44 protein-coding genes and 1 tRNA gene (1 of these 45 running past the window's edge) are annotated in these 57,671 nt (G+C 61.9%); 27 read left to right on the forward strand and 18 right to left on the reverse strand.

Annotation, left to right across the window (positions count from 1 at the left end; translation table 11 throughout):
• Together ACVIGA_RS15980 and ACVIGA_RS15985 are read right to left on the reverse strand one after the other, a co-directional pair.
• On the reverse strand, window positions 1-895 hold the 5' portion of the coding sequence (locus ACVIGA_RS15980; protein ID WP_456667102.1) for an HlyD family type I secretion periplasmic adaptor subunit. Its footprint begins 518 nt before the window's first position; 895 of the gene's 1,413 nt are visible here — the first part of the coding sequence; its start codon is at window positions 893-895; its stop codon lies off the left edge, out of view.
• Window positions 879-3,020 (reverse strand): type I secretion system permease/ATPase, encoded by a 2,142-nt coding sequence (locus ACVIGA_RS15985; protein ID WP_456667103.1) that lies wholly within the window; start codon window positions 3,018-3,020, stop codon window positions 879-881. Before ACVIGA_RS15985 ends, ACVIGA_RS15980 begins: the two co-directional genes overlap by 17 nt.
• 600 nt (window positions 3,021-3,620) lie before the next feature.
• Between ACVIGA_RS15985 and ACVIGA_RS15990 the strand changes: the two genes are divergently transcribed.
• Both ACVIGA_RS15990 and ACVIGA_RS15995 read left to right on the forward strand, forming a co-directional pair.
• On the forward strand, window positions 3,621-6,611 hold the full coding sequence (locus tag ACVIGA_RS15990) for a hypothetical protein (protein ID WP_456667104.1): 2,991 nt from the start codon (window positions 3,621-3,623) through the stop codon (window positions 6,609-6,611).
• 128 nt (window positions 6,612-6,739) lie between these two features.
• Window positions 6,740-7,867 (forward strand): hypothetical protein, encoded by a 1,128-nt coding sequence (locus ACVIGA_RS15995; RefSeq protein ID WP_456667105.1) that lies wholly within the window; start codon window positions 6,740-6,742, stop codon window positions 7,865-7,867.
• A gap of 120 nt (window positions 7,868-7,987) precedes the next feature.
• Here the strand turns inward: ACVIGA_RS15995 and ACVIGA_RS16000 are convergent, their stop codons facing one another.
• Together ACVIGA_RS16000 and ACVIGA_RS16005 are read right to left on the reverse strand one after the other, a co-directional pair.
• Window positions 7,988-8,725, reverse strand: coding sequence for a metallophosphoesterase family protein (locus ACVIGA_RS16000; RefSeq protein WP_456667106.1), 738 nt, complete (start codon window positions 8,723-8,725; stop codon window positions 7,988-7,990).
• An 81-nt stretch (window positions 8,726-8,806) separates the two neighbouring features.
• Window positions 8,807-9,052: a hypothetical protein gene (locus tag ACVIGA_RS16005; protein ID WP_456667107.1), complete on the reverse strand. Its 246-nt coding sequence runs from the start codon at window positions 9,050-9,052 to the stop codon at window positions 8,807-8,809.
• 365 nt (window positions 9,053-9,417) lie between these two features.
• Here ACVIGA_RS16005 and ACVIGA_RS16010 point away from each other — a divergent pair, with 365 nt between their 5' ends.
• The gene (locus ACVIGA_RS16010; protein ID WP_456667108.1) at window positions 9,418-10,824 is read left to right on the forward strand and encodes an exopolysaccharide biosynthesis polyprenyl glycosylphosphotransferase; all 1,407 of its coding nucleotides are present in this window, start codon (window positions 9,418-9,420) and stop codon (window positions 10,822-10,824) included.
• Between the two features lie 84 nt (window positions 10,825-10,908).
• Here the strand turns inward: ACVIGA_RS16010 and ACVIGA_RS16015 are convergent, their stop codons facing one another.
• Window positions 10,909-11,175 carry a hypothetical protein gene (locus ACVIGA_RS16015; protein ID WP_456667109.1) on the reverse strand — a complete coding sequence of 89 codons (267 nt, stop codon included), beginning with the start codon at window positions 11,173-11,175 and terminating at the stop codon, window positions 10,909-10,911.
• Window positions 11,176-11,726: 551 nt separating this feature from the next.
• Here ACVIGA_RS16015 and ACVIGA_RS16020 point away from each other — a divergent pair.
• From ACVIGA_RS16020 to ACVIGA_RS16045, 6 genes are all read left to right on the forward strand, one after another.
• Window positions 11,727-13,811: a right-handed parallel beta-helix repeat-containing protein gene (locus tag ACVIGA_RS16020; protein ID WP_456667110.1), complete on the forward strand. Its 2,085-nt coding sequence runs from the start codon at window positions 11,727-11,729 to the stop codon at window positions 13,809-13,811.
• Entirely contained in the window at window positions 13,808-14,944 is a 1,137-nt protein-coding gene (locus ACVIGA_RS16025; protein WP_456667111.1) for a glycosyltransferase family 4 protein, read from the forward strand. The genes ACVIGA_RS16020 and ACVIGA_RS16025 overlap by 4 nt, the downstream gene beginning before the upstream one ends.
• Before the next feature lie 39 nt (window positions 14,945-14,983).
• A complete protein-coding gene (locus ACVIGA_RS16030; RefSeq protein ID WP_456667112.1) occupies window positions 14,984-17,059 on the forward strand; it encodes an FkbM family methyltransferase in 2,076 nt (691 codons plus the stop codon).
• A gap of 33 nt (window positions 17,060-17,092) precedes the next feature.
• Window positions 17,093-17,845, forward strand: coding sequence for a methyltransferase domain-containing protein (locus ACVIGA_RS16035; protein WP_456667113.1), 753 nt, complete (start codon window positions 17,093-17,095; stop codon window positions 17,843-17,845).
• A 72-nt stretch (window positions 17,846-17,917) separates the two neighbouring features.
• A complete protein-coding gene (locus ACVIGA_RS16040) occupies window positions 17,918-18,589 on the forward strand; it encodes an acyltransferase (protein ID WP_456667114.1) in 672 nt (223 codons plus the stop codon).
• 36 nt (window positions 18,590-18,625) lie between these two features.
• Window positions 18,626-19,918: a lipopolysaccharide biosynthesis protein gene (locus tag ACVIGA_RS16045; protein ID WP_456667115.1), complete on the forward strand. Its 1,293-nt coding sequence runs from the start codon at window positions 18,626-18,628 to the stop codon at window positions 19,916-19,918.
• A 114-nt stretch (window positions 19,919-20,032) separates the two neighbouring features.
• Here the strand turns inward: ACVIGA_RS16045 and ACVIGA_RS16050 are convergent, their stop codons facing one another.
• From ACVIGA_RS16050 to ACVIGA_RS16080, 7 genes are all read right to left on the reverse strand, one after another.
• Window positions 20,033-20,791 carry a hypothetical protein gene (locus ACVIGA_RS16050; RefSeq protein ID WP_456667116.1) on the reverse strand — a complete coding sequence of 253 codons (759 nt, stop codon included), beginning with the start codon at window positions 20,789-20,791 and terminating at the stop codon, window positions 20,033-20,035.
• A 4-nt stretch (window positions 20,792-20,795) separates the two neighbouring features.
• Window positions 20,796-23,033 (reverse strand): polysaccharide biosynthesis tyrosine autokinase, encoded by a 2,238-nt coding sequence (locus ACVIGA_RS16055; protein ID WP_456667117.1) that lies wholly within the window; start codon window positions 23,031-23,033, stop codon window positions 20,796-20,798.
• A gap of 112 nt (window positions 23,034-23,145) precedes the next feature.
• Window positions 23,146-23,775, reverse strand: coding sequence for a hypothetical protein (locus ACVIGA_RS16060; RefSeq protein ID WP_223974080.1), 630 nt, complete (start codon window positions 23,773-23,775; stop codon window positions 23,146-23,148).
• Between the two features lie 60 nt (window positions 23,776-23,835).
• Window positions 23,836-25,278: an O-antigen ligase family protein gene (locus ACVIGA_RS16065; protein WP_456667118.1), complete on the reverse strand. Its 1,443-nt coding sequence runs from the start codon at window positions 25,276-25,278 to the stop codon at window positions 23,836-23,838.
• A 35-nt stretch (window positions 25,279-25,313) separates the two neighbouring features.
• Window positions 25,314-26,510: a polysaccharide biosynthesis/export family protein gene (locus ACVIGA_RS16070; RefSeq protein ID WP_456667119.1), complete on the reverse strand. Its 1,197-nt coding sequence runs from the start codon at window positions 26,508-26,510 to the stop codon at window positions 25,314-25,316.
• 538 nt (window positions 26,511-27,048) lie between these two features.
• A complete protein-coding gene (locus tag ACVIGA_RS16075; protein ID WP_456667120.1) occupies window positions 27,049-28,806 on the reverse strand; it encodes a hypothetical protein in 1,758 nt (585 codons plus the stop codon).
• A 184-nt stretch (window positions 28,807-28,990) separates the two neighbouring features.
• Window positions 28,991-31,930, reverse strand: a complete 2,940-nt coding sequence (locus tag ACVIGA_RS16080) for an Ig-like domain-containing protein (RefSeq protein ID WP_456667121.1) — start codon at window positions 31,928-31,930, stop codon at window positions 28,991-28,993.
• Between the two features lie 981 nt (window positions 31,931-32,911).
• Between ACVIGA_RS16080 and ACVIGA_RS16085 the strand changes: the two genes are divergently transcribed.
• Window positions 32,912-33,886 carry a GDP-L-fucose synthase family protein gene (locus tag ACVIGA_RS16085; RefSeq protein WP_456667122.1) on the forward strand — a complete coding sequence of 325 codons (975 nt, stop codon included), beginning with the start codon at window positions 32,912-32,914 and terminating at the stop codon, window positions 33,884-33,886.
• 66 nt (window positions 33,887-33,952) lie between these two features.
• Entirely contained in the window at window positions 33,953-35,263 is a 1,311-nt protein-coding gene (locus tag ACVIGA_RS16090; protein WP_456667123.1) for a WcaI family glycosyltransferase, read from the forward strand.
• A gap of 89 nt (window positions 35,264-35,352) precedes the next feature.
• On the opposite strand, the gene gmd is transcribed toward ACVIGA_RS16090, so the two are convergent.
• Window positions 35,353-36,441 carry a GDP-mannose 4,6-dehydratase gene (gmd, locus tag ACVIGA_RS16095; protein WP_456667124.1) on the reverse strand — a complete coding sequence of 363 codons (1,089 nt, stop codon included), beginning with the start codon at window positions 36,439-36,441 and terminating at the stop codon, window positions 35,353-35,355.
• A gap of 293 nt (window positions 36,442-36,734) precedes the next feature.
• Between gmd and ACVIGA_RS16100 the strand changes: the two genes are divergently transcribed.
• A complete protein-coding gene (locus tag ACVIGA_RS16100) occupies window positions 36,735-37,001 on the forward strand; it encodes a hypothetical protein (RefSeq protein WP_456667125.1) in 267 nt (88 codons plus the stop codon).
• Between the two features lie 380 nt (window positions 37,002-37,381).
• On the opposite strand, the gene ACVIGA_RS16105 is transcribed toward ACVIGA_RS16100, so the two are convergent.
• Window positions 37,382-37,458 (reverse strand) — tRNA-Met (locus tag ACVIGA_RS16105).
• A 317-nt stretch (window positions 37,459-37,775) separates the two neighbouring features.
• On the opposite strand from ACVIGA_RS16105, the gene ACVIGA_RS16110 reads away from it, so the two are divergent.
• The gene (locus tag ACVIGA_RS16110; RefSeq protein ID WP_456667126.1) at window positions 37,776-39,209 is read left to right on the forward strand and encodes a coniferyl aldehyde dehydrogenase; all 1,434 of its coding nucleotides are present in this window, start codon (window positions 37,776-37,778) and stop codon (window positions 39,207-39,209) included.
• Window positions 39,210-39,322: 113 nt separating this feature from the next.
• Complete coding sequence (locus ACVIGA_RS16115; protein WP_456667127.1) at window positions 39,323-40,930, forward strand: GMC family oxidoreductase; 1,608 nt, start codon at window positions 39,323-39,325, stop codon at window positions 40,928-40,930.
• A gap of 353 nt (window positions 40,931-41,283) precedes the next feature.
• On the opposite strand, the gene ACVIGA_RS16120 is transcribed toward ACVIGA_RS16115, so the two are convergent.
• Entirely contained in the window at window positions 41,284-42,045 is a 762-nt protein-coding gene (locus tag ACVIGA_RS16120) for an SDR family NAD(P)-dependent oxidoreductase (RefSeq protein ID WP_223974098.1), read from the reverse strand.
• 109 nt (window positions 42,046-42,154) lie between these two features.
• Here ACVIGA_RS16120 and ACVIGA_RS16125 point away from each other — a divergent pair, with 109 nt between their 5' ends.
• The 7 genes from ACVIGA_RS16125 to ACVIGA_RS16155 all read left to right on the forward strand — a co-directional run bounded on the left by ACVIGA_RS16125 (window position 42,155) and on the right by ACVIGA_RS16155 (window position 48,439).
• Window positions 42,155-42,670, forward strand: a complete 516-nt coding sequence (locus ACVIGA_RS16125; RefSeq protein ID WP_456667128.1) for a CvpA family protein — start codon at window positions 42,155-42,157, stop codon at window positions 42,668-42,670.
• A 136-nt stretch (window positions 42,671-42,806) separates the two neighbouring features.
• Window positions 42,807-43,589 (forward strand): SDR family oxidoreductase, encoded by a 783-nt coding sequence (locus ACVIGA_RS16130; protein ID WP_223974102.1) that lies wholly within the window; start codon window positions 42,807-42,809, stop codon window positions 43,587-43,589.
• Entirely contained in the window at window positions 43,586-44,575 is a 990-nt protein-coding gene (locus ACVIGA_RS16135; RefSeq protein ID WP_456667129.1) for an NADPH:quinone reductase, read from the forward strand. Before ACVIGA_RS16130 ends, ACVIGA_RS16135 begins: the two co-directional genes overlap by 4 nt.
• A 134-nt stretch (window positions 44,576-44,709) precedes the next feature.
• Window positions 44,710-45,558 carry an MBL fold metallo-hydrolase gene (locus ACVIGA_RS16140; protein ID WP_456667130.1) on the forward strand — a complete coding sequence of 283 codons (849 nt, stop codon included), beginning with the start codon at window positions 44,710-44,712 and terminating at the stop codon, window positions 45,556-45,558.
• A gap of 140 nt (window positions 45,559-45,698) precedes the next feature.
• The gene (locus ACVIGA_RS16145) at window positions 45,699-46,541 is read left to right on the forward strand and encodes a fumarylacetoacetate hydrolase family protein (RefSeq protein ID WP_456667131.1); all 843 of its coding nucleotides are present in this window, start codon (window positions 45,699-45,701) and stop codon (window positions 46,539-46,541) included.
• Between the two features lie 146 nt (window positions 46,542-46,687).
• Window positions 46,688-47,302, forward strand: coding sequence for a glutathione S-transferase family protein (locus ACVIGA_RS16150; RefSeq protein WP_456667132.1), 615 nt, complete (start codon window positions 46,688-46,690; stop codon window positions 47,300-47,302).
• 264 nt (window positions 47,303-47,566) lie between these two features.
• Complete coding sequence (locus ACVIGA_RS16155) at window positions 47,567-48,439, forward strand: MBL fold metallo-hydrolase (protein WP_456670820.1); 873 nt, start codon at window positions 47,567-47,569, stop codon at window positions 48,437-48,439.
• 206 nt (window positions 48,440-48,645) lie between these two features.
• Here the strand turns inward: ACVIGA_RS16155 and ACVIGA_RS16160 are convergent, their stop codons facing one another.
• Window positions 48,646-49,188, reverse strand: coding sequence for a methylated-DNA--[protein]-cysteine S-methyltransferase (locus tag ACVIGA_RS16160; RefSeq protein WP_456667133.1), 543 nt, complete (start codon window positions 49,186-49,188; stop codon window positions 48,646-48,648).
• A gap of 145 nt (window positions 49,189-49,333) precedes the next feature.
• Between ACVIGA_RS16160 and ACVIGA_RS16165 the strand changes: the two genes are divergently transcribed.
• Window positions 49,334-50,143 carry an alpha/beta fold hydrolase gene (locus ACVIGA_RS16165; RefSeq protein ID WP_456667134.1) on the forward strand — a complete coding sequence of 270 codons (810 nt, stop codon included), beginning with the start codon at window positions 49,334-49,336 and terminating at the stop codon, window positions 50,141-50,143.
• A gap of 170 nt (window positions 50,144-50,313) precedes the next feature.
• On the opposite strand, the gene ACVIGA_RS16170 is transcribed toward ACVIGA_RS16165, so the two are convergent.
• Window positions 50,314-50,769, reverse strand: coding sequence for a carboxymuconolactone decarboxylase family protein (locus ACVIGA_RS16170; protein ID WP_456670821.1), 456 nt, complete (start codon window positions 50,767-50,769; stop codon window positions 50,314-50,316).
• A 110-nt stretch (window positions 50,770-50,879) separates the two neighbouring features.
• On the opposite strand from ACVIGA_RS16170, the gene ACVIGA_RS16175 reads away from it, so the two are divergent.
• The 5 genes from ACVIGA_RS16175 (at window position 50,880) to ACVIGA_RS16195 (ending at window position 56,348) form a co-directional block, all read left to right on the forward strand.
• Complete coding sequence (locus ACVIGA_RS16175) at window positions 50,880-51,746, forward strand: sigma-70 family RNA polymerase sigma factor (RefSeq protein ID WP_456667135.1); 867 nt, start codon at window positions 50,880-50,882, stop codon at window positions 51,744-51,746.
• Between the two features lie 64 nt (window positions 51,747-51,810).
• Window positions 51,811-52,965: a glutamate carboxypeptidase gene (locus ACVIGA_RS16180; protein WP_456667136.1), complete on the forward strand. Its 1,155-nt coding sequence runs from the start codon at window positions 51,811-51,813 to the stop codon at window positions 52,963-52,965.
• Window positions 52,966-53,276: 311 nt separating this feature from the next.
• Window positions 53,277-53,951 (forward strand): GntR family transcriptional regulator, encoded by a 675-nt coding sequence (locus ACVIGA_RS16185; protein ID WP_456667137.1) that lies wholly within the window; start codon window positions 53,277-53,279, stop codon window positions 53,949-53,951.
• A 123-nt stretch (window positions 53,952-54,074) separates the two neighbouring features.
• Window positions 54,075-54,875 carry a phytanoyl-CoA dioxygenase family protein gene (locus tag ACVIGA_RS16190; RefSeq protein ID WP_456667138.1) on the forward strand — a complete coding sequence of 267 codons (801 nt, stop codon included), beginning with the start codon at window positions 54,075-54,077 and terminating at the stop codon, window positions 54,873-54,875.
• 165 nt (window positions 54,876-55,040) lie between these two features.
• The gene (locus ACVIGA_RS16195; RefSeq protein WP_456667139.1) at window positions 55,041-56,348 is read left to right on the forward strand and encodes an NAD(P)H-dependent oxidoreductase; all 1,308 of its coding nucleotides are present in this window, start codon (window positions 55,041-55,043) and stop codon (window positions 56,346-56,348) included.
• A gap of 185 nt (window positions 56,349-56,533) precedes the next feature.
• Here ACVIGA_RS16195 and ACVIGA_RS16200 read toward each other — a convergent pair whose 3' ends face one another.
• A complete protein-coding gene (locus ACVIGA_RS16200) occupies window positions 56,534-57,619 on the reverse strand; it encodes an NAD-dependent epimerase/dehydratase family protein (protein ID WP_456667140.1) in 1,086 nt (361 codons plus the stop codon).
• Between the last annotated feature and the right edge of the window lie 52 nt (window positions 57,620-57,671).

A 57,671-nucleotide genomic window follows, 5' to 3' on the forward strand; every position in this document is an offset into this window, starting at 1 on the left:
GAAGGCTGGTCCGGTGCTCGGCTTTGGACACTTCGTCCTTGAGGCTGCCAGCCTTCTGCGTCGCCTTGGCGAGATCATCGTACAGGCGGTGCCGGTATTCCGAGACAAGCTTGGCGCGCGTCTCTGCGAGCGCGGCGACGGCCGCGTTGGCCTCCTCGAGCTTGCTCCGTTGCACCAGGACGTCCTGCTGCATCCCGACGAGTTCCTGGAGCTCCTGCAAATATTGCAGCTTTGAACCGTACTCCCTGTCCGCCAGGTACTTGCGAACGCCGACCCGCTCCTGCAGCACCGGCAGTAGAGCTTCAATCTTGGCGATGCTGGCGTCGATCGTTTTGGTCTCCGCGACCTTCTGCACCCGCTGCCGATCCAGTTCCGACAATTTGGCGCGCTGCTCGGAATCCTGACTGCGCAGGTACTCCAGATGCATTTGAATCAAGGCGGGTGGGGTGTCGGCCGGTGCGCCGTCAAGCGCGTCGGTGTTTCCGTCGAGCGCCGAACGGGCGCGTGAAATATCCAGCTGTGACGCGAGAAGATCGTTCTTCAGGTGCTGAAACTCCGCCTGATTGCTGGTCGGATCCAGCTCGATCAGAATCTCGCCTGCCTTGACCCTTTGACCGTCGCGGACGTGAATGGCCCGCACCACTCCGATCTCCAGCGGCTGAACCAGCTTGACACGGTCGCCCGGTACGATCTTTCCAGGTGCTGAGGCAACGATGTCGATCTTGCCGAGAGCCGCCCACGCCACGGCACAGCAGAACAGGGCAGCAAGCAGGACGGCGGTCAGCCTGGCGGTGGGAGATGGCGGCGTCTCGACAATTTCGAGGGCGGCCGGCAGGAAGGCCAGCTCGTCCCGGGTTTTGCCCCCGACCGCAACCACTTCACGAGCCGACTTCATGGATCCCCGCCTGTATCCGGTACAGCGACGCGTATCTTCCGCCTGTGCTCAACAACTCCTCATGGGATCCCTGTTCGACGAGCCGGCCGCGATCAATGGTGATGATCCGATCGGTGCGCCTGACAGCGGACAGACGATGTGCAATGACAAAAACCGTTCGTCCCTTCACGATCCGGTTCATATTGTCCTGAATGACCCTTTCGCTTTCGTAGTCCAGCGAACTGGTCGCTTCGTCGAAGATCAGGATGCGGGGATCGGTGATAAGGGCCCGCGCGATCGCGATGCGTTGCCGCTGCCCGCCCGACAGACTGGAGCCGCGCTCACCGACGACGGTGTCGTAGCCTTCCGGCAGTTCCAGAATGAATTCGTGAGCTCCCGCAAGCTGAGCCGCGGCGACCACTTTCTCCATCGGTGCGGCAGGATCGGCGAGCGCGATGTTTTCCCGTACGCTGCGATTGAACAACACGTTTTCCTGCAGGACGACGCCGACCTGGCGACGCAGCCAGGCCGGATCGACCATCGCAAGGTCAATCCCGTCGACAAGGACCCTGCCCTTCTCCGGAACGTAAAGGCGCTGAACGAGCTTCGTGAAAGTGCTCTTGCCCGAACCGGACGGGCCGACGATGCCGACGACCTGGCCGGCCGGAATGCTGATGTTGATGTCATGCAGCACTTCGGGTCCATCGACCCGATAGCGGAACGACACGTGTTCGAGGGTGACCTGCCCCTTGATGGGCGGCGGCACGGCGCGACCGGGGCTGAACGTCTGCTCGGCCGGCGTATTCAGGATGTCACCGAGCCGCGCGATCGAGAGCCTGGCCTGATGAAAGTCCTGCCAGAGCTGCGCCAGCCGCAGAACCGGCGCGCTCACGCGTGACGAGAACATGTTGAAGGCGATCAGTTCGCCCACAGTGAGACTTCCGTCGATCACCAGCTTGGCGCCGGCGTAAAGGATTACCGCGGTGACGAGCTTGCTGACGAACTGGACCGATTGGCTCGCAACATTTGCGAGGCTGAGCACGCGGAAGCTGGCCGCCACATATCCGGCAAGCTGCTCCTCCCAGCGGCGCTGCATCTGTGGTTCGAGCGCCATGGCCTTGATCGTCTCGACCCCGGTCACGCTCTCGACCAGAAAGGACTGGTTTTCGGCCCCGCGCTCGAATTTGGTATCCAGCCGCTGACGGAACATCGGCGTCGCGCCGGCCGAGATGCCGACATAAAGCGGGAATGACCCAAGCACGATCCAGGTCAGGATCGGCGAGTAGACAAACATCACCGCGATGAACACGATGGTGAAGAACAGATCGATCACGACCGTCAGCGCGGAGCCGGTCAGGAAGTTGCGAATGTTCTCCAACTCGCGGACCCTCGCAACCGAGTCGCCGACCCGGCGCGCCTGGAAGTAGGCAATGGGCAGCCCGATGAGATGCCTAAACAAGCGGGCTCCCAGCTCGACATCGATCCGGTTGGTCACGTGCGAGAACAGGTAGGTCCTCAATATCGCGAGGGCCGTTTCGAAAGCCGCGATGCCGATCAACCCCACGACGAGCACATCGAGTGTGCTGAGCGTGTGATTAACCAGGACCTTGTCGATCACCACCTGAAAGAACAGCGGCGACACCAGTGCGAACAGCTGCAAGAAGAACGAGGCGATCAACACCTCGACGAAATGATACCGATATTTGTGGATTGCCCCCAGAAACCACGACAGGTCAAAGCGGCGCGCAAGATTGACCAGTCCCGCCCGCCGGCTCACCAGGATCAGCTTGCCGGTCCACACCGCTTCCAGGTCGGCCCTCGTGATCAACTCCGGGCGCTCTGCCAGAGGCGATTGAACGAGGATCTTGTCGGCGCCCACCTTGGCGAGGATCAGATGGCCACCGTCGCGCAACGGCGCGATGGCAGGAAGCGGGACCTTCTCGAGCCTCAGCCAGTTGGTGGTCAGCTCGCGCGCCTTGACGCCGGTCGAGCGCGCGTACCGCAGCATCTCCGGCGTTCCGAACGGGCCATTGCCGACTTGATGACGAATCTGGTCGACATCGGCCGGGAGGCCGTGAAAACGCAGCAGCATCGCGAGCGCAACTATCCCGCTGTCTGCTGTCGTACCGCTCCGCGTTTCAATCATCTCGCGATTTAATCTGCTCAGTAGCTGAAAATAACTGCAGTCGAAGGTGGCCCGAGATTGCCCTGAGCCCGCCCCGCCCCTGCTCTTCGGCCTCGCCGTCAGCGCACACTGACTATTCGTAACGAAACGACAGAGCAGCAAGTGAATATGACGGGTAGAGTACTATGGCTCTTCGGCGAGATGCAATTGGCGTTATCACCGGCCATACCGAATTCGCGAGCAACATCATGCCGATCCTGGAGTCCATTACGGAACCGCTCGGAAAGCCGAACCAGGCTCCGTAGTCTTACGGATCGCGGCACCCGGCATGGCCGTCACCGGGGTCACGGGGATGATCGCGTCGGCCTTATCGCTTATAAGAGGGTCATGCCCTTCCGATCTTGCCGCATGCAAAGAATGGCCGGACTCTGTGTGATGCCCCAAGGTGACGCCCCAAGGTGATGCCCCAACCCAATCGCGCCAGAGGCCCTGTACATGAACAGCCTCACGCACCGCCTTGTCCGGGGCCGGCCATTTGGCGTCTATTAACTACCCAGTGACCGGTCCGCATGAATATTGTCAATTATTGCTACGCTACCATAGATTGAAAGCTCGACCAAGATGACTTGGAATTATTCCGTAACATTAAACGATTCATCGAACGTAGGCGGATCTGCCGACACGTCTCTTGTTTACGATCTCGAGCAGGCCCTCAACATCTGGCAGCGATATATCCTGGGCGTTGGCACCATGGTGGTGTCACTCAACATCCTGCCCACCTCCGTTGGCCGTGCCGACGGCGGGCCCACCTCCAGCTACTTGGTGGGCACGAATGGCGGGCTCGCGGTGTATGAGCCGTCAAGCCAGTACGAGCTGACCGCGGGACAGCACGTCCCTGGAACGACAAGCGACATCACCATCAACATCGATCCCGGCTACTTCCAGTACATCGACCTCGACTATGGCCTGAGCTGGTCCAGTCAGGTGCCTGGGAACGTGATCAATCCGATCAACGTTTTTCTGCACGAGCTCATGCACGGCTTCGGCATGACGGGCTGGTACAGCCAGAGCGGACAGTTGGCCGGCGCCTACGAATCCACGTTCGACAACCTGATTCAAAAGACCGCAACCGGCGCCTACTTTGTCGGCGCCAATGCCGAGGCCGCCTACGGCGGCCCGGTGCCCCTGACCACAGACAGCACGACCCAGAACTATTACCATTTCGGCAACCAGCAATCCGACCTCTACGCCACCCCGTCGACCGTCAAGGACCCGCTCACGCTGGACCTGATGAACGGGATCGTTTTCTACCCCAATTACCAGTACGCGATCTCCAACCTCGACATCGGAGTTCTGAAGGACCTCGGATACAGCATCCGGACGACACCGGTCGTGACCGCCAGCGATCAGTCCGCCGCCCGAAATCAGGTCTATGCGGCCTCATCGTTGTTCTCGGTGAACATGGCCGCGGGCGATTCCATCACCGAATATTCCTTCTGGGACACCAATGGCAACGGTCACTGGACCGTGGGAGGAATAGCCCAGGGCACGAACACCGAGATCGACATCAGCGCGTCGCAACTGGCCCAAGCGAGTTACCAGGCTGGACCTGGTTCGGACACGCTGTGGGTGAGAGCCTTCGACGGCTATTTTTGGAGCGACTGGAAATCCTTCGTGATTTCGCCGGTCGATCATGCGCCCGTGGTCACGGCAACCAACGTGACCGGTTCGCGCGGGCAGCTCTCGGTGGCTGAATCCTCGCTGTTCTCGGCCAGTGACGCGGATGGCGACACCATCACCCAATATGCATTCTGGGACACCGAGGGCCACGGGCACTGGGCGATCAACGGTGCCGCACAAGCCACCAACGCCGAGATCGACGTCTCGGCCGCCAACCTTCCGCAAGTGAGCTATGTATTCGGTGCGGCGCCGGACACGCTCTGGGTGCGGGCCTATGATGGATATCTCTGGGGAGCATGGGTCCCGTTCACGGCCACGCCAGGTCCGGATCACGCTCCGGTTGCTTTTGCTTCCAGCTTCACGGCAGCCCACGGGCAAATCTCGGTCGCGGCTTCGAGCCTGTTCACGGTCAGCGATGCCGACAACGATACGATCACCCAATACGCACTCTGGGACAGCAACGGCGCATGGGTGGTGAATGGTGCCGTTCAGGCCACCAATGCGGAAATCGACCTCACTCCTGCGCAGCTTGCCCACACGAGCTACCAATTTGGCTCGGCTCCGGACCAGCTCTGGGTCAGGGCTTACGATGGCACGCTGTGGGGAGCATGGGTACCGTTCACGGCCACCCCGGGTCCGGATCATGCGCCGGTGGTCAGCGCGACCGACGTGTCGGCAACCCACGGCCAGGATATCGCCGCATCCAGCCTCTTCAGCGTGAGCGACGCCGATGGCGACACAATCACCGCCTACCAGGTTTGGGATTCAACGAGCGATCCAGCCAGCGGTCACTGGGTGGTCGGCGGAGTGGCGCAGGCCACTAACGTCGCCATCGATGTTACGCCTGCTCAATTGGCGAGCACCTCGTTTCAGTCGGGCTCCGGCTCGGATGATCTGTGGGTGCGAGCCAATGACGGCACGACATGGGGGGCCTGGAAGGAATTCCACGTCAACGCGCCGATCGATCACGCGCCCGTGTTGAGCGCGTCGGACGTAACCGCAACGCACGGCCAGGACATCGCCGCCTCGAGCCTGTTCACGGTCAGCGATGCCGACAACGATACGATCGCCCACTATCAGTTCTGGGACTCGACCGCCGATCCTGCCAGCGGGCATTTCGTCGTGGCCGGCGTGACACAGCCCGCGGGCCAGAGCATCGATGTGAGCGCGGCCCAATTGGCCAGCACATCGTTCCAGAGCGGTTCAGGCTCCGACGATCTCTGGGTGCGCGCCTTCGATGGCTTGATGTGGAGCAGCTGGAAGGAATTTCACGTCAACGCGCCGGCCGACAATCTTCCGATCGTGTCGGCCGCCGACTTTTCAGCGAGCCACGGCCAGGATATCGCGGCCTCTGCGCTGTTCTCGACCGCCGACGCGGATGGAGACACCATCACGAAGTATCAGCTGTGGGATTCGACGTCGGATCCCAGCAGCGGGCACTGGGTGGTCGCCGGAGTAGCTCAGGGCAGCAATGTCGCAATCGATGTGACGGCAGCCCAGCTCCCGAACACGAGCTTTCAGAGCGGCTCCGGTTCAGACGATCTCTGGGCGAGGGCCTACGACGGCTTCGCCTGGGGGCCGTGGAAGGAATTTCACGTCAACGCACCGATCGACCATGCTCCGGTCGTCTCGGCGTCCGACTTCCACGCGACCGCCAACCAGAGCGTGGCCGCATCGAGCCTGTTCTCGGTCACGGATGCCGACGGGGACAGCATCCCCCAATATCAAGTCTGGGATTCGACGCCGTCGGCAAGCAGCGGCCACTGGAGCATCGGCGGGACGGCGCAGCCGGTCAACACCGCAATCAACGTCAGTGCGGCGCAACTCGCCAGCACGACTTTCGATGGCGGCACCGTATCTGACGACCTCTGGGTTCGCGCCAACGACGGTATGATCTGGAGCGCCTGGCAGGAATTTCATTTCATCGTCTAGGAAGCGGCCCGGGTTGCAGGAAGGCCACGATCCGCCCCTAGATGTCTGGTCCCGGAGTGTGGGATATGGCGGGAAGATCCACGATCCCGCCAAGGGGCAACACGTCCGGGCAGATAGAAACGGCTTGCATGAATAAGCGCGATCTCGAGCAGGTACCTGGGCAGGCCGGTGACGCTCCTATGCCTGAAGTTGAGTTTGCGCTTGTCCTGTCTCGGATCATCACATCGGTCAGTACCGATCAGGATAGTTTGCGCCAGACGGTTTACGACCTGGCGCGGTACAAGCTGAGCGAACAGCTGCTTTCTACAGGGATGCCTGCCGACGAGGAGGCGAAGGCCAGGAAGGCGCTGGAAGCGGCCATCCATGGCGTCGAGAGCTTTTCAAGGAATAATGACAAGCAGCTGCCGGTTCCTCTGGGCGCGGCGCCTTTGCCCTTGGCGATTTCGGACTCCGCGATGGAGTACGCGAAGGACGCCACCCAGACGATATGGTCCGACCCCGAGCCTCGCGCACTTGACCGTTCTGCTTCCAGGCGCAAAGCGCGAACCGGGTCCCTTGCAGTGATCGGTGTGGTACTGGCCGTCCTCGTGCCCATGATCGGCGGCTTGCTTGCGGTCGTCTACCGCGACGATATCGCGCACATCGGAAGGTCACAGCTCAACAAGACTGCCGCTGTGGCTCCCCCCAAGCCTCCCGACGCTGTCGCCGTGGCCGAGCCAGCGAAGCCCTCGCGGCTGTTGCCCTCGGATTTTGGCGTCTATGCATTGAGCGAGAACAAACTCTTCGAATTGAATCCATTGCCGAACAAGGCCCAGGACGCGCGGGTCGCGATTTCGCCGACAATGGGAATCACCAAGCAGCCCGTTCTTCGCGACGGTAATCTCAAGTTCATCGTCTATCGGCGTGAGGCGGCCTTGAATATTCCGGAGCGCGCCGAAATCCGGATCATTGCGAAGGTCGCCCACTCCATCTCCTACGACGCTGCCGGCAAGCCGATCACGACAGCCGACGAAGGGTGGTACATTCGGAACATTTCATTTCCCTATCGCGTCTCGCCGATCAAAGAGAATGCCGAGATGTACGAGATTCAGCCGGAAAGTGGCGGGGCCGCTCTGTCTCCAGGCCGTTATGGCCTGGTCGTCAAGGGACAGCTTTATGATTTTATCGTTGGCGGCGACGTCAAGGATCCGCGCCATTGCCTGGAACGGCTAACGGCGGCGAACGGAACCTTCGTTTCCGAATGCCGTCAGCACTGACTAGCGCTTTCACCGCGGTTCACGAAACTCATTGTCCGCATTCAGGCTCCGAAGAACCCGAGCTACTGGGCATCGCTCCGTGATCGCAGCATGTTGTCTGCGCGGAATGAGACTCTCTGCTCAGAGAAAGCCCATCCGGCCGCCTTCGATCCACATACAGGTCAGCTGCCCCGTGGCGTAGGCGCCGGTATCGATGTTGATACGGTTCGGTCGAATTTCGGGGGTGCGGACCGGGGTGTGTCCATGGATGACGAGCCGCTCGAACAACCCGTCATGCAGCAGAAAATCGTCGCGTATCCAGCACAGATCCGTCAGCGATTGCTTGCTCAGCGGTACGCCGGGTCGAACCCCTGCATGCACAAAGAACACGTCATCGAAGGCGAAGCAGGGTCTCAAGTTTCGAATGAAATTCAGGTGTGAGACGGGCAGCGCTTCGGCGAACTCTGCCGCCAGCCGCGACTGGTCGGCCGGGCTCGGGTTGCGCGGTGGGCGGATGCCATAGGATATCAGGGTCTCCAGGCCGCCGACGGAAAGCCATGTCGGCAGGACCGTCGGATCCTGGATGAAATCCGTCAGGAACGTTTCGTGGTTGCCCAAGATGAAGACGGTATCGCAGGTCCCCTCGAGTGCCATCAGGTAGTCCAACACCTCCCGCGAATGCGGACCGCGATCGACATAGTCGCCCAGGAACACCCGGACAGAGCGCCAACAGGGCCTTCTCTTCAAGTCGGTCTCGATCCTGGCGTTAACCTTCTCAAGCAGATCCAGCCGTCCGTGGATGTCTCCGACCGCGTAGAAGCGCAGCTGTGGGGAAGTGAGGAAGCCAGACGGCAGCGATTGACCGGGCTGAGCCTGCATAGTCGCGATGCACCAATGTGACCAGCGGTTGTGGAGGTACCGACAGGCGTATTCGAGAGGGCTGCCAGCCCGCCACCAATATCAGAAATTCGGGCGGGGCGAGCCGAGGGTGATCGCTTTGACGCGAAGGGCATTGTGCCAGGCGAGCCCTTCCGGAACGGAAGCGAAATAGCCTGGCCGCAAACTTATTATGGTTAACGCGACCATCTGGAGCGCCGTCCAGACCCCAAGGTCCACCAGAATCGCAAGCGCGGTGTCCGTGACCAGGATTGCGGCGTGCGCGGGCAGCAAGGCTAGCTGGTGGCAGCGGGCGTTGCCGATCAGCAAAGGCCGATCACACCAGCGAGCAACGTGACGATGGTCATCTTAACATCCGTCCAGTCTTGGTACACCTTCGTCAGGCAAGCCTTGGTTCATCTTCGAAAAAAAGCCTGAGGCAGCCCTCCCTCGGGCACCGAATGCCGAGCGCGGCGTATGTCCGACGTACGAAAAGTTCAACGCCGCGGCGAAAAAATTGATCAGCGGCTGCCCTCGAAATCGGCTTTTCGAGCAAGTACAGATACGGTAAGGTTACCAAATTCTTACTACCATTACGTATTTTGTGGTTGTTTTCAGTGACGAATATTGTCGAGAGGGGCGCCCTCCTCCCCCATAGCTGCCCAGAGCCCAAGCAGAACGCCCTCTGGCGTTCCATGACAGCCTCGCTGCCGGCGCGCGCGGGTCTCGCTTTTGTTTTGATAAGCATTGTCGAGTTCACCTGCGTTGCGATGACCGCTTTCGCATCGGCTTGGGTGTACCACGTACTCGCATCGACACCCGGCTTACGCGTGAAGGTCTATCTGCTGGCATCCTGCTTCATCGGGGCGGCGGAGGTCTGCATTGCCGCAATGGCTGGTCAATTCCTGCATCTGGAGAAGCAGCGGGAGATCCGGTTCGCTTCCGCAGGAATCGGAGCCGCGGCCACCACGTTCGTTCTCCTGACCTCACTTCTGTTCATTTTCAAGCTCTCGGACGTTTACTCCCGCGGCACCTTGATCTTGCAGTTCGTGAGCTGCTTGACGGCGGTCGGGTTGGTCCGGCTGGCGGCCTATCGCACATTCCAGAATGCCGCTGAGGAGGGACTGCTTCAGAGGCAGCGCGTGGTGCTCGTCGGGCGCAACGACGATTGCGATGCTTGTGCAAGCCAGTTGCGGAAGTCGGGCGGAGGTCTGGAAGTTCTTGCCTGCCCGCTCGGCTGGGACGCCGCGTCCGGGGAGGCAGCCCATTTCGATCGCGCGACCGGCGCAAGTCTGGTCGAACGGTGTCGGGTTCTGCAACCCGATAGCATCATCCTGCTCGTCGATCGAAAGCAGGAGGACGGAAGCGTCGGGATGCTGCTGTCGCTCCTGAGGCAGATCCCCGCCGACGTTTACGCGGTGCCGACGCATAGGGACATCTTCTGGGCGAACGCGCAGACGGCCGACATCGGCGGCCTCGCCACCTTCACCATGTCGCGCCGACCGCTGTCCGTCTTCGACCTCGTCGTCAAGCGGGCATTTGATATCGTGGCGGCGGCCGCGGGGCTGATTGTGTTGTCTCCCCTGCTGCTGCTCTCGGCGCTGGCCGTGAAGCTCGATTCGAGGGGACCGGTTCTCTTCGTCCAGATCCGCCACGGCTATAACAACGAAGCAATCCGCGTTCTCAAATTCAGAACGATGTACGTGTCCGACAGTGCCGAATTTCGACAGGCATCGAAGGGCGATTCGCGCGTAACCAGGATCGGCCGCATCTTCCGCAAGACCGGGATCGATGAACTGCCGCAACTCTGGAACATTCTTCGGGGTGACATGTCCGTCGTTGGGCCGCGGCCGCACGCGATCACGCACAACGAGCTCTTCACTCCGCGCATCGACAGCTTCGATCGGCGGCATACGGTCAAGCCGGGACTGACAGGATGGGCTCAGGTCAACGGATTGAGGGGCGAGACCAATACGCTCGAGAAGATGCAGAACCGGATCGAGCACGATCTCTACTACATCGACAATTGGTCGCTGCTGCTTGATCTCAAGATCATCTTGCTGACCCTGTTCTCGGGCAAGACCTACCGCAACGCGTGGTGAGGTGTCTTCGCTCCGGCAGGCCGACGGCGATTGTGCAAAGCCGGGAGGGGAGCCGGGCTCCCATCCCAGACAAGGCCGAACAGATCAGTATTCGGTATAGACGCTGAGGAAAGCCGTGCCGCCATAGGGCCGGTATGCGTCGTAGAGCCCGTAGCAGGCATAACGATCCGGACAGCGGCAGAGATTGACGACCCGGCAGCCGCGGGGGCCGCAGCGCTCAACGTGGCATACATCGACCGCCGCGCGGCGCGGAGCTACGCGCTGCGGCTGCGGTATAATGGAGTAATCGGCTGCAATGGCCGCGCCCGCAGACATCGTCAGCAGGGCCGCGGCGACGATCGACTTCAGCATCTGAAATTCCCCCTCAATTTTCCTGTCCAGAGTCGTCATCTGGAAGCGTTCCGAAATCTAGAAGCGTTCCGAATACTCATACCGAAAATCCTTGGTCGCTGGTAGGGTCCCAAGGATGGCTTCTTTCCGCTCGTGGCCTCCAATATCCATGTCGATGCAGTTTCGCGTGCCATAGTAACATACCTGGACCCTAACACGATCGCCGCAGATGTTCTCGGCATAGATCCAATGATTGAACAGACGGTCGTTGTTGGGAAAGGAGCGAGATGCCGCGCTGAGCCTCAGGCAGACGGCTCCGGTCGGGCTGCGGTGCCGACGGGATGAGATATCGTCCGCTGGCGGTGGGGCTACGCCAAGGGTGGCCCCGACACCTGATCGCTGCATCTGCGCCTGTGCATTCGCAATGGCGAGAAGCTGCGCAACCACGCAAAGTGCAAGGCAGATTCGGCCCGGCTTCCGGTGGGACAATTGACCTCCTCCAACGATGAAACTACTGGATGCCGGCTCTGGTAGGCTCGGCAAGTCTTACACCTTCGATTCGAGTGTCAGAAATGAATTCTGCCGTAATGCCGTCGGGCCGGTCCCCTCTCGTTGCTGGGCTCGCGAAGCCTTGCCTCGCGTTGCTGCTGGCAGTCCTGACGAGCGCATGCAGAGCGGACGACGTTTCCATCAACGTTGAGGGCACTCCCACGAGCGTTCCCGGCCAGGAACGCACGGTCAAGGCCGCCTCGCTCGCTGAGGCAATCGAATTCGTGCGGAAGGATGGAAAAGAGCGCACCGCGCCGGTGACGTACAGGATCAACCTGCCCGCCGAAGCCCAGATCTTGAGTCAGCCTCTTGCCATTTCCGGTCCCGAGCCGCCCGCGGGCTCCAGCATCATCATCCGCGGCGCGCCCGGCGGCACCAGGATATCAGGAGCGACCTTCGTACAGAACCATCTCAAGCTGTCGCGCTCCAGAGACGGACGATACGAGTACACATTGCCGTTTTCCGATTTACCCGGAGAAACGGCGCAGAAGCTGCTGAGGAAACTCTCGACGATATCGCCGAGGCAGCTGATGATTCGAGCCAACGGCAAGACGCTGCTGCGATCCACAAGGTGGCCCACCAGCGGCTTCCTGCCGGTGATCGAGATCGCCGGCGATCCGCGGAGCAACACGGCGACCATGGCGTTCGCCGATCTGCCGGACGGGGTGCGCCGCTCCTCCGATCTCTGGATCGGCGGATACCTCACTGATTCCTATCTCTTCGTGAACGCACGGGCCCTTGCCGTCAATTCAAGTGGCGTGCTGACGGATCGAAGCCGGTTGAGAGCAGACGGCAAACCTCCCGAGAGGGTGTCCTTCTACAATCTGGCAGCCTTTGCCCAATGTAACTCGTTTTTCTATGACGCGTCGGCGAGAACGCTGAACTTCTGCTCCGAGGAGCCGATCGAGACCCTCGAGGTGCCGGTGCTCGACACCCTGCTGGCGATTTCCGGCTTTCATAATTTGACCGTCCGAGACGTCGTCTTCGAACTTGCGATCGAGACCGCCGTGACCGTGCGCGACAGCGTGGCGATCAATTTTTCGAACGTTATCGTCCAGCTGGCGGGCGCCGATGGAATTGCCTACACGAACTGCAGCGACTCCCGGATCGATCATGCGAGCATTCGCGCCGTCGGCAGGCGCGGGGCGTGGCTGTCCGGAGGTGACCGCGCCAGCCTGACACCGGGGCGTATTTCGATCGAGGACAGCAGTATCCAGGACTTCTCCCAGATTTACCGTACCTTTGCTCCAGCGGTGCAACTGGATGGCGTCGGGATGAGCGTACGTCGAAGCGTCATCTTCAACGGACCGCAGTCCGGAATCATCTATTCCGGGAACGATCATGTCATCGAAGACAACCTCCTGGCTCAGCTTGTTGCCGAAGCGGGCGATTCAGGATTCATCTACAGCGCACGCGACTTCACCAGCCAGGGCACCCTTATTCGCCGAAACGTCCTGCTCGGAACGGGCGGACAGTACTTTAACGATGCTCGGGGAATTTATCTCGACGAGTTTTCCAGCGGGAATCTCGTCACCGACAACGTCATCGTGGGCGTCCCGTACGGGATACTGATGAACGGCGGTAAGGATAACAATTTACTGTCAAATCTCTTCATCCTAAGTTCGCCGTCGATTTGGGCGGCCGCATTGGGATATGCATCGTGGTGGCAGGTATGGCGCAACGATCATATGCACGTTCCGGGCGGGCTCAGCGTGAGGAATTTGTATAGCTTGCCCGTCGATAGTAAGCGCTGGACGAGCCGCTATCCCGAAATCGCCGGCTACAAGCATTCGGACCTTCTCCGACCCGAACGAAATCTGATCGAGGGAAACAAGTTCATGGGTGCCGGGTCCATCACGGCCTTTGACGGCGATATTCCCACTGCCGAGGTCCGGAACAACAGTGCGGTCGTGTACCAAGGCAGCCTTCAGCTTCTCGAACGTTTGCGCAACTGGATTGCGCCGTCACAACTCGACGAGACCCTCGCGCTCATCTCGTCCGAGCTCGATCGCCATGGCTTGACGGAGCACATTCCATTGCGTGTCCCGGATCGAGCTGGAGCACAGCTGCCGGGGGATCGCTTTGCAACGCTGTCCGAGTCCAAATGAATAAGAAGCGTGTTCTGATCGTCTATCGGTCCTTTTTTCCGTCGTTGTCACATCTCGGACCCGCCACCGCGATCCGTAACCTGATGCACAACATGTCGGACGATTATGAGTTTCACCTTTTGACCCTCAACCACGATTTCACCAGTGGCGCCGCCATGTTCAAAACGCCCGTTCATCGCGAGCGGATGGGGGCTGCCACGGTCGAGTATATTCCGAGGGGCCCTGCCGGCTTGCGCATTCTCTTCGACCGCGTCAGGGAGGACTTCGACGTCGTCGACATTCAGTGCGCCTTCGATCCGCTGGTCGCGATTCCAACGCTCATCCTGAAGCGCCTGGGATTTCTGAGAGGCAAGCGCGTCTTCCACACGCCGCACGGTATCTTCATGGATGTGATCATGTCCGCGTCCGCCCTGAAGAAGCGGCTGTTTTGCCGCCTGGCCGATTTGACCGGCCTCTATCGCGGGGTCGTTCACCTCGCGGGGTCTCCCGCGGAAGAGCACGATATCCGCCGCAACCACCTCCGCCGCCAGGAGGTGCTGATGGTTTCGCAATTCGTCGAGAGCGGAGCGCCTCGACCGACCAAGAAAGAAAAGCCGCCGGGACAGCTCAGGATGGCGATGGTCGGCCGGGTGACGGTGCAGAAGAACGTCACCTTTGCGCTCGACGTCGTGCGCCGCCTCACCGTCGCGTCCTCGCTCGATATCTTCGGCGAGGTTGATGACAGTTCTTATGCGCAACAATGCGTCGAGATGGCCCGAGCCGGGACCGGACAGTGCGATGTGACGTTCAAGGGAAACCTGCCCAAGGACGAACTGTTCGCGCAGCTGGCGGATTATGACGTCCTGCTGCATCCGACGCTGGGGGAGAATTTCGGTCATTCGATCGTGGAGGCATTGACGCTCGGGCTGCCGGTGCTGATCAGCGACAAAAGCCCCTGGACAGACGTCGCGGCGAGCAACGCGGGCTGGGCGCTGCCGCTTTCAGAACCGGAATCCTTCGTCGAGAAGCTCGAAGCGCTTCACGCAATGGGGCCGGAGGAGTGGTCCGCGATGAGTGAGGGAGCCCTTCGCTACAGCCGGGCAACCTTCGACGGCCGGGCAACGTCCGAGCGATATCGACAGGCGTACGGTTGAGTTCCGGGTCGTGTGCCTGAGGAAGAGGAATTTCGCAAAATGCAATTGATCACCATCCAGAAAGGCGTGTTTTGCGCGCTTCGCCCGTCGCTATGGCGGCTATTGAGCATGCGGATCGCTCCCGCCATTGAGCACAGGGAGGCTCTGTCGCGCCTTTCCTTTCAGACGGTCGTGGATGTCGGCGCGAACAGGGGGCAGTTCGCGGTGATGGCGCGGCGGCTGTTTCCGCAGGCGCAGATCTATTCCTTCGAGCCCCTATCGGAGCCGGCCGCCCGCTTCACCGAGGCTCTCGGCAGGGATGACAGGGTTCGGCTGTTTCCCTGCGCCATCGGCCCGGCGTCCGGGCCGGCCAAGATCTACGTCACGAGCAAGGACGATTCCTCGTCGCTCCTGAAACCGGGATCCGCCCAACGCGAAATATTCGGGGAACAGACCGCGCGAATGGATGAGATTGCCGTTCGCCGGCTGTCGGACTGTCTGGAAGCAGGCACCATCCGGGGGCCGGCGCTTCTAAAGGTCGACGTTCAGGGCGGTGAATTGGACGTCCTGGAGGGATCTGCCGATCTCATTAACCAATTCGAGGCGCTGTATATCGAGTGCTCGTTTATCCATCTCTATGAAGGCCAACCGCTGTTCGGCGATATCTCGCGCTGGACGGAGGCACATGGATTTCGGCTGGCAGGTGTATATAATCAGTATGTTGATCCGCAGCATGGCCCGGTGCAGGCGGACTTTCTTTTCCTCAAGACGACCCCCGCTGGGGCCGGGCCCGCGATGAGACTACCGGTCTTCGTCACAGAGAATCTCGCGATTCTGCGCAACCTCGCAAAGGGGGGCGCATTCAACGCCGCTGGGCTCGGCTTCACCTTTTATGTGGTCGCGATCTGCTATCCCGGCATTAAAGCCACTTCGGCCCAGCTGATGGATTTGCGGAATGGCCTTACCACTCAGGCTGATGTTGGAGGGTTCAGCCTGTTCGTCGCGGTACCCGCGCTCTTGCTGGGCTTGTTGGTATTCGCCCGTCACGGCGCGTATGCGGCGATCCGCCGAACGCAGCCGATTCTGATCTTCCTCCTGGTCTACTCTGGCCTGATCGTTCTCGCGTCGGTGGCCGCAGCCGAATACATCGAGTCGTCAGGGCAAATTGTCCAGTACGTCATCACACTGGGAGCTTTCCTGCTTTGTCTCTGCTTTTGGCAGGCGCCTGCGCAGAGCGTGGACGACGCGCTCGCGATGGGATTCCTGGCGCTGGCCGCATCCCTCAGTGCCGCCGCGGTTGTTCAGGGATTTCACGAGTATCGATGGGTCGGTTTGATCCACCCTAATCACTATGCCCGATATGCCTATATCGCATTGGTGCTCCACTCGTTGGTGGTCAAGCGTGTGAGCTTGCCTGTTTTTCTGATTTGCTTCGGCGCAACTTACGTCGTCAGTGCGCGAACCATCATGATAGGCACGCTGTTATTCTACCTTGGGTATCTCGCCTTTGCGAACTACCGGGCGCTCTTCAGTCGCGCGCAGCAGATCATCAACGTTCGCATGTTCGCAACCTTCATGATGACGCTCCCAGTGGCGCTTCTGATCCTGCCCTTCTTTACCGACACCGACCGGCTGATTGACAAGGTCACAAACGATCTGGCGCTGTTCGACCCGAATCGAGGAGTTCTTTCGGGATTCACCGGTCGCACCGAATCGTGGAACGTGTTCTTCGACACGATCGACGAGTATGTGTTCTTCGGATACGGCTTCCGTTCCAGCCGATATAATCTGCACGCGGTCCATAGCGGCATCTTGTCTTACTTCATGGACTTCGGCCTGCTGCTCGGTGGCCTCTTGCTGCTCGTTGTAGCCGGCCGCGGACTCTATCTGATCTGGATTGGCACGAAGCGCGGTGATCGCAGGACGTTGCTCTGCGGGCTGGCGGTCGCGTCCACGCTGCTGATCCAGTGGTTTGAGCCGGACAATTTCAATATCGGTTTTATAGGTTCTTTCTTCTTCATGCTCTTTCTGGCGTACACGCCTTCGGCAAAACGACAGTACGCGTCAACTCCACTGCGTCATGCGAGGTTGCCGCAAGGGCAGCCATCACTACATCCTGCAGCCGATGCCTCCTGATCATCAGCGCAGTTCAACGTCGGATCCCCCCATATGCCGCTAGATCATTTGCAGTCCTGCAAGGAAATTGTTCGCCACGTATTGTTTCGCCTTGGTGCGAACGAAATCATCAATGTTGCGAGGCGCGTGCGTGGTCGTGATACGAGCCACATGCACAAGGCTCAGCTGAATGAGGTATTTTCAGATATCTACGCAAACGGAACTTGGATCGAAAATGCGGAGCAGGTCAGCCTCTCAGGCTTGGGTTCTTCGCCCATCGCTACCGACTCATTGACCCGTCAGCTCTCACAGTTCTTGCGAGATGTCGGATGTACCAGGCTCGTCGATATAGGCTGCGGCGATTTTAACTGGATGTCTCGAGTTGCCGGCGATTTCGACTACCTCGGTATCGACATTGTCCCGTCGTTGATCGCTTCTCACAACGAGGTCCACGAAAATTCCAGGAGGCGCTTTGCCTGTCTGGATGCAACGAAGCAACCCCTCGAACGCTGGGGCGACGTGGCGATATGCCGTGAAGTCCTTTTCCACCTCTCGTTCAAAAATGCTCTAGCGCTCCTCAACAACATAAAGTCCGCCGGCTTCAACTACGTCTTGCTGACCAGCGACAGTTCCGTGTGGTTCAATTCCGATATTCGGGATGGAGACTTCCGGAGAATCAACCTGATGAGGTCTCCATTCGGACTTCCTGCTCCGAAGTTCCAGCTGAAGGACGATGGAGTCTCGGGCGGGCGGGTACTCGCCGTATGGGATGCCGACGCCCTGAATTCGATTTCCGGTACTGAGTGATGTCCTTTCGTCAGAAATTAATATCGCCGTTACCGGCCGTAGCGGCTTCCATCGTTTTAGGAGCGCATTGAAATGTTGAAGGCGGGCACTCAGATTTTGTTGTTCTTCGTACCTTGGTCACTTCGGCGCTGGGCCTTGAAAAATCTCTTCGGCTTTTCGATTGATGCGAACTCTCGCATCGGCCTTTCGATTGTCCTTGCTGATGAGGCTTGTTTGGCGAAGGGAGCCTCCGTCGGTCATTTCAACTACATCGGACGTCTCGATAGCCTCGAAATGCACGAAGGAGCGATGATTGGAAATTTCAATTGGATCACCGGACTTTCCCGAAAGCTGAACTCTCCATTCTTCAAGAAGAACCCAGGGCGGCGATCGGAGTTGCTGATGAAGCGTGCGAGTCTGATTGCGCACCAGCATTATATCGACTGCTCCGATCGAATCGAATTCGGCATGTACAGCGGACTTGCCGGAGTTCGCTCGCAATTGGTAACGCACGGCATCGAACCGCTGTCGTGTAGGCAGACCTGTTCGCCAATTATCATCGGCGACTATACGATGGTTGGATCCGGCTGTCTTATTACCAAGGGCGTCAAAGTTCCCAACTGTTGCTTGGTCAGCGCCGGCTCGGTTGTGGGTCATCTAAAGCCGGAGTCTTACTCGCTGATTGCGGGAAATCCCGCGGTTCATGTTCGCAAGGTACCAGAGACAGCAAAGTTTTTCTCGCGCACCGACGCAATCATCTATTGATTGCGAACTTGGGCCGCAACGCATGCGCTGGTCGACATGAAGCCGATACTGTTATCGACTCTTGCGGGGTGGCTCGCGCGGCTGCTCGCAATTCTTTTGAATCTGGTGGGCACTCCGATGGTTCTCGGCAAGCTGGGACCATCGCGGTTCGGTCTGCTCCTTGTTATTCTAAGTATCAGTTCGTGGATCGGGTTTGCCAATGTCGGCATGGGACGCGTGATCGCAAATGCCGTCGCTCGAACTCGCCGGAGTGCGAGCGCCTTCAAGACTGAAACCGTGTCGCTTGCTGTGGTGCTCGCAGCAGGTCTCAATCTCATGTTGTTTGGAGCTGCAGCGGTTGCCTTGATGATTTTCATGTGGCTGGCGCCGCTGAACGAGGCGATTCTCGCAAACTACACCGAGTTTATTGCAACGATTCTGGTCCTGTTCTTCGGCTTGGCCCTTTGGTTCTTCCTCTCGATCTTTGAGGGAATAGATGCAGGGCACCATCAGTTGCATCGGCTCTATCTGTTCCAGCTGGCGAGTTATGTATTATCGTTCGTGTTGCTGCTCTTTGTATTTCCGACCCATCCGTCGATCGTCTTCGCCGCTGTCCTTCTCAGTCTCGGTTTTTTACCAGGTTCAGTCTTCCATGCGCTGGACGTCGTCCGCCGGAACCGGAATCTGTTTTCAAGAGACTGGAGGTGGAAGCCCCGGATCGCCCGGCGCCTGCTGCTGAGCTCGCTCGACTTCACCATCATCAGCCTCGGGATAGGGATTTTATATCAACTCGCTACCGGCCTTTTCGGCTTCTTGGCGGGGCCAGAGGCTGTCACCGAACTCGGAATATTCATGCGGTTGATGCAGTCCTATGGAGGGCTCATCATCGCCTTTACGTATCCCCTCTCAAATATCGTCGCGACAAAGCTCAAGATGCGGGACGATTTGTCGGCCACGCGGATCGTGCGCCTCAGTGGGGCCATGCTGCTGGCAGGATCTTGCTTGGCAGGAGCGGGCTTCTGGCTGTTCGGTAATTTTGCGCTGTCGATCTGGCTGCATACAACGATCGAACTTGATCATCTGTTTCTGACGGGGGCATCGTTGCTCATCGTCCTGAGCGCCTTGCAGTTCTTCTTCTCCGCCTTGCTTATCGGCACCTCCAATATCAGGGAAGCGGCGAGGCTGCAGGTATGGCAGTCGTTGATCTATATTCCGATTGCTTGCGTTTTCTTCAAGATCTGGGGCCAGGAGGGCGTTGTGCTCGCCATGGACGCTGTGATGTGTGTGGGTGTTGCCATCATGATCAGATTTGTTCGGGGCCACTCCGTGCTCAGGGCAGCGCTCGCGTGATCACAACTGGCGGGACAGCAGGCTTTCACTGCGATCTTGATGATCGCTCTCCTGCAAGCAGCTCTCCCGGAGATGCGCTGATCGGACGGGGTGAATGTCACGTCGCGTAGCGTTTCAGCGAACGACCACAGACGTCCCCGGAATGTGAGGGTCGACACCCTTGCGTGCGAGCTGAACCGCAAATAGCTGCCGGTTCTTGACCGGTACCGTGTCCATTCGGCTGACCAGTTGGCTCTGGTAAGGCTGGGCCGCGCCAAGGAATATCTCGATGGCCTCCGCATAGAGCTCGGTCCGCAGCAGCAGGCAGAATTCGTCGAGCACCCTGGATTGGAGTGCTTCGGGAAGAGCCGGAAAGATGGCGAAGGCGGCGCGGTTTCTGGGAATGGCGAGCCAGCCCTCGTTGGGACCGACCTGGTAAGACATGTCCAGGTAGCCGATGTATTCCTGCCTGAGACCTGCCCGGAGGCTTTCGACCTGGAAGAGCGAAAACCAGAGATACGAATCCGAAGGCAAGCATGACAACGCGTTCAGAAGAGAGCGCCGGCTGCGTTCGAGGTCGGCGTCGATTGCCGACGATGCGTCCAACCTGCCTCTGACGATGGCCAGATCGACGACCGAGGTGTCGTGGGCGGCCGTGGCGCCGCAGGGAAGCAGATGGCCGGTCTCGAGATAAAGCCGAAGCTTCTCTTCCAGCTGATCCAGCGGGAAGGTCTCTCCGCGAACAATGCGGTTCGCGAATTGCTCCAACGGCAATTGTCGCCAGAAGGTCGGCAACGTGATGGCTGACCAAGCCACCCCGCCAAGTCCCAGGACGGCCGCAAGCAGACAAGTCATGCCAGTCGCGGCTGCACCGGTGAAATCGGCGCTCCTCAACGATCTAGCTCGGCTGCGAGTACTTGGGATCGTAGTAGTAGCTCGTCCCGTATCCTTCGTACCGCTTCAGAAGATTCGTGTCGGCCTTGTTCATCACCACGCCAAGCAGATTTTCACGAACCGACCGGGCGTTCGCCAATGCGCGCTCGAGAACATCGATATTGGTCTTGCCCCATTCGAGCACCAGGAGATAGGTGGGAATGAAATGTCCGGTGGCGCGGACATCGATCACCGGCGCCAGCGGAGAGAGGTCGACGATGACGTAGTCATACATGCTGCTGAAGCGCTCGATGAGCGCTCGCATGCCTTCGGACGCGAGGATCTCGCTGGTGTGTGCGATCGGGGTATGGATCACCGCGGGCAGGAAATCCACGCCGGTTGTATTCTCCCGAAGAACGACGTCTTCGAACTTGCGCTCCCCCAGGACAACCTCGACGAGGCCGGCGGCGGCGTTTGGCGCCATCAACTTCGTGAGCGACGGATTCCGAAGATCCGCGTCGATCAGGATGACCTTGTGTCCGGACTGAGCGCTGAGCAACGCAAGGCCCGCGGCAGTGGTCGATTTCCCCTCGCCGGGTAGCGCCGAGGAGAAGCCCACGACGCGGCCGCTGCGTAGTCGACTATTGAGGTCGATCGCGGACTTTATCGATCGGATGCCTTCGGCGTATCTGGAGAACGGCGAGCTGACCACGGCCCAGAAAGCTCCAGCCTCGGCTTGCATCTCATGCGATGACGGAGGGGTGTCGCTGGGCTGGAGAGCGGGCGCCGGAAGAACCGGAAGGGTTGCGAGGCAGTCAGCTCTCAGCAACCGCTCGACCTGATCGCTGGTGCGCACCACGCGATCGGACAGGTCCCTCATGAGGCCGATGCCAAAGCCCAGCATCAGCCCGCCGGCGCACGCCATGGAGAGGACGAGAACGGTCTTGGGACTGCTGCGCTTGGACGGCCGGCCCGCGCTCGATATGATGCGGGCTTCCGTGATCGGGAACGATTGCTGCTGAATGGATTCGGTATAGCGCTGCAGGAAGGTCTCGTACATCGATCGGTAGGTCTGGGAGTTGCTCTCAAGCTCCTTCAGCTGGACCTGGGCCTGGCCACCGATTTGAGAGCGGGCGACCGCGGCCTCCAGCGCGCGTTGCGCCTCATCCTCGCGCTGCTTGGCGATCTCGTAGTCGCTCTTGTAGGTTTCCGCGAGGCGGCCGAGTTCGGCGGTAATCGACTTAGCGATTTCACGCATCTGGTTGCGCAAATTGACCGCAGCCAGATGGTTCACCCCATAGCGAGCTGACAGGTCGGCTTCCCGGTTGGCGATATCCAGGTATTGCGTCCTCAGTTTGCTCACGACGTCGCTTCGCAGGGTGTCCGTTACCGTTGCGTCGCGAACGTCCGATTTCATGACCTGCTCGATGCGATCGAGGCGTGCACGCGCGTCCGCGGTGACCGTCCGTGCTGCGAGCAGCTGGCTGTTGAGCTCTGCGACCTGCTGTTCGGAGATCGACCGTCCGCCGGCATCGACGATGTTGTTCTTGCTCTTGAAGTCGACGATCGAGCGATCTGCGGAGATCGCCTGCTGCTTCAGCTCCTGGATGCGGCTGGAAAGCCAGTCGCCCGCACGGCGGGCCGACTGATACTTGGCGTCGAGCTGATCGTTGATGTAGGCCTCGGCGACGGCATTGGCCACCTGGGCAGCCCGCCCCGGCAGGGCAGAGCGATACGCTATCTCGATCACGTAGGTAACGCCTACGCGCTTCGCCGAGAGATTGTTCGAGAATTCGCGCAAGGCGCGGCGCTCGATCTCGTCCTGGGACTCATCGCCGGGTTCGAAGAGCTGGTAGAAATAGTAGAGGAGATTGCCGACGAAGCCTCCGCCATAACGGGAGAATTCGGGCTCTTGCGCCAGATGCAGGTCGCGGATCACCGATCGCGCAATGTTGTCGGACTTGATCAGCTCGAGCTGACTGTCCACGGCAGGCGAGTCGACGGGGACTTCCGTAAAGAGGGAATTCTGGGACGAGTAGGGCTGAAGCTTTCGCGTGTCGATGATGATCGTCGCCTGCGCGGTATAGGTCGATCGGGTTATCACGAGATAAGCGGCACCCAAGGCGAGGGTGATCAGCATCGTGACCAGAAAGATCGGATACTGGCGGCGAACGAAACCGAGGGTGGCCGCAAACATCTGATCGGGCGATACGTAGTCCGCGCGTTCGATCTCGCGTTCCTCGGGCTTCAGGAGCTGGAGCATTTTGGGATCATTGTGATGCGGCAAGCCAATACGGCCGCCTGTTTCGCAAGCAGTCGCTCACTCCGGCCTGGGCCGGTAATGTAGCCAATGCCGGATTGCCCCGGCATTGCTCTCACGGGCTTACTGAACTCGAAACGGTGCCGGAATTCGTGAACGTATTGCCCAAGCCGGTCACGTTCGACGTGTAGCTGAACATCGGCGTGTTGGTGCCGTTTCCGCCGATCTGCTGCGGAGCACCGCCCCCGCCTCCGCCGAACTGAAGCGGATTGGTCTGACCGCCGCCAGCACCGCCACCACCGCCGCCGCCGCCTCCGGCGCCGATCGGTCGGTCGCCGGCGCCTGCGGCGAAGGCCAGAACGACGTCCTGATCCTTGGTGTTGAGAATCGCCTGCTGGATTTCCGTGGCAAGACCGGGGTTGCTTCGGACGATGACCTTGGCAGCCTGCGCCAGGCCGGCGCCGATTGCCGCCTTCTGGTCCTTGTTGGCATTCGCGATCAAATTGATGATCGGCTGAAGTGTGGCAGGGTCACCCGAGACGAGTTCGCGAACGGCGCTGACGAGCTCGGCGCCACCGGTGGGATTCTTGGCAAGAAGCTCTGCCGGGTTGCTCAGGAATTGAGCAGTGGCTTGCGGCGAACGCTGGGCCGACGCTGGTGTCGGGACCTGAGTGGCTACGCACATTGCGAGAATTGCCAACGCTGCAACGCCAGTGATTTGTTGCTTAAAAGCGATTCGGAACATACCATGAACCCTTCCAAAAATATAACGATATCTTAACCGCATAGCGCCGCAACATCAACGTCAGTCGAGGCTTTCCGGACTTTGGTTCACTTCAAAGTTAACCGCCTCAGCCTCAACCTCGGCCACTGGCCTCTGCGTTTGCGCGAGCGCGGCACCGAGCAGGACAATTACAGTGCCGGCGTAAGCCGGGATCTGTAGGGAAAAATCAATCAGGGAGTGCAACACCGCGACCGTTGAGACGGCCAGGGCGGCGCGCGGCAGAGTACGGGAGCGTTGAGGATCGAGGCAGGCGCGTAACAGCATCGCCATTGCGCCAATCCAAGCCAGGACGACGATGGCCGCCAGGACCAGGCCACCTTCTGCGGCAATCTCAAGGGCGACGTTATGTGCCCGATCCCACACGCCCCAGCCTGAAATCTGGCTGCTCCGATAGGCGGCGAAGCTCCAGCGGAACGAGCCCAAACCGCTCCCGAGCCACGGAAAATCCGAAATCATGCGCACAACCGAGGCCACGACGCTGGCACGTCCACCGCCGGCTGCGCCTTCCGTTTCCAGCCGTTCGCCCAACCCGCTGTCGAAGATTTGGTAGATCGCCAGGATGACGACGACGGCGGCACCAAAGGCCAGCCAATTGCGAAGCCTGGGCGACATCTCTGATCTGAAATTCAGCCCAAAGGCCACAAGCAGGCCGGCAAAGCTGCACGCCACCCCGGCACGGGAGCCGGTCAGGACCAGTGCCAGCAAGCAAATGCAAAAAAAGCTGCCCGGCAGCGCAAGGACACGCCAATTCACGCCGGTGGTCGATGGGCGGCGGCGTTTGCCGGGACGGCGCTTCTTGCGCAGACTGAGGCGCCGGAACGTGAGCAGCAACCATACAATCGCGATCGACCCGAAATAGACCGCCGCCGCATTGCGGTTCGTGAACGTTCCGGTGAGATTGCCGACATAGGCGATCTTCTCGCGCCACAGCACCAGGTTGGGTTCGAGCGCGTAGGAGCAAATCGCGTAAACGGCATAGAGGCCGCCCGACCAGGCAATCGTGCGCAACAGGCGGCGCGAGAGTGTCTCGTCGGCGCCGCACATATAGCCGCCCGTGAACAGCAGCAGGTTCAGAAGCGGCGTGCCGATCGCGAGATAAGGCTGCCCCCTGGCGATCGACGCGCTGGCCTCCAGGGGTAATCCCAGAATCTCGCTGGCCACGGCCCAGATCGGATGGACCAGGGGATCGGACGGCGTTCGAGCCACGACCTGAAGGTAGAGGATGGTCGCATAGCTCGCGACGCCGACGGCAATGATGGCTGCAAGAAGAAGCGGTGAAGCAATCGCCGGCGGTCGCAGGGCAAGCCCGACCACCGCTATGCCCACCAAGCCGCACCAAAGCGAAATGGCGACGGAGGACACTGATGCAAACGGGAAAGGCAAAATGGCCACGGTCGCGAACAGCAGCGCAGCGAACGCATCCGAAGTCTGCCGCGGTTTGAGGGCGACCACCGCCGTCTGCAAGACGACGATATATCGCCGGTCGCTCCGCATGCGGATCAGGGTGTCGTTACGACCAGATTCCGAAGCGCCGCACCATTGTAGGCTGCAACTATCGGATCGTTGACCGTTGCGGTGACCAGCCTGATGTACGTCATCAGCTTCGCCGATTCCACCGCTGGAGCGTTCGACGTGTACAGAACGTCCTTGTTCCGGATCAGAACTTTCGTCGCCAGGAAGTACGTCGACGGGTCGCGCATGTTGAAATTATACACGATCGGGATGATCGGCGTCGTGAAACGGCTCACGTCGACGCCCATCATCGCGGCGATTTCGCGCCGCTCACCGCGATAGAGGAAGATCGCTCCGGGATCAGCCAGCGTATCGTTCAGGCCGCCTGCCTTGCCCACGGCCTCGGCCACCGAAATTCGCCAAGCGTCGAAATTGAACTGCCCCTGCTGGCCGGTTGCGCCAAAGGCCACAAACGTCTGCGGCTCACGATAGACGTAAACCGTATCGTTCGGATGGACCCAGATATTGTTCGACGGCTCGTACACCAGCGACCCAAACGGCACGGTCGCCTGCTTGCCGTTGCGCTCGAGCATGACCCAGGTGTCGAAGCCTTGTCCCTTGGGGCCGCCGGCACGAGTGATCGCATCAAGCAGGCGCTCGCCTGCAGCGTTTGCGGGATAGCGAACCGGATTGTTCACTTCGCCGAGAACACTGATGAGCGACGTCCGCTGATCAATGAGGGCGACGACAGCCTGCGGCTCGATCGCGCGATTCTTCAGCGCATCCGCAATCGCCTGCTGGACTTCGGAAGGCGTCCGGCCTTGCGCGCGGATAGCGCCGGCATAAGGAACCGAGACATTGCCGTTGTGGTCGACCGTCTGATTAGGCAGGGCGATGAAATTGCCGGGCCGAACGCCCGCTTCAACCGGGATAAACAGGCCGCCTGCGGCGGCCTCGAAGATGGTGACGCTGACGACGTCGCCGATGCCAAATCTGATTTCGCGGGGGGGCTGACGATCGGGATAGGTAACCGTCAGCTTGCCGGTATTGCGCGCCAGCACGGACACGATGTCTGAATTGACGCGGACCAGCGCATACGGAAGGCTGTTTTCATCGACCGGCGTCTCGCTTTTTACAGCTTGGCTGGACGGCCCCGACGTCGGCAAATAGCTGCAACCGGCCAGAGCAATCGTGGCGCTAAGCGCGATTCCGGCAAAAAATCTGATTTTAAAATAAGTCCCCATGCTTTCGGAACTATCATGGGCTCGGCGCAATCTCTAAGTGAATCTGCGTTGGGGCCGATTTTTGGGTTACCGTAGTTGCTGATCTGCAACGATCTTGCGGGGGCTTAACCAGCACCTAACCAAGCTTGGCACAGCAGCGCGATTTTGTGCGCTGGCTGCGAAGGTATCTCTACGCACGGAGGGCGACAGACGGCGGATTTGACGAATCTCACCTTGGTGATCAAAGAATCACCGGCTCGAGCCGGTACCGGCGTAGCCGCCCTTCGATTGGGTGCTATTGGAATTCCCGAACGGGCTTGTGAACGGGCTGCTAAATCCGGTGCTGACGCCCTGGTTGGTTCTCACCGCCGAATTCGGCCCACCCGAGACCGCCGATCCGCTCTGGCGTTGCTGCGTCACGGTCTGAGTCGGGCTTTGCGCTACGCCCTGTGCCATTGCTCCCTCTCCGGATAGCAACAACAGGGTCAGCACGGCTGTTCCGTATCTCATGAGACGCTCCTTCTAATTTTCCGGATCATCGCAATGACCGGCAACTGTCTCACGCCGCCGCGACGGCGAGAAATTCCGGGCGGCATTGCGTGAGCTGCCAAAAGTGCTCGAAAATCGCAAACGGACCGGCTCTTTCAGTATAGGTGTGATGGACGTGACGCGCCAGATCCCCCTGGGGACCGACGTAGACAACCGCCTTTTCCGTGAAATTGGTCAGGCAGGCGACTCCGTATGGCGTTCTTCCGTCGCGCTCCATCGGAACTGGATAAACGAACTCGGCCAGAGCCGTCTCGACCTTCGTCGCGATCATGGTCTGGAAGATTTCCTTTTGATCCGTGACGACGGCATGGAGCGCATCGATGGATCTCCCGGGATCGTCGTCGGTCGCGGCGAGCATCGCTGCTGCTCCACCCGATGATCCCGTCGTCCAATCGAGAACCGCCCCAAGATACCGTGGCGGACGGTCCAACCGAACGATCCCATACGCGGCGTGCGCCAGTCCCACTCCCCCGCCCGTCACAACCCATTTCCCATTCGATATCATACTGCCGACCGTGCCGATCCTGCGCATGACCTGTCCTGTCGGCGAGGCACCGAGATTCTGGGAGTCCGGACGGTCGAAGTCGTCGAAGAAGGCTTTGGGCGGGCGGCTCAACGAGGCACCGTTTGAAACCTTCGCAGCAAATAAAGTCAGTCTCGCGATTGTCGAATTCCAGCTGCCGCTCAAGCCGTTGCCCAGTCGGGCAAGCTTCAATCTCGTGGGCATTTCGCAATCGATCGTCTTGAGAGACTTTCCATTGAGCGACGCAGCGAGTCCGCCGGCGCCCTGAACCAAACAAACGGTAAACCGCATCAACGGCGGTACGACACCGAGCCGAACCTCGCTCGAGGTACCTTTGCTCACGACAGTCACATAGAGAACCCTGTCGCGCTGCCTGATCTCGACATAGTTGTCGGGATCGGCGTATTCGCACCATAGCGAGCCCGACGCCACAAATCTCGGCGCATCGGCCGTGATGAGGACCGAACGCTCGACGTGCGAGAGATAGCCCTCAGCGTCGGTCAGCACGACGTCGTCGGCCTTGCGCGATGTGGCGCAAAACGTCGACCGCCAGGCACGCTGCTCCAGCTGAGGCGAATGGAGCTCGAATGTGGCGTCGAACCGCGCTTGCGTCGTCACTCTCAGGGCAAGGCTCGCAAACCCATCCTCCGCGGCCACCGACCGAACTTGCTCCCACCACGGCTTGTCGGTCTGCATCAGTTGAATGGGGACGGCGACCGGAAGGATGGCCGATCCGTCCGACTTCATCTGCAGGATGCAGAGCTCTACCTTGGTCAGCCCGCCCGCGTCGCGATTTGCCAGCCGCAAAGCCAGCGATCCCGTCAGCAGCTCGCCGCGCTTGACCGCGAAGTGCCGGTTGGTAGCCATGACAACGTAGAACTGGCCCGCGGCGTCTCCGCGCAGTTGCAGGCGACCGGACTTCGCGTTGACCTTGGTGAAGGTGACGACCTCGCCGGCCATCGGCGTAACCTGCCATCCCGACGGAAGCGCGGCTTCTGCCGAAAAGCCGGCATCCTCAACGCCGTTCAAAGCTGCTTCCTCGATCATGACGCCGGCTGGATCGCCGAACACCTCGTGGTCCACGTAGCGCAGATTGCCGCGAAGGACGCGCGCGTGCTGGTCCGATGCCGTTCGATCGAGAAAGTTGAGATCTGCAAGCGGCGCCGGGGTCTGCTCGGCGGCGCGGGCCTGGCTGTGAAGCAGCGCAAATAAAGCAGAGCCTAAAATCTCCCTGCGTGTCGGCATCTCTCAGGCTCCAGGTGATCGCACGCGATACTGGCAGACCCGTTACCTCTCGGCAAGATTTGCGCGGCACAGCGCGGTCGGAGCGCTCGCGCTTTCCAGATCGGTTGCAATTCCGTCACGGCGGGGCCGGCAGGCTTCACTGTCTCCGCCCCCTCCCCCTCAGGAAGACGCGCGTCTGCTCCCTCTACACATGCAACATGAAGCTGTCGTGGGTGTGGGTGTAGCCCATAGCATCCGCGAGGGCGTGAATGTCGAGATGCACATCCTGCGCAATCGCATTCGTGTACCAATCAAGCTGCGCCTCGTTGAACGGCAGCGGGGCGTGGCCATCATACGTGCTTGCGCTGGCGGCGGCAGCGGACGGATGAAAAACAAATCCATCGCCGACCTGGCTCACTGTGGCGGCTTGATTCGGCATCGACAGCGTCAGCGGAGCAACGTTCGTCGCGGGAGGGTCGATGACGAATGTGCCGCCGTGTCCATCACTGGACAGGGCAAATGTCATTCGCGTGTAATCGCCCGTCAGATTCAGATGCGCAGCATGGTTTTGCGCGTCAGTGACCGTCAGCACGCCGCCCGAGGTATTTCCGATGTACGAAACCCGGGTGCCGGCCCCGTACGCGATATCCCTCAGGTCGAGGATATCCGAGGCGGTCGGATTGCCATTGCCCGAAAGACCCACGATATTGCCGGTGAACTTGCTGGACTGATCCAGGATCAGCATGCCCGTGTTTTTGCCGAATGTGATCGCGCCCGACGCAGCGCCGGCGAGCTCGAGGCTGCCTCCAGCATCGATCGTAAGCTGCAGGCTAACGCTGGTCGCGACGGTGCCGGCCTTCGTGCCGATCGTACCGTCGCCGTTCAGATCCTGATGCATCGTCGTCTCCAGCGAGAGCAGCGACGCGTTCGAGCCGGAGACCGAGCCGACGATGGTCGACAGGAAGTTGCCGTTCGCATCGGTGGCCGCGACCGTATACAGGCCGGTGCCGGTATCCTTCCAGGCGACGTCGTAGCCGGTCGCCGTCCTCTCGGCACCGATGAAATTGGTGCTGGGGAATTGATCCGTGCCGACCGCGGCGCCCGCCAGTTTGAACACGACATCGGTGCTGCCTGTGACAAAGTGGAGGCTGTTTCCAACCTGCTCGAGGATCGTGCTGCCCGCCGTCTCGATGATCTTGAGGGGCAAGCCGATCGTGCCGTCGCCGTTCAGATCCTGATGCATCGTCGCCTCCAGCGATCGAAGCGCATCGCTTGTACCGGAGACCGAGCCGGCGATGGTCGACAGGAAGTTGCCGTTCGCATCGGTGGCCACGACCGAATAAAGGCCGGTGCCGGCATCCTTCCAGGCGACGTCGTAGCCGGTCGCGGTCTTCTCGGCGCCGATGAAATTGTAGCTGGGGAACTGATCCGTACTCAGTGCGGCACCCGCCAGTTTGAATACGACGTCGGTGCTGCCTGTGACAAAGTGGAGGCTGGTTCCGACCTGCTCCAGGGTCGTGCTTCCCGCGCTTTCAATGACCTTGGTCTGGAGAACATTGGATTGCACACTCGTATTCCCGGCTGCGTCGGTCGCAGTCACCGAGAACGAGTGGGAGCCCGAGGAAAGCGATCCGACGTTGATACTCCAGGTGCCGTCACCCTTGACCTTTCCGGAGCCGATCAGGGTGGTGCCGTCATAGAGTGCGATGGTTGCGCCGGCTTCGGCAGTACCGGCAATGGCGGATTGAGCCAGCGTAAACGACGCAACGACAGGCTGGGCGGGAGCCGTCGTGTCGATCGTCACGGTAAGCGACGTTGAGGCAGAGCTGACGTTTCCGGCAACGTCCATCGCCTTGGCTGTGAACGCGTGGTTGCCGTCGCTCAAGGTTACCGTCGCGAAAGACCAGCTGCCGGTCTTGTCGGCAACCACCGTGCTGATCTGCGTCGTTCCGTCGAAGATCTGGACCGTGCTGCCGGCCTCTGCGGTGCCGTTCAGCGTGACGTGGTTCTGATTGGTGATGCCGTCGCCGATCGTTCCGCTGTCCGGCGTGAATGAAGCAATGCTCGGGGTGGCGGGCGCGGTCGTGTCGACCGTCACCGTGAGTGCGGTCGACGACGTGACGTTGCCGCTCTGATCCGCCGTCTTCGCTGTGAAAGGATGAACCCCGTCGGTCAGATTTGCCGTGACGAAGGACCATTTTCCGGTGCTGTCTGTCACCGCCGTGCCAAGCTTGGTCGAGCCGTCGAATATCTGGACTGTCGTGCCGACGGCGGCCGAGCCGGTCAGCGTAATCTGCTTCGCGTTGGTGATGCCGTCGCCGGTGACGTTGCTATCGGGCGAGAACGAGTTGATTTGAACGACGGGCGGCTTGGCGGAGTAGGCGCGGATGTAGTCGATCAGCATGTCGCCGCCCACCGGGGAACTGGGGTCGGTGATGGCCGGCCCGTACAGCGCCAGGTCGGCGATCATATACATCGGCGTGTGCATGTCGGATGGAGTGGCAATCTGGAAGGTCTTCACTCCGTCGACGTACCAGGTAATCGTATCGGCCTCCCAATCCATGCCGTAGGTATGGAATCCGGACGTCATCGTCGGGATGGAGACTCCATCCTGCTGGAGCTGCATGCTGCCCGTCGCAGAACTGTGCGATGTCATGTAGTCGATCGTCGGGTTGTTGCCGAGCGACTCCATGATGTCCAGCTCTTGAGCGGGCACGGTCCCGAATAGCGCGTTATTCGTGGGCAGCAGCCAGAATGCGGGCCAGAGCCCCTGGCCGGCAGGCAGCTCGGCCCTCATCTCGAAGTAGCCGTAGAGCTGCGAGAAGGAGTGATAGGTCGTGATCATGCCCGACGTGTACTGGGCATTGTTGATGTAGGGCTGGATCGCGGCAGCTGCGGGGCCCGCATGAAGATCGAGGATGCCGTTGTTCACGGTCCATGGCGTCACCGAACTCGTGGGCGCATAATTGCTGTTGATGTACCAGTTGACCTCCTGGTTGCCACTAATGTTGATGCCGTTCGCAGCCGCCCACCAATAGGTCGAATCCCAGGTGCCGCTCGTGCCGTTCCACAGGCTGAGCGAGTTGAAATCGTCCGAAAACGTGAGTGTGGCCGTTCCAGCAAGATTTTTCGGATCGATCGACATAGCGCCCTCCTCAGCTGGGAAATTGCTATGGCATCGCCGGTTCTCCTGACTTTAATGGCCGGATACGAGTTGTTTTGGTAATTAAGCTGCGCCTGCGCGTACTGCTAAAATTATACGGATTGGCAGCAATGGTTCTTGACCGACGCTGGCGGGTGCAATTCAGCAAGGTTAATTCGACGCGAACATCACGCGCACGACAGTTTCCTCTCCACATTCGACAGCGGCATTCGGGTCCGCAGTTGCGGACATCTCAATCGCAGATGAAGCTGCTTATCGATGAGATCGACGCGAACGTTGGATGTCGGACGGGTTCTCCGTCTCGCGGGCTGAGATGATCCAGTGGTGACGCACGCCCCGTCCGAACCTGTCGTGACTTACTCTCTCGCCGCATGCGTGTCGTACCAGCCCGACGTGGGAAACTCAGGAATGCGATAGTCGGTGCGCCCCGTGGCCCGAACGAGAATTTCCTGCACTTTGCCGAGCCATGCTGAGGAGACTTTTCCGACCCCGTAAGATTCCGTGGTCGCCCGACAGCGCATAGCCTCGTTGCTTTGCCCGTAAATTTTCGGGTGCTCGAACAGCACTTCCCTGAAGGGGACGACGTAATGGACCTTAACTTGGGCAGAGAATTACTGCATATTTGGTCGGACCGGCATCCGAGGCATTACGGTCTTTGGCCGGTTGAATTTGAGCTGTTAGTACTTTCGAACGTTCATTCACCATCTTTGAGATGGGCCGCGCTGCGTCTTACTGTCGCGTACCTGGCCGCATTTGGGAGAATAGGCCGTCATTGTGTTGTCCCGCCTGAGTATCCCTTCGCATCTTCATCATTAATCTAGTCGTTCGGTTACAATCGGCCGTTGTATTGGTAGGGATTATTGCAACGGCGTCCGGCTCGGATTCGAACGCCGGAGACCACAACATTCAAAAGCCCCGGCGGTAGGCGTGAAGCATTCGGATTTCAGTAGGCAAGGTTAATTTATGTCAGGGGGGTTCTCCTACGATCTGACTGGAAGGCGGATCTTCGTGGCCGGCCATCGCGGAATGGTGGGTTCGGCCATCATGCGCCGCCTCGCTTCGGAGAGCTGCACCCTCCTCTATGCCGATCGCGGAGAGCTCGACCTCGCGAAGGAGCAGCCGACATTGCGGTGGCTCGAGGCAAACCGTCCGGACGTCGTGATCCATGCCGCCGCCAAAGTCGGCGGCATTGCCGCCAACAGTAATTTCCCCGTCGATTTTCTCTGCGACAATCTCGCAGTCGAGCTCAACGTGATCCGCGCAAGTCATGCAACCGGCGTTAGCCGCCTGCTGTTTCTCGGCTCGTCCTGCATATACCCCAAGCACGCCAGGCAGCCGATCGCCGAAAGCGAATTGCTGACGGGGCCGCTCGAGCCGACCAACGAATGGTACGCAATCGCCAAGATTGCCGGCCTCAAGATCTGTCAGGCACACCGGCGGCAACATGGTGACGATTTCATATCGGTGATGCCGACCAACCTCTATGGCCGCGGTGACAACTATCATCCAGCGCACAGTCACGCGCCGGCGGCGCTGATCCGACGCTTCCACGAGGCCAAGCTGGCTGGAACCCCGACGGTATCCGTCTGGGGCACGGGCAATCCGCTTCGTGAGTTTCTCAACGTCGACGACTTCGCCGATGCGTGCGTCTTCCTCTTGAAGAACTACTCGAACGATCTGCCCATCAATGTCGGCAGTGGCGACGAAGTCACTATCGCCGATTTTGCCGCCATGGTAGCGGAGGTCGTGGGCTATGCGGGCAAGTTGGTTTTTGATACGTCCAAGCCGGACGGCACGCCCCGCAAGCTCCTCGACAGTTCGCGGATTCGCCAACTGGGCTGGCGTTCTACTACCCCGCTACCGACCGGGCTGGCGGGGGCATATGAGGATTTTCTGAAGGGCTACGGTCGTCATTTGGAACGCAATTCCGGCGACTGACGAGATCGACGCCTTTTTTCGAGACGTGAATTTTCGATTCCAGTTTTGCAAGTTGGATTGTACTTGATGCGTATTCTGTTGGTCGGAATCAACTATGCGCCCGATTTGATCGGCGTCGCGAAATACAACACGGAGCTCTGTGAGAGCCTTGTGGCCGAGGGGCACGAGGTCAGAGTGATCACTGCGCCGCCCTATTATCCCGCCTGGCGAATCCCGGCCGACTTCGATAGCCACTATTTCAGGACTCGGAACGCCAATGGTGTCGAGATCACGCGCACCCCGATATACGTGCCGCGGAAGCCGACGGGTGCGAAGCGGCTGCTGCACCATGCCTCGTTTGCGTTGACGAGCGCGCTGCCGATGCTGACGAAGGCGCTCGAATGGCGGCCCGACGTCATGCTGTCCACCGCTCCCTCCTTGATGTCGTCCGCGCTCGTTTCGTTCGTCGCGCGGCGGATCGGTGTGAAGTCCTGGCTCCATGTGCAGGATTTCGAGGTTGATGCCGCCTTTGATCTCGGATTTCTCCGAAACGGCGCGCTTCGCAGGCTGATGCTGGGGGCCGAATCTCGCATCCTTCGGTCGTTCGACCGGGTATCGTCGATTTCACCGCAGATGGTCGACCGGCTGCTGGCCAAGGGCGTTCCTGCGGAGCGGACCGTCGAGATCAGAAACTGGATCGACACAAGCGCCATCTTTCCCCGGTCGCGGCAGACCAGGTATCGGCATGAACTCGGCATTGGCGAAAGCGACGTCGTCGGACTCTATTCGGGCACGATGTCGACCAAGCAGGGGCTCGATCTCGTGATCGACGCCGCCGCCGTCCTGCAAGACAGCCATCCCGACATTCATTTCATCCTCGCCGGCGAGGGGCCTGACAAGGCGAGGTTGATCAAAATAGCGGCCGGCCGCTCCAATGTTCATTTTCTCGGACTGCAACCCAACGAGAGCTTCAACGAGTTGATGGCGACGGCGGACGTGCATCTCATTCCGCAGAAGGCGGAGGCCGCTGATCTGGTCCTGCCATCCAAGCTCGGGGCCGTGTTTGGCTCCGCTCGTCCGGTGATCGCGATGGCGACCGAAGGAACGGGGCTGGCCGAGGAGGTCAAGGGTGCCGGGATGGTCGTTTCCCCCGGCGACACGCGTGCTCTCGCCGATGCGGTCTGCACGCTTGCCCAGAATCAGGCGCTCTGCGCGGCGTTCGGCGCCGAAGGACGGAAGCGCTCACTCGAGCGTTGGGATCGTCGGGCCATCGTCGGTCGCTGGGCGCTCGAGATGAGCGCGATACGAAACGCACCGTCCGCGTCCGAAACGAAGGCGGCGATGACCGCTCGCCCGCCCGACGCTATCTCGGTCAAGGACGCCATCCGCATGCCTTGACGGCATTGGGACGGCCCACTGCGTACGGTGGACGGAAAGCGTTCGAGGCCCCCGCTTCAGCAAGCGCCCGACGGCGTTGTGGGCAGCGGTCACTCGTGACGCGGATAATATCTGAAGCCATGCTGCCTGATCAGTTCATCTCGCTTCGCTGAGGCGAGATCTTCCTGCACCATCTCACGCACCAGGCTTTCGAACGAGGTCTTGGGCCACCAGCCAAGCTTCTGCTTCGCCTTGGAGGGATCGCCCAGGAGGGTCGCGACCTCCGACGGACGGAAATAGCGCGGGTCGACGGACACGATGCACTTGCCCGTGGCGGCATCATAGCCCTTTTCGTCGACGCCCGTTCCTTCCCAGCGGATCTGCATCCCCACTTCGCCGGCGGCAACCTCGACGAAGTGGCGAACCGAGTGCTGCACACCGGTCGCGATGACGAAGTCCTCCGGCGTATCCTGCTGCAGCATCAGCCATTGCATTTCGACGTAGTCACGCGCATGCCCCCAGTCGCGAAGCGCGTCAAGATTGCCCAGATAAAGACGTTCCTGAAGGCCGAGGCGGATGCGGGCCAACGCTCGCGTGATCTTTCGGATGACAAAGGTCTCGCCCCGCACGGGAGACTCATGATTGAACAGAATTCCGTTGCAGGCATACATTCCATACGCCTCACGATAGTTCACCGTGATCCAGTAGGCGTAAAGCTTCGCGACGGCGTAAGGCGACCGCGGATAGAACGGAGTGGTCTCCTTCTGCGGGACTTCCTGCACCAGGCCGTACAGTTCTGACGTCGAGGCCTGGTAGAATTTCGACTTCTTCCCGAGCCCCACGATTCGAATCGCCTCGAGGATTCGCAGCGTGCCGAGAGCGTCCGAATTCGCGGTATATTCCGGCTCCTCGAACGAAACCGCCACGTGACTTTGGGCGGCGAGATTGTAGATCTCGTCCGGCTGTACCTGGCCCACGATCCTGATCAGACTGGAGGAGTCAGTCAAATCACCATAGTGCAGCCGGAACGAAGGATCCGGCTCGTGCGGATCGAGGTAGAGATGATCAATGCGGTCTGTATTGAAGAGCGAGGTCCGTCGCTTGATGCCATGGACCTCATAGCCCTTCGCGAGCAGCAGTTCGGCTAGATACGCACCGTCTTGACCCGTTACGCCGGTTATTAATGCTATTTTCGTCATGTAACCTACTCAAAATATGATCCGCATATGTAGTCAAAATCACCTTGCAGGCGCAGTGCGAAGCTCGATCACGACGGCAATTATTGCAGCGTAAGATTAATCCTGCGGCGGAGGATCGTGCGTGCCGCATCAGAGGATGCCCCTGACCCGCTCAGGCCTTATTCAAGGCTCGCAAAGCGCTGGTCTGCGGGCCCGACGTGAACGGGTTGCGCGATCGACCATTGCCTGATTTGCACCCCGCGATAGGATCACGCCGCGTCGACGATGACGGCAGCACACAAGGAAGGTGAGCCATGCGCGCCGAACAGGAACTCAAGCGAGCCGCTCTTGCATTCTCGCTGGTGGCTCCCCTGCTTTTGCCGACCGAGACATCAGCCGTCACCGTTGAGGTCGCGAGGAAATGCAATGCGCTCGTTGCGAAGAACTTTCCGCCACGTCAGCCCGGCAATCCGGCGGCGGGCAGCGCCAAAGGCAACGGACAGGCCGAGCGCGACTATTTCAAGAAATGCGTCGACAATGGAGGCAACGTGGACGACACCGCCGACAAGGACAAAAAATGATCGGGTGTGCGTCGTCAGCGCATCGCGGCAAGCGCGGTTGAAATCCGGACGCGCATCGCCTGCACGCTTGGTGGTTCACCGCAGCCGCGGCAACCTCCCCTGGTTCGGCTCACAAAGGCGCTCGCTGTAACGGACACGCCGCTGATACCCGGCCCGGCATGATGGATCCGATCGCCAGGCATAGGCCGCATCGGGCAAAGCCGCTCATTGTCGCGGTACACAGCGATATCAGGACCATGACATCATGCCGACCGTAGCAGGTTGCGGGTGTTTCGAACCCACAAAACCAAGTCGTTGATTGCGTCGTTGCGGCGCGACATTCGCCCCCAAAAACAAAAACCCAGCAATCCATTCAGATTGCTGGGTTTCCGTATCGAACTTGGTTGCGGGGATAGGATTTGAACCTATGACCTTCAGGTTATGAGCCTGACGAGCTACCGGGCTGCTCCACCCCGCGTTAAACCGTTGCGTGCCTTGCAGAAAGAGTGCCCGAGCCGGTCGGCCAACGCATCAGATGGCGCCGATCGATCCGTCCAGAGGGCTTCCTGAGAAGGCGACCCGGGCCGAAGCCGTTCGGGTGCGAGGGGTATGTATCAACGTGAGTACGGTTTGGAAAGCCCCGGATGTGGGTTTTTGAGGATTTTGTGACGCCGAATTCGGTGGTTTTCCTGGCAAATCTACCGCCGGGAACCGGCTCTTGCCAGATCGCGCGCAAAAGCGGAGCTTGGCGCCCAACAAAATCCGTCAAGGACACGTCATTCGAGGGGAAACGCCATGGACCGGCCATTGAAGAGCCCGGGGCTGCATGCGCTTGAGGACACCTTTCACCGCCAGTTCGAGCTGTCGCGCAGCGAGCCAGCGCCGACATTGCAGGCGCGGCTCGACCGGTTGCGCCGCCTGCGCGCCGCGCTGACCGAGAACGAGGCGCGATTCGAGGCGGCGATCTCGGCCGATTTCGGCCACCGCTCCACCGTCGAGACCGCGATCGCCGAGACCATGCTGGTGCTCGGCGAGATCAAGCATGCGGCCAAACACCTCAAGGGCTGGATGGCGCCCGAGCGGATTCCGACCACGGTGCAGTTCGCGCCGGCCAGGAACCGGCTGATCCCGCAGCCGCTCGGCGTGGTCGGGATCATCGCGCCCTGGAATTATCCGCTGCAGCTAACCTTGGCGCCCGCCGTCGCCGCGATCGCGGCCGGCAACCGCGCCATCATCAAGCCGAGCGAGCTGGTGCCGCGCTTCGCCGAGCTGCTGGCCGAGGTGATCGAGAAGAAATTCGACACCACCGAGCTCGCGGTCACCGATATCGACGACGACATCGCAACGGCCTTTGCCGCGCTGCCGTTCGATCATCTGATCTTTACCGGCTCGACCCGCGTTGGCCGGCTGGTCGCGGAGGCGGCCGGCCGCAACCTGACGCCGGTGACGCTCGAGCTCGGCGGCAAATCGCCCGCGATCGTCGACGGCTCCGCCGACCTCGACGAGGCCGCGCAGCGCATCGCCTATGGCAAGCTGCTAAATGCCGGCCAGACCTGCATCGCGCCCGATTACGTGCTGGTGCCGCAAGCCTCGGTGCAGCCGTTCGCGATGCGGCTGCAGGGCCACATGCAGCACATGTTCGGCACCGATCCGAAAAATCCCGACTACACCTCGATCGTCTCGGACCGGCACTACGCCCGGCTCGAGAGCCTCGTCGCCGACGCCGCCGCGAAGGGCGCGACCATCATGCAGCCGGCCGCGCCGAACGATCCCGAGTGGAAGGCGAGGCGCAAATTCCCGCCGACCGTCATCGTAGATGCGACACCCGAGATGACCGTGATGCAGGAGGAGATCTTCGGACCGCTGCTGCCGGTCATGGGCACCCGCGACGCAACCGAGGCGATCGGCTTCATCAACCGGCGCGACCGCCCGCTGGCGCTGTACTGGTTCGGCACCGACAACGCCGCGCGCGACGCAGTGCTGGCGCGCACGGTGTCAGGCGGCGTCACAATCAATGACTGCCTGTTCCATTTCGCGCAGGCCTACCAGCCGATGGGCGGCGTCGGCGCGTCCGGCACCGGCGCCTATCACGGCGAATGGGGATTCAAGACGCTGACCAAGCTGAAGCCGGTGTTCTACCGCTCGCGCTTCAACCGGCTCGCCGATCTCTATCCGCCCTATGGCGCGAAGATCGCGCGGCTGGAGAAGCTGATGCGGCTGTTGTCGTAAAACTTAGAACGTCATTCCGGGGCGATGCGTCAGCATCGAACCCGGAATCTCGAGATTCCGGGTCTGGTCCTTCGGACCATCCCGGAATGACGAAGAGACAGGGGGAAACATACGTGACTGACACATTCGATTTCGTCGTGGTGGGCGCCGGCTCCGGCGGCTGCGCGGTGGCGGGGCGGTTGTCGGAGGATCCGGCGACGTCGGTCGCGGTGCTCGATGCCGGCGGCAAGAACGACAATTGGGTGGTGACCACGCCCGGCGCCATCATTCTCATGCTCTCGAGCAAGCTCAACAACTGGGCGTTCGACACGGTGCCGCAGAAGGGCCTGAACGGCCGCATCGGCTACCAGCCGCGCGGCAAGGGGCTCGGCGGCTCGAGCGCCATCAATGCCATGGTCTATATCCGCGGCCATCGCGCCGACTACGATCACTGGGCTTCGCTCGGCAATACCGGCTGGGGCTATGCCGACGTGCTGCCCTACTTCAAGCGTTCGGAGAACAACACCGAGCTCGACGGCGAATATCACGGCAAGGGCGGGCCGCTCAACGTCACGGGCCTGCAGTCCGACAATCCGGTCAAGGAGACGTTCCTGCAGGGCGCGCGCGAGGCCCAGTTCCGGATTCGCGACGATTTCAACGGCGCCGAACAGGAAGGCCTCGGCATCTACCAGGTGACTCAGAAGAATGGGGAACGCTGGAGCGCGGCGCGCGGCTACATCCATCCTCACATGGGCGGCCGGCCCAATTTGCGGATCGAGACGCAGGCGCAGGCCACCCGCATCATATTCGAGGGCAAGCGTGCCGTCGGCGTCGAATACATGCAGGGCAAGGAAAAGAAGGTGCTGCGCGCGCGGCGCGAAGTGATCCTTTCCGCCGGCGCGTTCCAGTCGCCGCAATTGATGATGCTGTCGGGCGTCGGCGACGCCGCCGCACTCGGCAAGCACGGTATCGCCAGCGTGCATGATCTGCCGGGTGTCGGACAGAACCTGCAGGATCATCCCGATTTCGTGTTCGGCTTCGCCTCCGACGCACCTTATTTCTCGGGGCTGTCGTGGAGCGGCATCGGGCGGATCCTCAAGGGCATCGGGCAATACCGGCGCGAGCGGCGCGGCCCGATGACCTCGAACGTCGCCGAATGCGGCGGCTTCCTGAAGACGCGACCTGACCTCGATGTCCCCGACATCCAGCTGCATTTCTGCATGGCCATGGTGGAAGACCACGGCCGCAAGCCGCGCTGGGGCACCGGCTTCTCCTGCCATGTCTGCCTGCTGCGCCCGGCCAGCCGTGGCAGCGTGTGGCTGAACAGCGCCGACCCGCTCGCTGCCCCCGCGATCGATCCGAATTTCTTCGGCGAGGACAGCGACGTCGAGACCATGGTCGCGGGCTTCAAGATGACGAAGCGACTGCTCGACACGCCGGCGCTGCGCGCGCTGCAGCAGAAGGACATGTTCACAGCGGATGTCCGCACCGACGACGACATCCGCAGCATCCTGCGGGCGCGCTCCGACACCGTCTATCATCCGGTCGGCACCTGCAGGATGGGCACCGGCGATCCGCTCGCGGTGGTCGATCCGAAGCTGCGCGTGTACGGGCTCGACGGCTTGCGCGTGGTCGACGCCTCGATCATGCCGACATTGATCGGCGGCAACACCAATGCGCCGACCATCATGATCGGCGAGAAGGCCGCCGACATGATCAAGGCGGAGATGCGCGCGGGGTAACCGAATGCGCAGGGTGGGCACGGCGCGAGAACGCCCTTGCCCACCCTGTGAGACTGCCGTCGCGGGGCTGCACTGCCAAAATATCGAAAACAACCCCATGCAAAGTAGCCGGCGACTGCCGGCGGACACGGCAACTTGACTCGTCGGCCAACTCAGCGGTACTGTTCTATTATTCGGAAATCTTGCAGACGGCCTCAGCTTACGCAGTGTCATCACCCGCGCAGGCGGATGATCCAGTATTCCAGAGACGGCCGTGCTTGAGCCGAAAGGCCGCGGCGTACTGGATCGCCCGGTCCATGTGCGCAATTGCGCACAGGCCGGGCGATGACTGCGGCTTCATCCGGGCTGCGAAGTCAGTTCAACAAGAACCCGCCATCGACTGTCACCACCGTGCCGGTCATGTAGCGCGAGGCGTTGGAGGCGAGCAGCATGATCGCGCCGTCGAGATCGGTCTCGGCACCGACGCGGCGCTGCGGAATCCGTTTTGCCAGCCGCTCGCCTGACGGCGTCGACCAGAATTCATGGTTCATCTCGGTGTCGATGTAACCCGGCGCCAGCGCGTTGACGCGGATGTTGTTGCCGGCCAGCTCCAGCGCCATCGCCTTGGTGCCCTGGATCATGCCGGCCTTGGAGATCGCATAGGGCGAGACCGCCTTGAGCACGCCCTGCCCGAGCACGGACGCGACATTGATGATGTTGCCCGGCTGCTTGCGCAGGATCATGCGCCGCGAAAGCTCGGTCGCGAGGAAATAAGCGCCTTTCAGATTGGCGTTGATCACGGCGTCCCAATCGGCTTCGGTCTGCTCGGTCGAGAGCTTCTCGATCGCGATACCGGCATTGTTGATCAGCACCGAGACCGGACCGAGCGCGGATTCCGCCGTGTCGAGTGCTTTCGCAATCCCGGAAATATCCGCAACGTCCATCTGCACCGCGGCAGCGCGGCCACCTTTGGCCTTGATCTCCTCCGCGAGGCTTTTCAGCTTCGCGGTCTGGCGTGCCGCCAGCACCACCGCAGCGCCATGCGCTGCGAGCACGCGGGCGAACTGCCGCCCGAGCCCCTGCGAGGCGCCGGTGATGAGGATGATTTCTTTACTGACATCGAATAGGTCGGACATCGGCAGGTTCCCGGATTGAAGCGGACGAGTGATAGCGACAATTGTCCCTGATGTAAGCAGATTTGATCAACCAGGGGACCGTAGGAGATTGGGCAGGAATTCCTTATCCATGAACCTCTTCGACATCGTCGTGACGCTCGGTCTGTTGTTCGCGGTCGTCACCGGCTTCACGACCGGCCTGTTGCGGAGCGCGGTCACCATCCTGGCCTATCTCGTTGCCATGCCGCTTGCGGTCGCGCTGCTGGCGATGGTCGGGCCCCACATCGCAGCGCTGCCGTCGTCGCCGTTTCCGCCCAACGGCGTACTGCTGTTCGGTCTCTTCCTTCTGGTCGGCGTCATTCTCGGAAAGGTGGCGCGGACGATGCTCGACGACACCATGGGCTCGGAGATCGGGATCGGCGACCGTCTCGGCGGCGCGCTGCTCGGCGCAATCAGGGTTGGCCTCGTCGTGACCACGCTGGTGCTGGTGTTCGATCAGTTGGTGCCGCCGGCGAAGCAGCCGCAATTCCTCAACGGATCGCAGTTGCGGCCGTGGTTCTCCGCCGCCGGACAGGCCGGATTCCGGTCGCTACCGCCCGAAGCCACCATGGCGATCGAGCGGCTGCGGCGCGAGCAGCGCATCTAACCAACGGGCTCACCCGGGCTGCTCCTGCCCGGCATGCACTTATGCATTGCACCTCCCTTACCGGCGCCGCCGGGCTTGGCTAGACTGGCGCCAGCGAAACTCTACAAACCAATCCGACATCACAGGGAGTGAACTCGTGGATCTTGGAATCAAAGGCCGCCGCGCCATCGTCTGCGCATCGAGCAAGGGACTGGGCCGCGCCTGCGCGATTGCGCTCGCCGATGCGGGCGTGCACGTCACGCTGACGGCGCGCGGCGCCGAGGCGCTGAAGCAGACCGCCGACGATATCCGCAAGGCGCATCCCGGCATCACCGTCACCGAGATCGTCGGCGACATCACGACGCCGGCCGGACGCGAGGCCGTGCTCAAGGCCTGTCCCGAACCGGACATCCTGATCAACAATGCCGGCGGCCCGCCGCCCGGCGATTTCCGCAACTGGACCCGCGACGACTGGATCAAGGCGATCGACGCCAACATGCTGACGCCAATCGAGCTGATCAAGGCGACCGTCGACGGCATGATGGCGCGCAAGTTCGGCCGCATCGTCAACATCACCTCGGCGGCAGTGAAGGCGCCGATCGAAATCCTCGGCCTGTCCAACGGCGCCCGCGCCGGCCTCACCGGCTTCGTCGCCGGCCTGTCGCGCAAGACCGTGATCAACAACGTCACCATCAACGGCCTGCTGCCGGGCCCGTTCGAGACCGACCGTCTGCGCGGCACCGCAAAGCCCGAGGCCGAGAAGCGCGGCATCTCGGCCGAGCAGGTGCTGGCCGAGCGCGCCAAGCTGAACCCCGCCGGCCGCTTCGGCCATCCCGACGAATTCGGCTACGCCTGCGCCTTCCTGTGCGGCGCCAAGGCCGGCTTCATCACCGGGCAGAACCTGCTGCTCGATGGCGGCGCCTTCCCCGGCACGTTATGAGAGCCGTCTGGTACGAACGAACAGGCGCGGCGCCGACGGTACTCACCGTCGGCGAGATGCCGACGCCGGACGCGGGCCCGGGCGAAGTCCGGGTTCGCCTCGAGGCGTCGGGCGTCAATCCGGCCGATGTCGGTCGCCGCAGCGGCAACTATCGCGCGATGGAGTTTCCACGCGTGATCCCGAACAGCGACGGCGCCGGGATCATCGACCAGATCGGTGAAGGCGTCACGCGCTTTGCCGTCGGCGACCGCGTCTGGCTGTTCAACGGCCAGCGCAACGGCCGCGCCTTCGGCACTGCGGCCGAGCACATCACGCTCGCCGACTACCTGGTGACGCCGCTGCCGCAGGACGTGTCGTTCGCGGCCGGTGCTACGCTCGGCATCCCCTGCATGACCGCGTGGTGCGCGCTGTTTGCCGACGGTCCGATCGCGGGGCAAACGGTGCTGGTTACCGGTGGCGCCGGTGCCGTCGGCCACTATGCGGTGCAACTCGCCAAATGGGGCGGTGCACAGGTGATCGCGACGGTGAGCTCAGAGGTCAAGGACGTCGAGGCGCGGCTTGCCGGCGCCGACACGGTCGTCAACTACCGCACCGAGGACGTCGTCTCCAAGGTGATGGCCTTCACCGAGAAACGCGGCGTCGACCGCGTGATCGACGTCGATTTCGGCGGCAACCTCGCGACCACGCTGAAGATCATGGCGCTGAACTCGACGATCGCGGTCTACGCCACCAACGGCAACCGCACGCCCGTGTTGCCGGTGCGCGAATTGATGGAAAAGTGCATCACGGTGCGCTCGCTGGTGCTGTTCGCGCTGCCGCCGCCGCTGCTCGCGGCCGCGCAGGCCGACATCACCAAATGGCTGGCGTCGGGCCCCCGCGTGCACAACATTGCCGGACAATTCGCGCTTGCGGAGACCGCCGAGGCCCATCTCGCCGTCGAGAAGGGCGACAAGATCGGCACCGTGATCGTCGACTGCGCGCGGTGACAGGCACGCGCGCTCTTCTCCCTCACCCCGCAGGCGGGCTGAGGTGAAGGGCAGCGCGGCCTTGATCCATTGCACCAGCGCGCGGGAACCCGCATGGTCAGGTGATAGACCAATAAAAAAGGAGGACACGCCGCATGCAATGGACGATCGGCAAGGTCAAGATCACAAAAGTCGTCGAGCTCGAGACCGTCGGCAGCACACGCTTCATCCTGCCGCTGGCCGGCCGGGAAGAGATCCAGAGCCTGCCCTGGCTGATCCCGCATTTCGCCAATGAGGATGGCCGGCTGAAAATGTCGATCCATTCGCTGCTGGTCGAGACGCCGGAGCACCGCATCATCGTCGACACCGGGCTCGGCAACGACAAGCAGGGCCGCAACGTGCCGACCTGGAACAACCGCAGCGATCCGTTCCTGGAGAAGCTGACCACGGCCGGATTTGCGCCTGACAGCATCGACACCGTGCTTTGCACGCATCTGCATGTCGATCACGTCGGCTGGAACACGAAACTCGTCGGCGGCAAATGGGTGCCGACTTTCGCCAATGCGCGCTACGTGTTCGGCAGGACCGAGTTCGAGCACTGGCGCGACCACAGCGACGATGCCGCACATGCCGCCGTGTTCGAGGACTCGGTGAAGCCGATCGCGGATGCCGGCAAGGCCGAGCTGGTGCCGAGCGATCATTGCTTGACCGAGGAGATCACGCTGATCCCGACGCCGGGACACAGCCCCGGCCATATGAGCATCCACATCAAGTCCGGCGGCGCGGAAGGACTGCTGACCGGCGACGTCGCCCATCATCCCTGCCAGATGTATCACGTCGACTGGTCGTCGACCGCGGACTCCGACCAGAAGCAATCAGCCGCGACACGGCGCGAATTGTTCTCGCGCTTTGCCGACACGCCGACGCTGGTGATCGGCGGGCATTTCAATGCCGGCCATATCAAGCGTGACGGCGACGCGTTCAGGTTCGTCGCGCCGGGGTGATCGGCCCGAAATGGCCTTGAAATAAGGCTTGGCAGCAATGCAGCGCGCTCATGGCGGTTGAATTTCCCCGCGCGCTGTTCCATGAAGCATGTCGAGGTATACCAGTAACAATCCTCAAGACATCGTAGGGAGTGATCGACATGAAGCTTGTTCGTTATGGCGAAAAGGGTGCGGAAAAGCCCGGTCTGATCGATAAATCCGGCCAGCTCCGCGATCTCTCGGCCCATCTGAAGGACCTGACCGGCGAAGCCTACACGCCGGACTCGCTGATGAAGCTTTCCGCCCTCGATCCCGCCTCCCTGCCCGCCGTCTCCGGCAAGCCGCGCTTCGGCGCCCCGGTCACCGGCATTTCGAAGTTCGTCGCGATCGGCCTGAACTATTCCGACCACGCCAAGGAAACCGGCGCTCAGATCCCGACCGAACCGATCATCTTCATGAAGGCGAATACCTCGCTGTCCGGCCCGAACGATGCCGTCGAGAAGCCGCGCGGCTCGACCAAGCTGGACTGGGAAGTCGAGATCGCCGCGATCATCGGCACCCGCGCCAAATACGTCTCGGAAGCCGACGCGCTGAACCACGTCGCCGGCTATTGCGTCTGCAACGACGTTTCCGAGCGCAACTTCCAGACCGAGCGCCTCGGACAGTGGACCAAGGGCAAGTCGCACGACACCTTCGGTCCGGTCGGCCCGTGGCTCGCGACCAAGGACGAAATCGCCGACGTGCAGAACCTGTCGATGTGGCTCGACGTCAACGGTCAGCGCCGCCAGACCGGCTCGACCAAGACCATGATCTTCACGATGGCGAAATGCATCTCCTACGTCTCGCAGTTCATGACGCTGCTGCCCGGCGACATCATCACGACGGGCACGCCGCCCGGCGTCGGCCTCGGCATGAAGCCGCCGACCTTCCTCAATGTCGGCGACGTCGTGACGCTCGGCATCGAAGGCCTCGGCGAGCAGCGCCAGGAAATCGTCGCGGCGTAAGGCTCGGTCAGCGTCACCGCCGTCATTGCGAGGAGCGATAGCGACGAAGCAATCCATCTTTCCGCGTGTTCGGAAGCAATGGATTGCTTCGCTTCGCTCGCAATGACGGAAGAGAGATACCCAGCGTATATTTCCAGGGGCCTCCCATGAAACTCACCTTCTCTCCCGCCTCCCCGTTCGCCCGCAAGGTGCGGATCGCGGCGATCGAGCTCGGCCTGATCGACAGGATCGAGTTCGTGCCGGCCAGCGTCGCGCCGGGCACCGCCAATGACGAATATTCCAAGATCTCGCCGCTGAAGAAATTGCCGGTGCTGATCCTCGACCATGGCGACGTCATCTTGGATTCCTACGTCATCGTCGAATATCTCAACGAGATCGGCGGCGGCCGGCTGATCCCGGGCTACGGTCCGCGGCGCTGGCAGCTGAAGACCGATCATTCGCTGCTCAACGGCATGCTCGATTCCATGCTGCTGTGCCGCTACGAGAAGATGGTGCGGCCGCAGGGCTCGCTGTGGCAGGCCTGGTATGACGATCACTGGAACCGGGCCTGGGCCGGCATGGCGCGGTTCGAGAACCGGCCGGACGTGCTGAACGGCGCGTCGTTCGACATCGCGCAGATCGGCCTCGTCTGCGTGCTCGGCTACGCCGATTTCCGCTTTGCCGATTGCGGTTGGCGCAAGGCCTATCCGAAGCTCGACGCCTTCTACCAGAAGATGCTGGAGCGGCCGTCGGTGAAGGTTTCGGCGCCGCCAGCGGCGTAGCGGAGCAAGGCGCGGGGAGACGCGAATGCGTCCCCGCCTCTCGATTTCAGCGCGAGCCTGGTGCTCGCGCTGACCGTCTCCGATCTCGACTTTGTGATGATGATGACGGCAGCCCGGTACGGCCCGCCGGAGCAAGACCTTGCGGCGATGGATATCCTCGCCAACATCAGCATTCCCGCCGTGCGCGACGCGCACCAGCTTTTCTACGCGTTCTCTTCACGCCAACCGGACTTCGCTCGCAAACGCCAACGCCAAGGAATCACCATGAGCCTGAAATTTGCCGCCGGCGATCTCACCATTCATCGCATTGTCGAGGACGAAGGGCTGTTCCTGCCCGCGCTCGACATGCTGCCCGGACTGACACCGGATCTGCTCGCGGAGAACCGCGCCTGGATGAAGGCCGCCGGCGCACTCGACGACAGCGACACGCTGATCCTGGCGTTCCAGTCCTACATCGTGAAGACGCCGCACCACACCATCCTGATCGACAGCTGCATCGGCAACGACAAGCCGCGGCCGGGACGGCCGAGCTGGAACATGAAGACCGACGACAACTATCTGCGCGGCCTCGCGGCGGCGGGCTTCTCGGTCGGCGACATCGACTATGTGATGTGCACGCATCTGCACGTCGACCATGTCGGCTGGAACACGCGGCTCGAGAACGGCCGCTGGGTGCCGACCTTCCCGAACGCGCGCTACGTGTTCGACAAGAGCGAGTTCGACTACTGGACCGAGACCAACGCCAAGGCAGAGGTCCCGCCCTTCGTCGACAGCGTGCTGCCGGTGGTCGAAGCCAAGCGGGCTGAGCTCGTCGGCAATGATTTTGCGATCGGCGATCACGTCCGCATCCTGCCGACGCCCGGCCACACCCCGGGCCACGTCGCCTTCACCTTCGGCCGCGGCAAGGATGATGCGGTGTTTGCCGGCGACCTGATGCACTCGCCGATCCAGACGCATTATCCGGAGCTGTCGGCGAAGTTCGATGTCGACCAGGCGCAGGCCGCAAGGACACGGCGCAGCTTCCTCGAGCGCTATTGCGATACCGATACGCTGTGCTGCCCCGCGCACTTCCCCTCGCCGACGGTCGGCAAGATCAGGCGGAAGGGCAACGGATTTGTCTGTGAGACGGTGAAGTAGGCTGAATTCGCGACAGTCGCTCTCTACCACCCTCCCCTGGAGGGGGAGGGTCGGCTCACATGAAGCGCAGCGCAATGTGAGACGGGGTGGGGTGATCTCTCAACGCGGGCAGCACCCGATACGAGGGACCTTCACCCCACCTCGGTTCGCATTTCATGCGAACCGATCCTCCCCCTCCAGGGGAGGATAAGAAGACCGCGCCCCGCTCAATCAAACAGGCTCGGCGTGTGGTTCACCACCGCGCCTTCGATCTGCAGCATCTTCAGCTTGGTCACCACGCCGCCATTGGCCGAGAAGCCGCCCGGCTTGTTGCCGGCCGCCAGCACGCGGTGGCAGGGCACCACGATCGGGCACGGGTTGCGGCCCAGCGCCTGGCCGACGTCGCGCGACAGCTCGACGCCGCCGAGCTGCTTGGCGATATCGCCATAGGTGACCGTCTTGCCCGGCGGAATCCTCCGCGCGATGTCGTAGACGCCGCGGTTGAATTCAGGCACGCCGTCGAGATCGAGCACGATGTCGGCGAGGTCGTTCGGCTTGCCGGCGAGCAGCTCGATCATGCCGTCGATCGCGTGCTGCACCTCGGCCGGCGGCGCGGCCTCGGTGACGTCGCCATTGCGCTGGAAGATGCGCTTGCGGGTCTTCTCCTCGGTGCCCATCGGCAGCTGCACGGCGGTGACGCCGTGCTCGCCCCAGACGATGCCGCAGGCGCCGATCATGGTCTCGAAGATTGCAAAATGCTGGCCGGTCATGGCTCGCTCCAGATATTCCTTCAGCTCACACGTTTGAGCCTGCTGTCGATCTGAAATCTAGGCTTGGAGAATGTTGCTATCCACCCGAATTCCGTGGGAACCTGGGCTAAATCAACAACATCTCCTGCCCTCCGCGAGCCCCGAAATGCACAGCCTCCACGTCAACGGTTTCGACATGCCCTATCTCGATATCGGAGAGGGCCCGCCGCTGGTCTGCGTGCACGGCTCGCTGTGCGATTTCCGGATCTGGTCGGCGGTGCTCGGCCCGCTGACGCGGCGGCATCGCGTGATCGCGGTCAGCCTGCGGCATTTCTTCCCGGCGCATTGGGACGGCGTCGGCGACACCTATTCGATCGCGCAGCATGTCGACGATGTGATCGCCTTCATCGAGGCATTCGACACCAAACCGGTCGACCTGATGGGGCATTCCCGCGGCGGCCATATCTGCTTCCGCGTCGCGCAGCGAAGGCCGGACCTGCTGCGCAGGCTGATCCTGGCTGAGCCCGGCGGCGAGCTCGACCAGAGCCTTGATCCGGATTTCAAGCCGGGCCCCTCGCCGCTGGCGGCGCGCTTCGCGGCCTGTGCCGCTGAAATCGCCAAGGGCGACATCGACGGCGGCTTGCAGATCTTCATGGACGCGCTCGAAGGGCCCGGCGCCTGGAAGCGGATTCCGGCAACCGCCAAACAGCTCTTGCGCGACAACGCGACCACCCTGCTCGGCCAGACCCGCGACCAGCGCCCGCCGTTCTCGAAGGCCGACGCGGAGGCGATCAAGACGCCGACGCTGTTCATCGGCGGCGCCAACACCAAGGGCATTCTGCCCAAGGTGCTGCACGCGCTTGCCGCCAATGTGAAGGGCGCGCGCACCGAGATGATCCCCGGCACCACGCATCCAATGTTCGAGCAGGCCCCGCAGCGCTATTGCAAGATCGTGCTGGAGTTCTTGGCCGCATAGGCAGTGCACGCTCTTCACCTCGCCCCGCTTGCGGGGAGAGGTCGGATCGCGTGCAGCGAAGCGAAATGCGATCCGGGTGAGGGGGGTACCGGTCTATCCAGCTGCAGAGCTGGCGGAGAGAAGCCCCTCACCCCAACCCTCTCCCCGCAAGAACGGGGAGAGCGAGAAGCTCACACCTTCCAGACACCGACCGGCTGGCGCACGGCGACGTTCAGCCGGTTCCAGACGTTGATCGCAGCGATCCCCAGCACCAGCGACGCGAGCTGCTGCTCGTTGAAATGCTTCGCCGCCTCGTCCCACACCGCGTCGGTCACCGGATCCTCGCGGTCGCTGAGCCGGGTCACCGCTTCGGTCAGCGCCAGCGCGGCGCGCTCGGCTTCGGTAAAATACGGCGTGTCGCGCCAGGCGCCGACCGCGAACAGCCGCTCGTCGGTCTCGCCGGCCCGGCGGGCGAGCTTCGGATGCATATCGACGCAGACGCTGCAGCCGTTGATCTGGCTGGCGCGCAGATACACCAGTTCGAGCAGCTTTTCCGGCAAAGCCGGTTTGGTGCTCTCGCTGAGCGCCTGCAGCGCCTTCATGGCATCGGGGACAACCATCACCGGGTGGTTCATGCGGGCCTTCATCATGTCACTCTCCTGATTTGCCTTTTGACGAAGCCGTGCCGATCTGTTGTCACATCGGCCCACTTTCGTTCGTCAAGGCCATGACGGAGCGGACAAAGGGAATGTGACCGATGGACGAGAAAAAGTTTGTGGCCGAACAGTTTGAGGCCAACCGGCCGCGCCTGCGGGCGGTGGCCTACCGCATGCTGGGCTCGACCGCCGAGGTCGACGATGCCGTGCAGGAAGCCTGGCTGCGGCTCAGCCGCACCGACACTGCTGCCGTCGACAATCTCGGGGGCTGGCTGACCACGGTGGTCGCGCGGATTTGCCTCGACATGCTGCGCTCGCGCAAATCGCGCCGCGAGGAGCCGATCGGGCCACATGTGCCGGAGCCGATCGCGGACAATCCGTCCGAGCGCGAGACCGAGATGGCTGACTCGGTCGGCGCGGCGCTGCTCGTGGTGCTGGAAACGCTGGCGCCGGCCGAGCGGCTGGCTTTCGTGCTGCACGACATGTTCGCGGTACCGTTCGAGGAGATCGCGCCGATCGTCGGACGCACGCCGGCCGCCGCGCGGCAACTTGCGAGCCGCGCGCGGCGCCGCGTGCAGGGCGCGCCGCCGGCGCCGGATGCCGATCTCAGCCGGCAGCGCGGCATCGTCGAAGCTTTCCTCACCGCATCCCGCAACGGCGATTTCGAAGGGCTGCTTGCCGTGCTGGCGCCCGACGTCGTGGTGCGCGCCGATCAGGCTGCGCAACGGCTCGGCTCGCTGCCGGTGATCCGTGGCGCAGTTGCGGTGGCCGAAAGCTTCAAGGGACGCGCGCAGGCCGCGAAAGCGGCGCTGGTCGACGGCGAAATCGGCGTTGCCGTCGTTCTTGGTGGCGCGCTGCGTGTCGTGCTGCGGGTCACGATATCTGGCGACAGGATCGCGGCGATCGATGCGACCGCCGAGCCCGCGCAGATCGAGACCTTCGATGTCGAGGTGTTCGACCAGGCCTGACGCGGCTGGAGACAGGTGGTTTGCAATGTTAGTGTCCTCCCTGCGCCATACAGGGAGGACAATCATGAAACGATCCATCAAATTGCTTGCGTCGGCCGGTCTGCTTTCGCTCGCCCTCGCCTCGTCCCCCGCCTTTGCCGCCGCGGATGAAAAGCTGCGCGCGGCCGCCGAGCAGGCCCAGCCGGCGGTGATCGAAAGCCTGCACGACATGGTGCTGATCGAGTCAGGCTCGAGCGATGTCGAGGGCCTGAAGAAGATGGCCGACTACACCGAAGCGCGGCTGAAGGCGCTCGGCGCCAAGACCGAGCGGCGCAAGACAACGAAAGGCGCCGGCGCCGACATGGTGATCGGCACCTTCGAGGGGACAGGCAGCAGGAAGCTGATGCTGATCGCGCATATGGACACGGTCTATGAGCACGGCATCCTCGACACCCAGCCCTACAAGGTCGATGGCAACAGGATCTACGGGCCCGGCATTGCCGACGACAAGGGCGGCATCGCCGTCATCCTGCATTCGCTGAAAATCCTGCAAGATACCGGCTGGCGCGACTACGCAAAGCTCACGGTGTCGTTCAATCCGGATGAGGAGGTCGGCTCGATCGGCTCCGGCGAGATCATCTCCGAGCTCGCCGACCAGCACGATGTGGTGCTGTCCTGCGAGCCGACGGTGGCGCCGCCGGTGGCCAAGAACGAAAGCCTGCTGCTCGGCGCCAGCGGCACCGCGACCGGCACGCTGGATGTGAAGGGCAAGGCCTCGCATGCCGGCGCCGCACCGCAGCTCGGCCGCAACGCGCTGCTCGAGCTCGCGCATCAATTGCTGCAGACCCAGGATGTCGCGAAATCCATTCCGGGCACGCAACTGAACTGGACCACCGCGAAGGCCGGCACCGTGCGCAACCAGATCCCCGACACCGAGGTGACGGTGAAGGTCGCCGCAGGCCGCCCACCCTTCGTGGCAAACGATCGCGGCCGCGCGCTCGCGAAGCAGGGACAGGCGATCTACGCCGAGCTCGACCGCACACTGGATATCGCTGAGATGACTGGCGGCGCGACCGACGCCGGCTACGCCGCGCGCAGCGGCAAGGCCACCGTGGTCGAAAGCTTCGGCCTCGCCGGCTGGGGCTATCACGCCCGCGACGAATACATCGACACCAACTCGATCGTGCCACGGCTCTATCTGATGACGCGGATCCTGATCGAGCTGGGCAAGGCGAAGTAGCTGGGGCGCGCAGCGGCATCCATTGAAACAGCCGCGCCAATCTTTAGCGCCGGCACCCGGGGCCACCCTCTCCCCAACCCTCCCCCACAAGGGGGGAGGGTCAGGGAGGGGGGTGCCGCTTGCTCCGCTCACCGATTGGGACTGGCTGGCCACTGCAACCTTCAGGATCGTCCACGTCAGAACTTCGGCGACAATCTCCACATTTTCAGCCACTTAACGCCACCGCAAACTGAAGCCTTGACCGCTCCCGCAACCCGCGGTAGCTTCTGTTTTCGAACACGGAATTCCGTATTCCAATTTGGACTGATGGCATGATCCCGTTGGACCCGCTTCCGAACCTGATCGACCAGGTGTACGGGCGATTGCTCGAGGCGATCATCGACCGCACGCTGTTGCCAGGCCAGCGCATCACCCAGAACGAGCTCGCCGATCGGCTCGGCGTCTCACGCCAACCGATCTCGCACGCGCTGCATTTGTTGCATCGCCAGGGCCTCGTCGCGGAGAGCGGCAAGCGCGGCTTCGAGGTGACGCAGCTCGATCCGCAGCGTATCCGCGAGCTCTATGAAGTGCGCGGCGCCATCGACGCGCTGGCGGCGCGGCTTGCCGCAACGCGCGCAAAGGAAGATGCCGCGGCGCGCGCGCAACTCGAGAGCGCCCTCGAAGCCGGACGCGCGATCGACGACAGCGCACCGCTGGCGCGCCTGATCGCACTCGATGTCGACTTCCACAGCGCGATCTATCGGCTGGCCGGCAATACCGCGATCGAGGAAATGATCACGCCGCAATGGCCGCATATGCGCCGCTCGATGGCGACCGTGCTTGCCGAGCTCGATTATCGCGATAGCGCCTGGACCGAGCACGAGACCATCGCCGCACATATTCTCTCCGGCAACGCCGCCGCCGCCGAGGCTTCGGCGCTGGCGCATGCACAGACGGCGGGGCGGATGACCGAAGAGAAGCTGAGGGCGATCGACGTGGCGGCGTAGGTACGCCGTCGTTCCGGCGCGCGCAGCGAACCGCAGATGCGCAATCGCGCATCGGGGAACCTCGAGATTCCGGGTTCGCTGCGCGCACCGGAATGACAAAGATAACAACAGGAGGAAAGCACCATGAAACTGACCCCGGAGCAGATCGAATTTTTCCATCGCGAAGGCTGGCTGTTCCTGCCCGAGCTGTTCAGCCAGGAAGAGGTCGATTTCCTCGCACGCGAGGCGGTCTCGATCTATGACGCCAACCGCCCCGAGGTGTGGCGCGAGAAGAGCGGCGCGCCGCGCACGGCATTCGCCGCGCATCTCTACAACGAGGCGTTCCGCCTCCTCGGCGCGCATCCGCGCATGATCGACCCCATCGAGCAGCTGTTCGGCGAGAAGGTCTACATGCATCAGTTCAAGATCAATGCGAAGGCGGCCTTCACCGGCGACGTCTGGCAGTGGCACCAGGACTACGGCACCTGGAAGCGCGACGACGGCATGCCGGAGCCGCGCGCGATGAACATCGCGATCTTCCTCGACGAGGTGATGCCGATCAACGGCCCGCTGATGCTGGTGCCGCAGAGCCAGACCGCCGGCGACCTCAAGGCGTCGCACGATCTCGAGACCACGTCATACCCGCTGTGGACGCTGGATGAAGAGACGGTGACCCGGCTCGTCAAGCAGGGCGGCATCGTCGCACCGACCGGCAAGCCCGGCGGCATGCTGATGTTCCACGGCAACCTGGTGCACGGATCGAGCGGCAACATCACGCCCTACCCGCGCAAGATCGTCTATCTGACGCTGAACGCGGTCTCCAACTATATCCGTACCCCGACCCGGCCCGACTACATCGCGCACCGCGACTTCACGCCGATCCAGACGGTTGCCGACGACGCGCTGCTGCGGCTCGCCCGTGCACCGCGGCAGGCGGCGGAGTAGTTTCACAAGCTGTCATTCCGGGGCTCGCGAAGCGAGAGCCCGGAATCCATTTGACCGCACATTCGTAGTACGATGGATTCCGGGCTCGCGACTTCGTCGCGCCCCGGAATGACGAATTCTGAATAGTCGCGCGCCCTGCGCGACCGCACCATTGGTAACCAACACATGAACCTGCATCACCTCCTCAAAACCCGCGCCGCCGCCGGCAAGCCGGTTCGCGTGGTCCTGATCGGCGCCGGAAAATTCGGCTCGATGTTCCTGTCGCAGGTGCCGCACACGCCGGGGCTCGAGGTGCCGGTGATCGTCGATCTCGACCGCGACCGCGCGCGCGAGGCGTGCCGCACGGTCGGCTGGGATGACGCGCGGATCAATGCAACCACCTTCACCGATGACAGCGCCCGCGCGATCGCCGGCGGAGCGTTCGACGTGGTGGTGGAAGCGACCGGCAACCCCGCGGTCGGCATCCGCCATGCCCGCGCGGCGATATCAGCCGGCAAGCATGTCGTGATGGTCAATGTCGAGGCCGATGTGCTGGCGGGCCCGCTGCTCGCCGAGGAGGCGCGCAAGGCCGGCGTGGTCTATTCGCTCGCCTATGGCGACCAGCCGGCGCTGACGGCGGAGATGGTCGACTGGGCGCGCGCCACGGGCTTTCGCGTCGTCGCCGCCGGCAAGGGCACGAAATATTTGCCCGCCTATCACGACGTGACGCCGGAGGGCGTGTGGCAGCATTACGGGCTCACCGCGGGCGAAGCGCAATCCGCCGGCATGAACCCGCAGATGTTCAACTCCTTCCTCGACGGCACCAAATCCGCGATCGAGATGGCAGCGATCGCCAATGCCTGCACGCTTGACGTGCCGTCGGATGGCCTGCTGTTTCCGCCCTGCGGCGTCGACGACCTGCCGCACGTGATGCGGCCGCGCGAGGCGGGCGGCGTGCTGGAGAAATCCGGCATCGTCGAGGTGGTATCGTCGCTGGAGCGCGACGGCCGTCCGGTGTTTCGCGATCTGCGCTGGGGCGTCTATGTGGTGCTGGAGGCGCCGAACGATTATGCCGCCGACTGCTTCAAGCAATACGGCCTCAAGACCGACTCATCCGGCCGTTATGCGGCGATGTACAAGCCGTATCATCTGATCGGGCTCGAGCTGAACATTTCCGTGCTCTCGGCGGCGCTGCGCAACGAGCCGACCGGACAGCCGCGCGGCTTCCGCGGCGACGTCGCAGCGGTGGCGAAACGCAATTTGCGCGCCGGCGAGATGCTCGACGGCGAAGGCGGCTACACGGTGTGGGGCAAGCTGATGCCGGCCTCAGCCAGCCTCGCCGCCGGTGCGCTGCCGATCGGGCTTGCGCATCGGGTCAAGCTGAAGAACGACATCGCTCATGGCGCTGTGGTGCGCTGGAGCGACGTCGAGGTCGACGAGCGCAACGACACCATCAAGACGCGCAAGGCGATGGAAGCCGCGTTCTCGCGGTAGCGACGTCCTTCACCTCTCCCCGCCCTTTTGCGGGGAGAGGTCGGATCGCATCGCGAGATGCGATCCGGGTGAGGGGCGAGGCACAGTGCTCAACGAGCACGAGGCTGCTCACCGGATGGAAGCCCCTCACCCCGCCCTCTCCCCGCAAGAGCGGGGCGAGGGAGACGAGGGAGCGCGGGCTGAGCTCACGGCAACAACCGCCTTGCCTTCGCCAGCTTGAACCACTTCCGGAACATCGCCTCGGTATCCATCATCTCGGTGAATCCGGCCTGATTGATCTTCACCGTCGACACAATAGAGGGCGGACCGGATTCAGTCTGCCCGTAGCGCATGCTGTAATCGGCATATTGAAACGAAAGGCCGACGAACTCTTCCAAGCTAGGTGCGATCAGATCGTGCTTCCTGCGCAGCTCGTCCCACGGCGCGATCCATTTCGGATACTCCTGCGCCAGCGACAGCGGCACAGGCCGGCCCGGCGCCATCTCGAGCGCATCCGATACCGCGGGCCAGATATTTTCCCAGGTGAAGACGTCGCCATTGGTGACGTTGAAGGCTTCATTGCGCGCGGTCTCCGCATCGCCCGACCAGGCGATCGCGCGCGCCAGGAGATCGACGTCGACCGCCTGCGCGACACGCGGCGCGCCGCCGGGATAGTCGAGCGGCCTGCCTTGTTCGCGCAGCACCGCCGCATAGACGCCGAGCGGCGGGATCAGATCCATCGCACCGCCCATGGCTTCGCCGATGATCAGCACCGGGCGCAGGATGCTCCAGTGCCAGCTCTTGCCCCGTTGCAGCTCACGCAGGTAATTCTCCTGCGCCCAATAGAAATTCGGCTGCTCGTACATCTCCGAGCGACCTTCGCGCGCCGGCACCGTGAGCGGTCGGACATGCACGCCGTAGGCCTTGGTGCCCTGCAGCAGCGCGACATGCCTGAGATCCGGCGCGACGGGCTCGAGCACGCCCATCAGGTTGCGCAGCATGCGGTCGTTGGTTGCGATCTGCCCGGCATCGCGCCAGCCATCGACCAGGCTCGGCGCTTCATAGAGTGCGGCATAGATCAGGTGCGTGGCACCGGCGAGCTCGGCCGCGGCTCGGCGGCAATCCTCGGCGCTGGTGAGGTCGATTCGCAGATGCTGCGCACCGTAGAGATCGCGCGGCTTGCGGCGCGACAGCGCGACGCGCTCGCAATCGCCGGATGCGCCGAAGTGTCGCAAGGCGGCGTTGCCCACGAGGCCGGTCGCGCCCGCGACCACGACTTTCTTGTTGGCCATGTCCTTGAACTCCCATCAACTCACCTGCCCTCGTAGCAGATCGCAGCACCGT

This window comes from Bradyrhizobium sp. USDA 3240, assembly GCF_054063295.1.

What these genes read in the sequence shown, in the direction of transcription:
- ACVIGA_RS16190 (WP_456667138.1), top strand. Translation starts at nt 54,075, where the DNA reads ATGAAACTGACCCCGGAGCAGATCGAATTTTTCCATCGCGAAGGCTGG.
- ACVIGA_RS16145 (WP_456667131.1), top strand. Translation starts at nt 45,699, where the DNA reads ATGAAGCTTGTTCGTTATGGCGAAAAGGGTGCGGAAAAGCCCGGTCTG.
- ACVIGA_RS16185 (WP_456667137.1), top strand. Translation starts at nt 53,277, where the DNA reads ATGATCCCGTTGGACCCGCTTCCGAACCTGATCGACCAGGTGTACGGG.
- ACVIGA_RS16110 (WP_456667126.1), top strand. Translation starts at nt 37,776, where the DNA reads ATGGACCGGCCATTGAAGAGCCCGGGGCTGCATGCGCTTGAGGACACC.
- ACVIGA_RS16155 (WP_456670820.1), top strand. Translation starts at nt 47,567, where the DNA reads ATGAGCCTGAAATTTGCCGCCGGCGATCTCACCATTCATCGCATTGTC.
- ACVIGA_RS16135 (WP_456667129.1), top strand. Translation starts at nt 43,586, where the DNA reads ATGAGAGCCGTCTGGTACGAACGAACAGGCGCGGCGCCGACGGTACTC.
- ACVIGA_RS15995 (WP_456667105.1), top strand. Translation starts at nt 6,740, where the DNA reads ATGAATAAGCGCGATCTCGAGCAGGTACCTGGGCAGGCCGGTGACGCT.
- ACVIGA_RS16000 (WP_456667106.1), bottom strand. Translation starts at nt 8,725, where the DNA reads ATGCAGGCTCAGCCCGGTCAATCGCTGCCGTCTGGCTTCCTCACTTCC.
- ACVIGA_RS16195 (WP_456667139.1), top strand. Translation starts at nt 55,041, where the DNA reads ATGAACCTGCATCACCTCCTCAAAACCCGCGCCGCCGCCGGCAAGCCG.
- ACVIGA_RS16025 (WP_456667111.1), top strand. Translation starts at nt 13,808, where the DNA reads ATGAATAAGAAGCGTGTTCTGATCGTCTATCGGTCCTTTTTTCCGTCG.
- ACVIGA_RS16100 (WP_456667125.1), top strand. Translation starts at nt 36,735, where the DNA reads ATGCGCGCCGAACAGGAACTCAAGCGAGCCGCTCTTGCATTCTCGCTG.
- ACVIGA_RS16160 (WP_456667133.1), bottom strand. Translation starts at nt 49,188, where the DNA reads ATGACCGGCCAGCATTTTGCAATCTTCGAGACCATGATCGGCGCCTGC.
- ACVIGA_RS16040 (WP_456667114.1), top strand. Translation starts at nt 17,918, where the DNA reads ATGTTGAAGGCGGGCACTCAGATTTTGTTGTTCTTCGTACCTTGGTCA.
- ACVIGA_RS16080 (WP_456667121.1), bottom strand. Translation starts at nt 31,930, where the DNA reads ATGTCGATCGATCCGAAAAATCTTGCTGGAACGGCCACACTCACGTTT.
- ACVIGA_RS16120 (WP_223974098.1), bottom strand. Translation starts at nt 42,045, where the DNA reads ATGTCCGACCTATTCGATGTCAGTAAAGAAATCATCCTCATCACCGGC.
- ACVIGA_RS16140 (WP_456667130.1), top strand. Translation starts at nt 44,710, where the DNA reads ATGCAATGGACGATCGGCAAGGTCAAGATCACAAAAGTCGTCGAGCTC.
- ACVIGA_RS16170 (WP_456670821.1), bottom strand. Translation starts at nt 50,769, where the DNA reads ATGAAGGCCCGCATGAACCACCCGGTGATGGTTGTCCCCGATGCCATG.
- ACVIGA_RS16200 (WP_456667140.1), bottom strand. Translation starts at nt 57,619, where the DNA reads ATGGCCAACAAGAAAGTCGTGGTCGCGGGCGCGACCGGCCTCGTGGGC.
- ACVIGA_RS16150 (WP_456667132.1), top strand. Translation starts at nt 46,688, where the DNA reads ATGAAACTCACCTTCTCTCCCGCCTCCCCGTTCGCCCGCAAGGTGCGG.
- gmd (WP_456667124.1), bottom strand. Translation starts at nt 36,441, where the DNA reads ATGACGAAAATAGCATTAATAACCGGCGTAACGGGTCAAGACGGTGCG.
- ACVIGA_RS16180 (WP_456667136.1), top strand. Translation starts at nt 51,811, where the DNA reads ATGAAACGATCCATCAAATTGCTTGCGTCGGCCGGTCTGCTTTCGCTC.
- ACVIGA_RS16035 (WP_456667113.1), top strand. Translation starts at nt 17,093, where the DNA reads ATGCCGCTAGATCATTTGCAGTCCTGCAAGGAAATTGTTCGCCACGTA.
- ACVIGA_RS15990 (WP_456667104.1), top strand. Translation starts at nt 3,621, where the DNA reads ATGACTTGGAATTATTCCGTAACATTAAACGATTCATCGAACGTAGGC.
- ACVIGA_RS16090 (WP_456667123.1), top strand. Translation starts at nt 33,953, where the DNA reads ATGCGTATTCTGTTGGTCGGAATCAACTATGCGCCCGATTTGATCGGC.
- ACVIGA_RS16055 (WP_456667117.1), bottom strand. Translation starts at nt 23,033, where the DNA reads ATGCTCCAGCTCCTGAAGCCCGAGGAACGCGAGATCGAACGCGCGGAC.
- ACVIGA_RS15985 (WP_456667103.1), bottom strand. Translation starts at nt 3,020, where the DNA reads ATGATTGAAACGCGGAGCGGTACGACAGCAGACAGCGGGATAGTTGCG.
- ACVIGA_RS16030 (WP_456667112.1), top strand. Translation starts at nt 14,984, where the DNA reads ATGCAATTGATCACCATCCAGAAAGGCGTGTTTTGCGCGCTTCGCCCG.
- ACVIGA_RS16010 (WP_456667108.1), top strand. Translation starts at nt 9,418, where the DNA reads ATGACAGCCTCGCTGCCGGCGCGCGCGGGTCTCGCTTTTGTTTTGATA.
- ACVIGA_RS16015 (WP_456667109.1), bottom strand. Translation starts at nt 11,175, where the DNA reads ATGCTGAAGTCGATCGTCGCCGCGGCCCTGCTGACGATGTCTGCGGGC.
- ACVIGA_RS16075 (WP_456667120.1), bottom strand. Translation starts at nt 28,806, where the DNA reads ATGCCGACACGCAGGGAGATTTTAGGCTCTGCTTTATTTGCGCTGCTT.
- ACVIGA_RS16070 (WP_456667119.1), bottom strand. Translation starts at nt 26,510, where the DNA reads ATGGGGACTTATTTTAAAATCAGATTTTTTGCCGGAATCGCGCTTAGC.
- ACVIGA_RS16125 (WP_456667128.1), top strand. Translation starts at nt 42,155, where the DNA reads ATGAACCTCTTCGACATCGTCGTGACGCTCGGTCTGTTGTTCGCGGTC.
- ACVIGA_RS16060 (WP_223974080.1), bottom strand. Translation starts at nt 23,775, where the DNA reads ATGTTCCGAATCGCTTTTAAGCAACAAATCACTGGCGTTGCAGCGTTG.
- ACVIGA_RS16020 (WP_456667110.1), top strand. Translation starts at nt 11,727, where the DNA reads ATGAATTCTGCCGTAATGCCGTCGGGCCGGTCCCCTCTCGTTGCTGGG.
- ACVIGA_RS16045 (WP_456667115.1), top strand. Translation starts at nt 18,626, where the DNA reads ATGAAGCCGATACTGTTATCGACTCTTGCGGGGTGGCTCGCGCGGCTG.
- ACVIGA_RS16085 (WP_456667122.1), top strand. Translation starts at nt 32,912, where the DNA reads ATGTCAGGGGGGTTCTCCTACGATCTGACTGGAAGGCGGATCTTCGTG.
- ACVIGA_RS16175 (WP_456667135.1), top strand. Translation starts at nt 50,880, where the DNA reads ATGGACGAGAAAAAGTTTGTGGCCGAACAGTTTGAGGCCAACCGGCCG.
- ACVIGA_RS16165 (WP_456667134.1), top strand. Translation starts at nt 49,334, where the DNA reads ATGCACAGCCTCCACGTCAACGGTTTCGACATGCCCTATCTCGATATC.